Source organism: Streptomyces sp. Mut1 (assembly GCF_030719295.1).
GTDB classification, from domain to species: Bacteria; Actinomycetota; Actinomycetes; order Streptomycetales; family Streptomycetaceae; genus Streptomyces; species Streptomyces castrisilvae.
In genome coordinates this window covers 3,352,501-3,408,788 of sequence record NZ_CP120997.1, presented here as the reverse complement: position 1 = coordinate 3,408,788, position 56,288 = coordinate 3,352,501, and the positions used below count along the sequence as shown (strand labels likewise).

The 56,288-nt window shown below is 72.3% G+C and carries 55 protein-coding genes (2 of these 55 only partly in view); 34 read left to right on the top strand and 21 right to left on the bottom strand.

Annotated features, from left to right (window positions below):
- Together ftsH and folE are read left to right on the top strand one after the other, a co-directional pair.
- Positions 1-612: the 3' portion of an ATP-dependent zinc metalloprotease FtsH gene (ftsH, locus tag P8A18_RS14635; protein WP_306054889.1), read on the top strand. Its footprint begins 1,413 nt before the window's first position; only the last 612 of its 2,025 coding nucleotides appear in the window; its start codon lies beyond the left edge, outside the window; it ends in the stop codon at positions 610-612.
- A 149-nt stretch (positions 613-761) separates the two neighbouring features.
- Entirely contained in the window at positions 762-1,367 is a 606-nt protein-coding gene (folE, locus tag P8A18_RS14630; RefSeq protein WP_306054887.1) for a GTP cyclohydrolase I FolE, read from the top strand.
- Between the two features lie 18 nt (positions 1,368-1,385).
- Here folE and P8A18_RS14625 read toward each other — a convergent pair whose 3' ends face one another.
- The 6 genes from P8A18_RS14625 to P8A18_RS14600 form a co-directional block, all read right to left on the bottom strand.
- Complete coding sequence (locus P8A18_RS14625) at positions 1,386-1,868, bottom strand: DUF3180 domain-containing protein (protein ID WP_306054885.1); 483 nt, start codon at positions 1,866-1,868, stop codon at positions 1,386-1,388.
- Positions 1,869-1,926: 58 nt separating this feature from the next.
- Positions 1,927-2,538: a 2-amino-4-hydroxy-6-hydroxymethyldihydropteridine diphosphokinase gene (folK, locus tag P8A18_RS14620; protein ID WP_306054883.1), complete on the bottom strand. Its 612-nt coding sequence runs from the start codon at positions 2,536-2,538 to the stop codon at positions 1,927-1,929.
- A complete protein-coding gene (gene folB, locus P8A18_RS14615) occupies positions 2,535-2,894 on the bottom strand; it encodes a dihydroneopterin aldolase (protein ID WP_018551208.1) in 360 nt (119 codons plus the stop codon). Before folB ends, folK begins: the two co-directional genes overlap by 4 nt.
- A gap of 209 nt (positions 2,895-3,103) precedes the next feature.
- Positions 3,104-3,586 carry a nuclear transport factor 2 family protein gene (locus tag P8A18_RS14610; RefSeq protein WP_306054876.1) on the bottom strand — a complete coding sequence of 161 codons (483 nt, stop codon included), beginning with the start codon at positions 3,584-3,586 and terminating at the stop codon, positions 3,104-3,106.
- Positions 3,583-4,440 carry a dihydropteroate synthase gene (gene folP, locus P8A18_RS14605; RefSeq protein WP_306054874.1) on the bottom strand — a complete coding sequence of 286 codons (858 nt, stop codon included), beginning with the start codon at positions 4,438-4,440 and terminating at the stop codon, positions 3,583-3,585. The genes P8A18_RS14610 and folP overlap by 4 nt, the downstream gene beginning before the upstream one ends.
- A gap of 63 nt (positions 4,441-4,503) precedes the next feature.
- Positions 4,504-6,345, bottom strand: coding sequence for a phosphatidylglycerol lysyltransferase domain-containing protein (locus P8A18_RS14600; RefSeq protein WP_306054872.1), 1,842 nt, complete (start codon positions 6,343-6,345; stop codon positions 4,504-4,506).
- 139 nt (positions 6,346-6,484) lie between these two features.
- Between P8A18_RS14600 and P8A18_RS14595 the strand changes: the two genes are divergently transcribed.
- Entirely contained in the window at positions 6,485-7,606 is a 1,122-nt protein-coding gene (locus tag P8A18_RS14595) for an alpha/beta hydrolase (RefSeq protein ID WP_306054870.1), read from the top strand.
- A gap of 114 nt (positions 7,607-7,720) precedes the next feature.
- On the opposite strand, the gene P8A18_RS14590 is transcribed toward P8A18_RS14595, so the two are convergent.
- Positions 7,721-8,908 (bottom strand): betaine/proline/choline family ABC transporter ATP-binding protein, encoded by a 1,188-nt coding sequence (locus P8A18_RS14590; protein WP_306054868.1) that lies wholly within the window; start codon positions 8,906-8,908, stop codon positions 7,721-7,723.
- Positions 8,909-9,039: 131 nt separating this feature from the next.
- Between P8A18_RS14590 and P8A18_RS14585 the strand changes: the two genes are divergently transcribed.
- The 4 genes from P8A18_RS14585 (at position 9,040) to P8A18_RS14570 (ending at position 12,632) form a co-directional block, all read left to right on the top strand.
- Complete coding sequence (locus P8A18_RS14585) at positions 9,040-9,753, top strand: ABC transporter permease (RefSeq protein ID WP_306054866.1); 714 nt, start codon at positions 9,040-9,042, stop codon at positions 9,751-9,753.
- A 2-nt stretch (positions 9,754-9,755) separates the two neighbouring features.
- The gene (locus P8A18_RS14580; protein WP_306054864.1) at positions 9,756-10,430 is read left to right on the top strand and encodes an ABC transporter permease; all 675 of its coding nucleotides are present in this window, start codon (positions 9,756-9,758) and stop codon (positions 10,428-10,430) included.
- A 70-nt stretch (positions 10,431-10,500) separates the two neighbouring features.
- Positions 10,501-11,478: an ABC transporter substrate-binding protein gene (locus P8A18_RS14575; protein WP_306054862.1), complete on the top strand. Its 978-nt coding sequence runs from the start codon at positions 10,501-10,503 to the stop codon at positions 11,476-11,478.
- A 104-nt stretch (positions 11,479-11,582) separates the two neighbouring features.
- A complete protein-coding gene (locus P8A18_RS14570) occupies positions 11,583-12,632 on the top strand; it encodes a hypothetical protein (protein WP_306054860.1) in 1,050 nt (349 codons plus the stop codon).
- 21 nt (positions 12,633-12,653) lie between these two features.
- On the opposite strand, the gene P8A18_RS14565 is transcribed toward P8A18_RS14570, so the two are convergent.
- Positions 12,654-13,796, bottom strand: coding sequence for an NADH-quinone oxidoreductase subunit D (locus P8A18_RS14565; protein ID WP_306054858.1), 1,143 nt, complete (start codon positions 13,794-13,796; stop codon positions 12,654-12,656).
- A 56-nt stretch (positions 13,797-13,852) separates the two neighbouring features.
- On the bottom strand, positions 13,853-14,857 hold the full coding sequence (locus P8A18_RS14560) for an SAM-dependent methyltransferase (RefSeq protein ID WP_306054856.1): 1,005 nt from the start codon (positions 14,855-14,857) through the stop codon (positions 13,853-13,855).
- Between the two features lie 95 nt (positions 14,858-14,952).
- Here P8A18_RS14560 and P8A18_RS14555 point away from each other — a divergent pair, with 95 nt between their 5' ends.
- Both P8A18_RS14555 and P8A18_RS14550 read left to right on the top strand, forming a co-directional pair.
- Positions 14,953-16,167 carry a sensor histidine kinase gene (locus P8A18_RS14555; protein ID WP_306054854.1) on the top strand — a complete coding sequence of 405 codons (1,215 nt, stop codon included), beginning with the start codon at positions 14,953-14,955 and terminating at the stop codon, positions 16,165-16,167.
- A gap of 55 nt (positions 16,168-16,222) precedes the next feature.
- Entirely contained in the window at positions 16,223-16,897 is a 675-nt protein-coding gene (locus P8A18_RS14550) for a response regulator (RefSeq protein ID WP_018551221.1), read from the top strand.
- 13 nt (positions 16,898-16,910) lie between these two features.
- Here P8A18_RS14550 and P8A18_RS14545 read toward each other — a convergent pair whose 3' ends face one another.
- Complete coding sequence (locus P8A18_RS14545) at positions 16,911-18,023, bottom strand: DUF5937 family protein (protein WP_306060911.1); 1,113 nt, start codon at positions 18,021-18,023, stop codon at positions 16,911-16,913.
- Between the two features lie 87 nt (positions 18,024-18,110).
- On the bottom strand, positions 18,111-19,298 hold the full coding sequence (locus P8A18_RS14540) for a threonine aldolase family protein (protein ID WP_306054851.1): 1,188 nt from the start codon (positions 19,296-19,298) through the stop codon (positions 18,111-18,113).
- Positions 19,299-19,473: 175 nt separating this feature from the next.
- On the opposite strand from P8A18_RS14540, the gene P8A18_RS14535 reads away from it, so the two are divergent.
- The 10 genes from P8A18_RS14535 (at position 19,474) to P8A18_RS14490 (ending at position 27,617) form a co-directional block, all read left to right on the top strand.
- Positions 19,474-20,493 carry a Rossmann-like and DUF2520 domain-containing protein gene (locus P8A18_RS14535; RefSeq protein WP_306054849.1) on the top strand — a complete coding sequence of 340 codons (1,020 nt, stop codon included), beginning with the start codon at positions 19,474-19,476 and terminating at the stop codon, positions 20,491-20,493.
- Positions 20,490-21,503, top strand: a complete 1,014-nt coding sequence (gene panC, locus P8A18_RS14530) for a pantoate--beta-alanine ligase (RefSeq protein WP_306054847.1) — start codon at positions 20,490-20,492, stop codon at positions 21,501-21,503. The genes P8A18_RS14535 and panC overlap by 4 nt, the downstream gene beginning before the upstream one ends.
- A complete protein-coding gene (locus P8A18_RS14525) occupies positions 21,500-23,233 on the top strand; it encodes an L-aspartate oxidase (protein ID WP_306054845.1) in 1,734 nt (577 codons plus the stop codon). The genes panC and P8A18_RS14525 overlap by 4 nt, the downstream gene beginning before the upstream one ends.
- Positions 23,234-23,235: 2 nt before the next feature.
- Positions 23,236-24,267, top strand: coding sequence for a carboxylating nicotinate-nucleotide diphosphorylase (nadC, locus tag P8A18_RS14520; RefSeq protein WP_306054843.1), 1,032 nt, complete (start codon positions 23,236-23,238; stop codon positions 24,265-24,267).
- Positions 24,267-25,064, top strand: coding sequence for a type III pantothenate kinase (locus P8A18_RS14515; protein ID WP_306054840.1), 798 nt, complete (start codon positions 24,267-24,269; stop codon positions 25,062-25,064). Before nadC ends, P8A18_RS14515 begins: the two co-directional genes overlap by 1 nt.
- A 138-nt stretch (positions 25,065-25,202) precedes the next feature.
- Positions 25,203-25,781 (top strand): hypothetical protein, encoded by a 579-nt coding sequence (locus tag P8A18_RS14510; protein WP_306060909.1) that lies wholly within the window; start codon positions 25,203-25,205, stop codon positions 25,779-25,781.
- Positions 25,782-25,824: 43 nt separating this feature from the next.
- Complete coding sequence (locus P8A18_RS14505; protein ID WP_306054838.1) at positions 25,825-26,004, top strand: hypothetical protein; 180 nt, start codon at positions 25,825-25,827, stop codon at positions 26,002-26,004.
- Between the two features lie 123 nt (positions 26,005-26,127).
- A complete protein-coding gene (locus tag P8A18_RS14500; protein ID WP_306054836.1) occupies positions 26,128-26,571 on the top strand; it encodes a BlaI/MecI/CopY family transcriptional regulator in 444 nt (147 codons plus the stop codon).
- Between the two features lie 9 nt (positions 26,572-26,580).
- Positions 26,581-27,138 carry an amino-acid N-acetyltransferase gene (locus P8A18_RS14495; RefSeq protein ID WP_078622518.1) on the top strand — a complete coding sequence of 186 codons (558 nt, stop codon included), beginning with the start codon at positions 26,581-26,583 and terminating at the stop codon, positions 27,136-27,138.
- A gap of 143 nt (positions 27,139-27,281) precedes the next feature.
- Positions 27,282-27,617 carry a histone-like nucleoid-structuring protein Lsr2 gene (locus P8A18_RS14490; protein WP_136320273.1) on the top strand — a complete coding sequence of 112 codons (336 nt, stop codon included), beginning with the start codon at positions 27,282-27,284 and terminating at the stop codon, positions 27,615-27,617.
- On the opposite strand, the gene P8A18_RS14485 is transcribed toward P8A18_RS14490, so the two are convergent.
- The gene (locus tag P8A18_RS14485; RefSeq protein WP_306054834.1) at positions 27,596-28,216 is read right to left on the bottom strand and encodes an SCO3374 family protein; all 621 of its coding nucleotides are present in this window, start codon (positions 28,214-28,216) and stop codon (positions 27,596-27,598) included. The two genes, P8A18_RS14490 and P8A18_RS14485, sit on opposite strands and share 22 nt — an antisense overlap.
- A 440-nt stretch (positions 28,217-28,656) precedes the next feature.
- Here P8A18_RS14485 and P8A18_RS14480 point away from each other — a divergent pair, with 440 nt between their 5' ends.
- The 3 genes from P8A18_RS14480 to P8A18_RS14470 all read left to right on the top strand — a co-directional run bounded on the left by P8A18_RS14480 (position 28,657) and on the right by P8A18_RS14470 (position 33,845).
- Positions 28,657-31,185 (top strand): ATP-dependent Clp protease ATP-binding subunit, encoded by a 2,529-nt coding sequence (locus P8A18_RS14480; RefSeq protein WP_306054832.1) that lies wholly within the window; start codon positions 28,657-28,659, stop codon positions 31,183-31,185.
- 236 nt (positions 31,186-31,421) lie between these two features.
- Positions 31,422-32,654 carry a PQQ-binding-like beta-propeller repeat protein gene (locus P8A18_RS14475; protein WP_306054830.1) on the top strand — a complete coding sequence of 411 codons (1,233 nt, stop codon included), beginning with the start codon at positions 31,422-31,424 and terminating at the stop codon, positions 32,652-32,654.
- A 453-nt stretch (positions 32,655-33,107) separates the two neighbouring features.
- Positions 33,108-33,845: a M23 family metallopeptidase gene (locus P8A18_RS14470; RefSeq protein WP_306054828.1), complete on the top strand. Its 738-nt coding sequence runs from the start codon at positions 33,108-33,110 to the stop codon at positions 33,843-33,845.
- Between the two features lie 23 nt (positions 33,846-33,868).
- On the opposite strand, the gene P8A18_RS14465 is transcribed toward P8A18_RS14470, so the two are convergent.
- Positions 33,869-34,453: a TetR/AcrR family transcriptional regulator gene (locus tag P8A18_RS14465; protein WP_306054826.1), complete on the bottom strand. Its 585-nt coding sequence runs from the start codon at positions 34,451-34,453 to the stop codon at positions 33,869-33,871.
- A gap of 126 nt (positions 34,454-34,579) precedes the next feature.
- On the opposite strand from P8A18_RS14465, the gene P8A18_RS14460 reads away from it, so the two are divergent.
- Entirely contained in the window at positions 34,580-36,160 is a 1,581-nt protein-coding gene (locus P8A18_RS14460) for an MDR family MFS transporter (protein WP_306054824.1), read from the top strand.
- Positions 36,161-36,252: 92 nt separating this feature from the next.
- Here the strand turns inward: P8A18_RS14460 and cseC are convergent, their stop codons facing one another.
- From cseC to P8A18_RS14435, 5 genes are all read right to left on the bottom strand, one after another.
- A complete protein-coding gene (gene cseC, locus P8A18_RS14455; RefSeq protein ID WP_306054822.1) occupies positions 36,253-37,635 on the bottom strand; it encodes a two-component system sensor histidine kinase CseC in 1,383 nt (460 codons plus the stop codon).
- A complete protein-coding gene (gene cseB, locus P8A18_RS14450; protein ID WP_306054820.1) occupies positions 37,632-38,333 on the bottom strand; it encodes a two-component system response regulator CseB in 702 nt (233 codons plus the stop codon). The genes cseC and cseB overlap by 4 nt, the downstream gene beginning before the upstream one ends.
- Positions 38,334-38,343: 10 nt before the next feature.
- Positions 38,344-39,072 (bottom strand): hypothetical protein, encoded by a 729-nt coding sequence (locus P8A18_RS14445; protein ID WP_306054818.1) that lies wholly within the window; start codon positions 39,070-39,072, stop codon positions 38,344-38,346.
- Positions 39,060-39,608, bottom strand: coding sequence for a SigE family RNA polymerase sigma factor (locus P8A18_RS14440; protein ID WP_306054817.1), 549 nt, complete (start codon positions 39,606-39,608; stop codon positions 39,060-39,062). The genes P8A18_RS14445 and P8A18_RS14440 overlap by 13 nt, the downstream gene beginning before the upstream one ends.
- A 251-nt stretch (positions 39,609-39,859) precedes the next feature.
- Positions 39,860-40,762, bottom strand: a complete 903-nt coding sequence (locus P8A18_RS14435; protein WP_306054815.1) for an HhH-GPD family protein — start codon at positions 40,760-40,762, stop codon at positions 39,860-39,862.
- A 431-nt stretch (positions 40,763-41,193) separates the two neighbouring features.
- On the opposite strand from P8A18_RS14435, the gene P8A18_RS14430 reads away from it, so the two are divergent.
- Positions 41,194-41,967: a hypothetical protein gene (locus P8A18_RS14430; RefSeq protein WP_306060907.1), complete on the top strand. Its 774-nt coding sequence runs from the start codon at positions 41,194-41,196 to the stop codon at positions 41,965-41,967.
- A 107-nt stretch (positions 41,968-42,074) separates the two neighbouring features.
- Here the strand turns inward: P8A18_RS14430 and disA are convergent, their stop codons facing one another.
- Both disA and radA read right to left on the bottom strand, forming a co-directional pair.
- Positions 42,075-43,199: a DNA integrity scanning diadenylate cyclase DisA gene (gene disA / locus P8A18_RS14425; protein ID WP_026249536.1), complete on the bottom strand. Its 1,125-nt coding sequence runs from the start codon at positions 43,197-43,199 to the stop codon at positions 42,075-42,077.
- Between the two features lie 124 nt (positions 43,200-43,323).
- On the bottom strand, positions 43,324-44,736 hold the full coding sequence (gene radA / locus P8A18_RS14420; protein ID WP_306054813.1) for a DNA repair protein RadA: 1,413 nt from the start codon (positions 44,734-44,736) through the stop codon (positions 43,324-43,326).
- Positions 44,737-44,922: 186 nt separating this feature from the next.
- On the opposite strand from radA, the gene P8A18_RS14415 reads away from it, so the two are divergent.
- Positions 44,923-46,758, top strand: coding sequence for an RNA polymerase sigma factor (locus P8A18_RS14415; RefSeq protein WP_306054811.1), 1,836 nt, complete (start codon positions 44,923-44,925; stop codon positions 46,756-46,758).
- A gap of 54 nt (positions 46,759-46,812) precedes the next feature.
- Here P8A18_RS14415 and P8A18_RS14410 read toward each other — a convergent pair whose 3' ends face one another.
- Positions 46,813-47,676, bottom strand: coding sequence for a DUF3109 family protein (locus tag P8A18_RS14410; protein ID WP_018551249.1), 864 nt, complete (start codon positions 47,674-47,676; stop codon positions 46,813-46,815).
- A gap of 52 nt (positions 47,677-47,728) precedes the next feature.
- Between P8A18_RS14410 and P8A18_RS14405 the strand changes: the two genes are divergently transcribed.
- The 9 genes from P8A18_RS14405 to proC all read left to right on the top strand — a co-directional run.
- Positions 47,729-48,679 (top strand): Ppx/GppA family phosphatase, encoded by a 951-nt coding sequence (locus P8A18_RS14405; protein ID WP_306054809.1) that lies wholly within the window; start codon positions 47,729-47,731, stop codon positions 48,677-48,679.
- A 96-nt stretch (positions 48,680-48,775) separates the two neighbouring features.
- Entirely contained in the window at positions 48,776-49,594 is an 819-nt protein-coding gene (locus P8A18_RS14400) for a sugar phosphate isomerase/epimerase family protein (RefSeq protein WP_306060905.1), read from the top strand.
- A complete protein-coding gene (locus tag P8A18_RS14395; protein ID WP_306054807.1) occupies positions 49,591-50,214 on the top strand; it encodes a TetR/AcrR family transcriptional regulator in 624 nt (207 codons plus the stop codon). Before P8A18_RS14400 ends, P8A18_RS14395 begins: the two co-directional genes overlap by 4 nt.
- Positions 50,215-50,594: 380 nt before the next feature.
- Entirely contained in the window at positions 50,595-52,445 is a 1,851-nt protein-coding gene (gene ilvD / locus P8A18_RS14390; protein WP_306054805.1) for a dihydroxy-acid dehydratase, read from the top strand.
- Between the two features lie 83 nt (positions 52,446-52,528).
- Positions 52,529-53,092: a hypothetical protein gene (locus P8A18_RS14385; protein WP_306054803.1), complete on the top strand. Its 564-nt coding sequence runs from the start codon at positions 52,529-52,531 to the stop codon at positions 53,090-53,092.
- A gap of 28 nt (positions 53,093-53,120) precedes the next feature.
- Positions 53,121-53,921, top strand: a complete 801-nt coding sequence (locus P8A18_RS14380; protein WP_306054801.1) for a class I SAM-dependent methyltransferase — start codon at positions 53,121-53,123, stop codon at positions 53,919-53,921.
- 58 nt (positions 53,922-53,979) lie between these two features.
- Positions 53,980-54,747: an ABC transporter ATP-binding protein gene (locus P8A18_RS14375; protein WP_306054799.1), complete on the top strand. Its 768-nt coding sequence runs from the start codon at positions 53,980-53,982 to the stop codon at positions 54,745-54,747.
- Complete coding sequence (locus P8A18_RS14370) at positions 54,744-55,514, top strand: ABC transporter permease (protein WP_306054797.1); 771 nt, start codon at positions 54,744-54,746, stop codon at positions 55,512-55,514. Before P8A18_RS14375 ends, P8A18_RS14370 begins: the two co-directional genes overlap by 4 nt.
- A 74-nt stretch (positions 55,515-55,588) precedes the next feature.
- Positions 55,589-56,288, top strand: partial view of a pyrroline-5-carboxylate reductase gene (gene proC, locus P8A18_RS14365; RefSeq protein WP_306054795.1) — the 5' portion only. The gene runs 110 nt beyond the window's last position; the window shows 700 of its 810 coding nt (coding positions 1-700); it begins with the start codon at positions 55,589-55,591; the stop codon falls past the right edge of the window.

Genomic DNA, 56,288 nt, shown 5'->3' with positions numbered 1-56,288 from the left:
GAGGAGGACAAGTACTCCACGACGCGCAACGAGATGCTCGACCAGCTGGCGTACATGCTGGGCGGGCGCGCGGCCGAGGAGCTGGTCTTCCACGACCCGACCACCGGCGCCGCGAACGACATCGAGAAGGCCACGGCAACGGCCCGCGCGATGGTCACGCAGTACGGCATGACGGAGCGGCTCGGCGCGATCAAGTTCGGCGGCGACAACACCGAACCCTTCGTGGGCCGCGAGATGGGCCACCAGCGCGACTACTCGGAAGAGGTCGCCGCGCTGGTCGACGAAGAGGTCAAGAAGCTCATCGAGACCGCGCACAACGACGCGTGGGAGATCCTCGTCGAGAACCGCGACGTGCTGGACGCCCTGGTCCTCCAGCTCCTGGAGAAGGAGACCCTGGGCAAGGCCGAGATCGCCGAGATCTTCGCTCCGATCGTCAAGCGCCCGGCCCGCCCCGCGTGGACCGGTTCCTCCCGGCGTACGCCGTCCACCCGCCCGCCGGTGCTCTCCCCGAAGGAGCTCGCCCTGACCAACGGCGCGAGCACGGCGAACGGCTCGGTCACGGACACCGTTCCGGCCGTCGAGTCGATCCCCGAGGAGCGGCCCGAGAGCTAGTCACCGACCCGGTGTGTCCCCTGTCACGGGGCTCCCACCGGGCCCGGAATGGATGCCGCGCCCCCCAGGTTCTAGCCTGTTGGGGGCGCGGCTTTTCCGTACACCTGCGCGAATGCCCCCGCAGTGACAGTTCGAGGAACGAGGCACACATGACCGACCCGGTGACGCTGGACGGCCAGGGACCGATCGGCGAGTTCGACGAGAAGCGTGCCGAGGCCGCTGTCCGGGAGCTGCTCGTCGCCGTCGGCGAGGACCCGGACCGCGAGGGTCTGCGGGAGACCCCGGGGCGCGTGGCGCGGGCGTACAAGGAGATATTCGCGGGCCTGTACCAGGAGCCCGAGGACGTCCTGACGACCACGTTCGACCTGGGCCACGACGAGATGGTGCTGGTCAAGGACATCGAGGTGTTCAGCACCTGTGAGCACCACCTGGTCCCGTTTCGCGGGGTGGCGCACGTCGGGTACATCCCGGCCACCAGCGGCAAGATCACCGGGCTCTCGAAGCTGGCCCGGCTGGTGGACGTCTACGCCCGCCGGCCGCAGGTGCAGGAGCGGCTGACCACGCAGGTCGCCGAGTCCCTGATGGAGATCCTGGAGCCGCGCGGCGTGATCGTCGTCATCGAGTGCGAGCACATGTGCATGTCGATGCGGGGCATCCGCAAGCCCGGGGCGAAGACGCTGACCTCGGCCGTGCGCGGGCAGCTGCGGGACCCCGCGACGCGCGCCGAGGCCATGAGCCTGATCATGGCGCGCTGACGCCCGGCGTCCCCTTTCCTACGCCGCCGCCGCGCCGGTGTTGTCGTCCTTGTCGTCCGGGAGCTTGCAGACGTGCTCCAGGAACAGGGCGGCGGCGATGACGCCGATGCCGGCCAGGACCGAGAAACCGGCGTAGATCGCCTGGTCGCGGCGGGGCGGGATGTCGAGGGAGCCGAGCAGGAAGACGCCCGTGCCGCCGTACATCCCGGCGACCAGGGCGACGACGAGGGCGCTGGCCTGGGCGAAGACCAGGGCGCGGGCCGCCATCAGCGGCTCGACGCCCTTCGCTCCCGGCCGGCGCTCGCGCTGGGCGCGCAGCCGGGAGCGGATGGACAGGGCCGTAGCCAGCAGGACGACGGCGATCACCGCGAGCACGATGGGCGCGGCCAGCGGCACGCTGGGCAGGGTGCCGTAGGAGTCCCAGAGGCGGGCGGCGCCCCAGGACAGGACGCCGGCGGCGGCGAAGAGGCCGGCCAGGACTCCGAGCCGTAGTTGCTTCACCGGGTGAGCCGCCTTCCGCCGTCTGTGATCGTTCCGCTGTCTTCCGTGAGCCTAACGACTACTCGGGCAGACGGAGTTCCAGGTCGGCCCGGGGGAGGACGCCGCCCTGCCCGACACCGGTCAGCAGCTCGGCGACCGGGCCGGAGCCGGGCAGCTGGGCCTCGGGGTCCACGTCGTGCCACGGGGCGAGGACGAAGGCGCGCTCCCGGGCCCGGGGGTGGGGCAGCGTGAGGACGGGGTCGTCGGAGACCACGTCGGCGTACGCGACGATGTCGACGTCGAGGGTGCGCGGGCCCCAGCGCTCCTCGCGGACCCGTTCGAAGGCTTCCTCGATGGCCTGGCCGCGCTCCAGCAGGGAGGACGGGGGCAGCGTCGTCTTCACGACGATCACCGCGTTGAAGTACGAGGGCTGGGTGCCGGGGTCGACGCCCCAGGGCTCCGTCTCGTACACCGGGGAGACCGCCTTGACCCGGAGGCCGGGCGTGTCCTCCAGGGCGTCGATGGCGCCCTGGAGGGTCTCCAGGCGGTTGCCCAGGTTGGAACCGAGGGAGAGCACCGCGAGTTTGGGGTTGGAGAGCGTGATGTCCGCCGCGTCCACCTGCTCGACCACGGAGGCGGGTACCGGCTGTACGGTCGGGTCGCTCTGCCCTTCGGTAGAAAATGCAGTCATGCTCGGCTCCGGGTGATGGTGATGGTGACGTCGTCGAACGGGACGGTGATGGGCGCGTCCGGCTTGTGCACCACGACCTCCACCTCCTCGACGCCGTCGTGCTTGAGGCACTGCTGGGCGATGCGCTCGGCGAGCGTCTCGATCAGGTCGACCGGATCGCCCTGGACCACTTCGACGACCTCTTCCGCGACCACGCCGTAGTGCACGGTCTTCGTCAGGTCGTCGGCGGCTGCCGCGGGGCGGGTGTCGAGGCCCAGCACCAGGTCCACGATGAACGTCTGTCCTTCTTCCCGTTCCCGGGGGAAGACGCCATGGTGCCCTCGGGCCTTGAGGCCGCGCAGCGCGACACGATCCACGCGAATCACTCCTGCTGTCGTTGGTCGTAGGGCTCGGGGCCGCGTGCGGGCGGCCGGGTGCCCGATTTCGAATCTACCTGCGAGCACCGACAGCCTTTCCCCTCGGGGGCCGGGCATGCGGGCGCGGGACAGATAGCCGCTGATACCCCGATGCGGCCGGTTCCAATCCCGGTGGGCCGTCTTTCGTGCCCGATTCGGGCGGGGGTCGTTCAGGACGAGGTCTCTTCGTCCTCTTCCTCACCGGTTTCGGCCAGTACGGGCGAACCGTGGTGCGACCAGAGCTTCCAGCCGTCCAGAGTGCGGCGGAACACATTCGTGGCGACCACGAGCTGCCCGACGAGCGGGCCGAGCGAGCTGCCCTCTTCGGCGGGGCCGCCGCTGAGGATGTTCTCGGTGCACGTCACCAGGGCGGTGTCGCCGGTCATGGAGACGCCGACGTCGGTCAGGAAGAACTGGATGTACTCGGTGTTCGCCATGATCAGCGCGTAGCTGCGCAGCACCTCGCCGCGCCCGCTGAGCACCGGCCAGCCGGGGTGGACGCAGGAGACGGTGAGGTCCTCGCCGGGCAGCCAGAGCGCGGTCAGCGCTTCGAGGTCGCCCTGTTCCAGGGCCTCGTAGAAGGCGGTGTTGGCCCCTTCGACGGCGGCGATGTCGGCGGCGGCCGCCGCGTGGTCGTCCCTCGGCTCGCTCACGCGGCTCCCTCGATGGCGCGGGCGACCCGCACGGCGTCGGCGGTGGCGCGTACCTCGTGGACACGGACGGCCCAGGCGCCGGCGCGGGCGGAGAGCGCGGAGACGGCCGCAGTGGCCGCGTCGCGCTCGCGGGCGGGCGGCGGGGCGCCCTCGCCGGCCAGGACGTGGCCGAGGAACCGCTTGCGGGACGCGGCGACCAGGAGGGGGCGGCCGAGGCCGTGCAGCGCGTCCAGCCGGGCGAGGAGCGCGAGGTCGTGGGCGGCGTCCTTGGCGAAGCCGAGCCCGGGGTCGATGACGAGGCGCTCGGGGGCGACCCCGCCGGCGACCACCGCGTCCATCCGGGCCCGCAGCTCCGCGGTGACCTCGGCGACCACGTCCCCGTACACCGCCCGGCTGTTCATCGACTCGCTGAAGCCGCGCCAGTGCATGACGACGAAGGGGGCACCGGCCGCGGCGACGACCGGGACCATGTCCGGGTCGGCCTGGCCGCCGCTCACATCGTTGACCAGGACCGCGCCGGCGGCGATCGCCCGCTCGGCGACGCGGGCCCGCATGGTGTCGACGGAGACCGTGACCCCTTCGGACGCCAGGCCGCGGACCACCGGGATCACCCGGCGCAGCTCCTCGGACTCGTCCACCCGGCTGGCGCCCGGCCGGGTCGACTCGCCGCCGACGTCGACCAGGTCGGCGCCCTCGCCGACCAGGTCGAGGCCGTGCTTGACGGCCGTCGTGGTGTCGAACCAGCGGCCCCCGTCGGAGAAGGAGTCGGGGGTCACATTGACGACGCCCATGACCGCGCAGCGGTCCCACTCCGGCAGACCCTCGACCGTGCCTCGTCCACGCAACGTACTCATACGACCAGCGTAGGCCCGTACGGGCCGCTGATACGCCGCGCGGTACGGCCGTACGGGCCGCGGCTACGCGGCGCGGGCGCCCTGTCCGCCGGCCGGGGGCGGTACGTGGGCGCAGGGGCGGCGGGGGCCGACGGGGAGGCGGCGGGCCAGCGGGCGGGGCAGCGCGAAGTTCACGAAGCCCTCGGCCTGCATCGCGGCGAGCGAGATGCGGGGCAGGTCGCGGGCGGTGCGGTAGACCACGAAACGGGGCTCCCAGCGGGGGCGGAACTTGGCGTTGAACTTGTACAGCGACTCGATCTGGAACCAGCGCGAGAGGAAGATCAGCAGTCCGCGCCAGACCCGCAGGACCGGTCCCGCGCCCAGTTTCTCGCCGCGGGCCAGGGCGGAGCGGAACATCGCGAAGTTCAGCGAGACCCGGGTGATGCCCAGGCGGGGCGCGGCCTGGAGGGAGGCGACGATGAGCAGTTCGTTCATCCCGGGGTCGGCGGACCGGTCGCGGCGCATGAGGTCGAGGGACATGCCGTCGGTGCCCCAGGGCACGAAGTGGAGCACGGCCTTCAGGTCGCCGTAGGGGGACTCGGCGCCGTGCTCGTCGGCCTTGTGGGCGGTGGCGACGAAGCAGTCCTGGTCGGCGCTGTCGCCGATGCGGCCGAGCGCCATGGAGAAGCCGCGTTCGGTGTCGGTGCCGCGCCAGTCGGCGGCGGCGCGGCGGATGCGGGCCAGCTCGGCCTCAGAGATGTCGGCCACGCGCCGGACGCGGGTCTCGTAGCCGCCGCGTTCGATGCGCTTGACCATCTGGCGTACGTTGCGCATCGCGCGTCCGGCGAGGGAGAAATCCGCGACGTCCACCACCGCCTCGTCGCCGAGTTCGAGGGCGGCCAGGCCGGTCTCGCGGGTCCAGACCTCGCCGCCGGTCTCGCTGCACCCCATGACGGCCGGGGCCCAGGAGTGCGCCCGCGCCTCGTCCATGAAGCGTTCGATGGCGCCGGGCCAGGCCTCCACGTCACCGATCGGGTCGCCGCTGGCCAGCATCACGCCGGAGACCACGCGGTAGCAGACGGCGGCCTTCCCGCTGGGTGAGAAGACCACGGCCTTGTCGCGGCGGAGCGCGAAGTGGCCCAGCGAGTCGCGGCCGCCGTGCCGCTCCAGCAGGGCGCGCAGCCCGGCCTCGTCGTCCTCGGTGAGGCGGGCGGCCGGGTGTTCGGGGCGGAAGGCCAGGTAGATGGTGGTGACGGCGGTCAGCAGGCCGAGGGCGCCCAGCGAGTAGGCCACGGTCCAGGAGGTGTCGCCCGCGTAGTCGACGGGCCCCTCGAAGCCGAACAGGCCGTACAGCACGTGCTGGAGGCGGTCGGCGATGCTGGGGCTGCCGACGAGGCGGCGGGGGTGGGCGCTGACGATGACCAGGCCGAGTCCGAGCGAACCCGCGCCGAGCAGCACGAAGTTGGCCAGGGCCCGCCAGCGGCTGCGCGGGTCGGGGAGCGCGGCGAATTCACTCCGGTGGCGCACCAGCAGGTAACACAGCGTCAGTGACACGAGGGTGCCGAGGACCGAGTGCCGGTAGGAGAACTGGGCCAGCGCTCCGGCCGGGAGCAGTACGACGGCGGCCCGCCAGGCGCGCCGCTTGCGCCGCTTGAGGCCGTGCGCGAGGAGCAGCAGCAGGACGCCGGCGCTCAGTGAGAGGGCCGCGGCGAAGGGGCCGAGGGCTCCGGGGAGCACCTCGGCCAGGCTGTGCATGCGGCTGTGCCGGAACCGGGGGAACACCCCGGCGGTGACGTCGATCAGCCCGACGGCCGCGCAGGCGGTGCCGACGAGCGCCGGTACGGCTTCGGGCCTCGGTCCGCGCACGAACGTACGTGCGCGATCCGGAACCGATCCCGATTTATCCCCATCTAGCGTGACAGACATCGCTTCCCGTGGTTCCGCGAGAGATTCCTGGAGTCCGGCGGCCGGAGCCCTGCGGACGATGTGCGACCTCTAGGACGAGGCTTCCGGGCCGTGGGTTCACCCACAACCCGGAAATTTCCTTACAGAAAGTTCACCGGTCATGGGCCTTACGGGCAAGGCAGTGCTGATCCTCGCGATCGTGCTGGCCGTCGTGCTGTTCACCCTCACGATCTGGTGCTGGCCGAGGCTCGCCCGGCGCAGCGCCCCCGCGGTGCTCGGGCGGGTGGGGTTGCTGCTGGCCACCCAGGTGGCGGTGTTCGCCACCGTCGGCCTGCTGGCCAACAACTCCTTCCTCTTCTACGGCTCCTGGGCCGACCTGCTCGGCCGCCAGCAGGACCTGGGCGTGGTCACCGACCACGCGGCCGGGACGCTCGCCGCGAAGAACATCGTCCGGGTGGGGACGCAGCGGCCGGACGTGCCGGGCGGTGCGCGGCCGGCCGTGGGCGGCCGGATCGACAAGGTCGTGATCGCGGGCCGGCACTCGGGGATCGAGAGCTCGGCGTACGTGTATCTGCCGCCGGAGTACTTCCAGGAGGCCTACGCGCGGCGGAAGTTCCCGGCGGTCGTGGTGCTCACCGGGTACCCGGGCACCTCGGAGAACCTCATCAAGGGGCTGCGCTATCCGCGTACGGCACTCGACCGGGTGCGGGCCGGGCGGGCGCAGCCGATGATCCTGGTCATGCTGCGGCCCACGCTGGCGCCGCCCCGGGACACCGAGTGCGTGGACATAAAGGGCGGTCCGAAGACGGAGACCTTCTTCGCCCAGGACCTGCCGCAGGCGGTCTCGGCGGAGTACCGGGTCGGCAGGAGCGCCCGCAACTGGGGCATCATCGGCAACTCGACCGGCGGGTACTGCGCCCTGAAGATCGGGCTGCACCACCCGGACAGGTACACCGCGAGCGCGGGGCTCTCCGCGTACTACAAGGCGGCCGAGGACCCGACGACCGGTGACCTCTTCCACGGCGACGAGGCGGCGCGGCACCGGGCCGACCTGCTGTGGACGCTGGACAACCTGCCGCAGCCGGACGCGTCGTTCCTGGTGACCACCTCCCGCCACGGCGAGTCGAACTACCGCGACACACGGCGGTTCCTGGCCAAGGTGAAGCAGCCGGCCCGGGTGTCCTCGATCGTGCTGGACAGCGGCGGGCACAACTTCAACACCTGGCGCCGGGAGATCCCGGCCGCCCTGGAGTGGATGAGCAGCCGGCTCAGCGAGAGCTGACGAGGCGGGCGGGGCCGCGGCGGACGACCGCGGGGCTGACGACGCGGGGGCGGGTGCGGGGCGCGGGGGCCGGCGCGACGGGCGCGCGGGACGGGTGGCGGCCCCCGCGTCGCCTCAGACCGCCGACGTCTCCGTCACGCCCGTCACGCTCTCGACGGCCACCTCGGCGCGGGGGACCGAGCGGCCGTCCGCGCCGACCGAGCGGCGCAGCGCCTCGTGGAGACGGGCGGGGGTCAGCACGCCCAGGAACCGGCCCTCGCCCGCCTCGTCGATGACGGCGATCCAGCCGGCGTCGTGCTGGAGCATGGTGGCGAAGGCCTGTTTCAGCGGGGCGCCGAGGGGAAGCCACGCCTCCATCCGGCGGGCGTGGTCGCGGACGGTGCCCTTGCCCCCGCTGCGCGCGTCGTCGGCGGGAATCCAGCCGTGCAGGTGGTCGTCGCCGTCCAGGACCACCGCCCAGCGGGCACCTTCCGCGCGCAGCCGCTCGGTCGCGGCGGCCAGCGGGTCGTCCAGGTGGACGACCGGCGGATGGTCGAGGTCGCTCTCCTCGACGGGGGTGACCGAGAGCCGCTTGAGGCCGCGGTCCGCGCCGACGAAGTCGGCCACATAGCCGGTGGCGGGGGCGCCGAGCACGGTGGCGGGGGAGTCGAACTGCTCGATCGAGCCCTGTCCGTAGACGGCGATGCGGTCGCCGAGCCGGACGGCTTCCTCGATGTCGTGCGTGACGAACAGGATGGTTTTGCGCACCTGTTCCTGGAGTTTCAGGAATTCGTTCTGAAGGTGCTCGCGCACGACCGGGTCGACGGCGCCGAAAGGTTCGTCCATCAGCAGGACCGGCGGGTCGGCGGCGAGTGCCCGGGCCACACCGACCCGCTGGCGCTGGCCACCGGACAGCTGTTCCGGATATCGGTCGCCATAAACGGAAGGATCGAGTCCGACCAGATCGAGGAGTTCGGCGGCGCGGGCCCGGCCCTTTCCGCGTTTCCAGCCGAGGAGATGGGGAACGGTGGCGGTGTTCTCCAGGACCGTCTTGTGCGGGAAGAGGCCGACCTGCTGGATCACATAGCCGATACGGCGGCGCAGTTGGACGGGGTCGATGGCGGATATGTCGTCCCCGTCGAGGAATATCCGGCCCTCGGTCGGTTCGATCAGCCGGTTCACCATCTTCATGGTGGTCGTCTTGCCGCAGCCCGACGGTCCGACGAGCGTGACCAGTTCACCCTCGGCGACCTCGAAGGAAAGGTCGTCGACGGCGGTGGTGCCGTCCGCATACCGCTTGGTGACGTGCTCGAAACGGATCATGGTTCCCCATTGTCGCGCGTGTTCTGTGAAGGACATGTTGCTGGAATACAACGGCCTCGGCGATTGTCAGTGGTCGAGGATAAGCTCGCCCGGCATCAGTACGAGTGGGCAATCGGGAGGTGGGGGGACGGATGGCCGCACAGAACTGCCTGGTGACGAACGACTGGATCTGCGGGGAGTATCTCCGTTCCCGCAGTCAGGAGTTGACGGACGCGACGGTCCAGCACATCTGGATCACCGTCGTCTCGGTCGCGATCGGGGTGGCCGTGGCCTTCCCGCTGGCGCTCCTCGCGCGCCGCAGCCGGCGGTTCGCGGGACCGGTGCTCGGGCTGACCACGGTGCTCTACACCGTGCCGTCCCTCGCGATGTTCTCGCTCCTGCTGCCCGTGTTCGGCCTCTCGGCCGCGCTCGTGGTCACCGGGCTCGTGCTGTATTCGCTGACCATCCTCGTGCGCAACATCCTCGCCGGTCTCGAAGCGGTCCCGCAGGAGGCGAAGGAGGCCGCGCACGGCATGGGGTACGGACCGGCCCGCCTGCTGTGGGAGGTGGAGCTGCCGCTCGCGCTGCCCGCGCTGATGGCGGGGATACGCATCGCGACGGTGTCCACGGTCGCGCTGACGACGGTCGGTTCGATCGTCGGCCGGGGCGGCCTGGGCAACCTCATCGAGGACGCGCTGCCCAGCTTCTTCAAGGCCCAGGTGCTGGCCGCCTCGGTGCTCTGTGTACTGCTCGCGGTCGTCGCCGACCTGCTGCTGCTCGGTCTCCAGCGGCTGCTGACGCCCTGGACCCGCATACGCGCCACGCACGGCGGCGCGGGCGCGCCCGGCCCGGTGAAGGCGGTCTGACCATGGGAGTTCTCGGCGAGGCCTGGACCTGGCTCACCACCGGCGCCAACTGGTCGGGGGAGAGCGGGGTCGCCCACCGGCTCGGTGAGCACCTGTACGTCAGCGGGGTGGCGCTCGCGCTGTCCTGCGCCATCGCGCTGCCCGTCGCGCTCTACCTGGGCCACCGGGGCAAGGGCGGCGCGCTCGCGGTCAACCTGGCCAATGTGGGGCGGGCGATCCCCGTCTTCGCGGTCCTGGCCCTCTTCATGGTCTCGCCGCTGCGCAACGCGGGATACATACCGACGATCATCGCCCTGGTGCTGTTCGCCGTGCCGCCGCTGCTGACCAACGCCTATGTCGGAATGACCGAGGTGGACCGTTCGGTGGCGGAGGCCGCGCGCGGGATGGGGATGTCGGGCGGGCAGCTCTTCCTGCGCGTCGAGCTTCCGCTGGCCTACCCGCTCATCATGACCGGGCTGCGGTCGGCCGCGGTCCAGGTGGTGGCCACGGCGACGATCGCCGCCATGGTCGGTCAGGGCGGCCTCGGCCGCATCATCACCGCCGGTTTCAACACGTACGACACCCCGCAGGTGGTCGCGGGGGCGCTGCTGGTCGCCGTGCTCGCCCTGCTGGTGGAAGCGGTCCTGGTGGGCGTCGACCGCCTGCTGTCCCCGCTGCGCCGCCGCAGGCCGGCATGAGTGCCCGGCCGGCCCACCCAACCCATAACCCTTGTCGCATACGGCCTCGCCGCCGTGGACGGAGAAGAACATGAGCAGGACCTCACGTATGGCCGGCGCGGTCGTCGGCGTCATCGCGCTGGCGGGCTCGCTCGCCGCCTGCGGCGGAGACAGCCTGGAGAACGACAAGGGCGCCCCCGCCGGGGACAAGGACTCCGGCAAGAAGGGCTCGCTCGTCGTCGGCGCCGCGGCCTTCACCGAGTCCAAGGTGCTCGCGGAGCTGTACGCGCAGATACTCGGCGACGCCGGGTACAGCACCTCGGTCACCACGGTGAAGAACCGTGAACTCTACGAACCTTCGTTGGAGAAGGGCGAGATCGACGTCGTACCGGAATATGCCGCGACGATCGCCGAATTCCTCAACGCCAAGGTGAACGGGGCGAAGGCCGCCGAGTCGAAGCCGGTCGCCTCGGGCGACACCGCCGCCACCGTCGCCGCGCTGAAGAAGCTCGCCGAGCCGCGCGGGCTGAAGGTGCTGCCGGCCGGGAAGGCCGTCGACCAGAACGCCTTCGCGGTCACCAGGGAATTCGCCGAGAAGAACAAGCTGACGACCCTTTCGGATCTCGGCGCCGCCAAGATCGCGGTCAAGGTCGCGGCGGGCGACGAGTGCGAGGTGCGGCCCTTCTGCGCGCCCGGCCTGAAGAAGACGTACGGCATCGACGTCACCGGGATCGACCCCAAGGGCGTCGGTACCCCGCAGTCCAAGCAGGCGGTCAAGGACGGCAAGGACCAGCTCGTTCTCACCACCACGACCGACGCGGTGCTGGACACCTACGACCTGGTGTTCCTGGAGGACGACAAGAAGCTCCAGAACGCGGACAACGTCCTTCCGGTCCTCAACGCCAAGGACGCCGGAGCGCAGGACATCGCCGACGCACTCGGCAGGCTCACCGGCGCACTCACCACCGAGGACCTCGCACAACTGAACCGCAAGGTCGACGCCGAGCGCGCCAAGCCCGCCGATGTGGCCCGGGAATACCTGCAGTCGAAGGGTCTGATCAAGAAGTAGCGAAGGTCCCCGGGAAGGGGATTCGGGGGCCGCCAGGTAACTTGCGGGGCACAGATTGCCGGGCGGCTCCCCAAGTCCGCCGTACACACGGTAAATTTCGGGCCATGCCACGTGGACGCCATCGCCATTCGCCACCACTGCACAGAATCCTTCCGCCTTCGGCAGTCGCCGGAGCCTCGGTCGTATGTGCCGCGGGCGCCTGGCTGCTCGCCGAACCCCTGGCCCTGCGCGCACTGGTCGCCGCCGCCGCGGCCGCCGCCTGCACCGGGGCGGTCCTGATGCGCGGCTGGGACCGCGAGGCGGGCCGCCGGGTCGCGGAGCTGACGCGCGCCCGCGCCAGTGACGAGTGGCGTGCCGAGGAACGCGTGGCGGAGCTCGAAGCCGAGCTGGAGGAGTCGCGCGAGCTGCGCGCCCGCCTGGAGACGAAGCTGCGCCGCAAGCGCGTGGAGCTCGCCGGGCTGCGGGGCGAACACGCCGCGCTGCTGCGGCGGTACGCCAACGCCGAGACCGAGCGGGCCAGCGTTCTGGAGAGCCGTCGCCGGCTCGCCATCGAGGCGGCTGCCCCGGCCCGCGAACTGCCCGCGGCGCGCAGCACCCCGACCCCGGACGCGTACGCCCGCGCCGCCCGCGCGCTGGCCGACCTCACGCGCAACGCCGCGCTCCAGAAGGCCCGGCGCACCGCCGAGAGCACCCGGGAACGGATCCTCGCGGAGCGCGCCCGGCAGGGGCAGGAGCCGAAGGGCCGGGAGCCGCAGGGCCGGCAGCCGCGGGGGAAGCACGCCGCGGCCGGGGCGCCCGGCACCGGGGACGGTCAGGAGCACCGCACCCCCGCCGCCCTGCCCGCGCCCCGGCCCGCCGGTGAACTGCCGGCCCCGCGCCCGGTGCCGGCCGCCGGCGCGGTCGTGCCGTACTCCGCGGCCCGCCGTCATCTGGTGCCGCAGGGCAGCTTCGACTTCTTCGGTACGCAGAAGGCGAACGCCGCCATCGAGTCCGTGCAGAACGAGGACCTGGCCGACGTGGTGGGCGAGGAGGCCCTCGCCGCGCACCGCTCGGGCACGGCGGAGAACCGGGCCGTCGGCAAGGTCATCGACCTGACCGCGCACGACGAGACGGAGCAGCTGGACGTGGCCCAGCTGCGCAGCGCGATCTCGTAACGCCTCCGGCGGACGCGGCGGTTACTTGTCGATGTCGCCGACGACGAAGAACAGCGAGCCCAGGATCGCCACCATGTCGGCGACCAGCGTGCCCGGCAGCAGTTCGGTGAGCGCCTGGATGTTGTTGAACGACGCGGAGCGCAGCTTCAGCCGGTACGGGGTCTTCTCGCCCTTGGACACCAGGTAGTAGCCGTTGACGCCGAGCGGGTTCTCGGTCCAGGCGTAGGTGTGGCCCTCGGGGGCCTTGAGGACCTTGGGCAGCCGCTGGTTGACCGGTCCGGGCGCCAGCTCCGCCATCCGGTCCAGGCAGGCGTCCGCGAGGTCCAGGGCGTTGTGCGTCTGCTCCAGCAGGCACTCGAACCGGGCCAGGCAGTCGCCCTCGGTCCGGGTGACGACCTTCAGGGTGTCCTGAAGCTCCCCGTACGCGAGATACGGCTCGTCGCGCCGCAGGTCGAAGTCGACGCCCGAGGCGCGGGCGATCGGCCCCGACACCCCGTACGCGTGCACCGCCCCGGCCGACAGCACGCCCACCGAGCGGGTGCGGGCCCGGAAGATCTCGTTGCCGAGGACCAGCCCGTCGTAGATGTCCATCCGGGAACGGACCGAGGCGACGGCGTCCCGGGCGCGGCCGAGCCAGCCCGCCGGAAGGTCCTCCTTGAGGCCGCCCACCCGGTTGAACATGTAGTGCATCCGGCCGCCGGAGACCTCCTCCATCACGGCCTGGAGCTCCTCGCGCTCGCGGAACGCGTGGAACACCGGGGTGATCCCGCCGAGTTCCAGCGGGTAGGAGCCGAGGAACATCAGGTGGTTGAGGACCCGGTTCAGCTCGGCGAGCAGCGTGCGGGTCCAGACCGCGCGCTCGGGGACCTCCATGCCGAGCATGCGCTCGACGGCCATCACGACGCCCAGTTCGTTGGAGAACGCGGACAGCCAGTCGTGGCGGTTGGCGAGCATGATGATCTGGCGGTAGTCGCGGGCCTCGAAGAGCTTCTCCGCGCCGCGGTGCATGTAGCCGATGACCGGTTCGGCGTGCTGGACGCGCTCGCCGTCCAGGACGATGCGCAGGCGGAGCACGCCGTGCGTGGAGGGGTGCTGCGGGCCGATGTTGAGCACCATGTCGGTGCTTTCCGCCGCGCCGCCGATGCCGACTGTCGTCTCCGTCATGCGGCGATTATTGCGTGCCGCGCCGTTGCCCGGGGCGCTGCCCCGCAACCCGCTCCTCAATCGCCGAAGGGGGTGGAACGCGCGCCGGAGGGGCTGACCGTGTGGCTCAGCCAGCCGAAGTCGCCCAGGCCGCCCCGGGCCGTGAGCTCCGCCGCCTCGCCCGCCGAGGCCAGGGCACGGAGGTAGGCGGCCGGGTCCGTCGACGCCAGGGACAGCGGCGGGCGTCCCCCGCTGACGCCGAGGTCCGCCAGCGCCTCGCGCTGGGTGCGCAGCTCCGCGTCCGGGCCGGCCGCCGCCGCGCAGGCGTCCAGGGCCACATGGGCGGTGAGGTCGCAGCTGCCGTCCGGCACCGGCCGCACCTCGCGCCCGGCCCGGAAGCCGGTCAGCGTCCCGTACGGCGGGCGTTCCCCGCGTACGTGGGTGTAGTCCACCGCCACCGCGAGCCCGGCGGAGACGGCGGACACCGCGTCCGCCCACGCCTCGTCGCGGGGGCGGCCGATCTCCGCCCGGCTGCCGGGGCCCGCCGAGGGCCACCAGCGCCGCAGCCACGCCGCGTCCGCCCCGGCCACCGGGCCGCCCAGCCGCTCCGCGCCGTCCGGGGTCCGCACCTCGACGTACCGGTCGGTGCCGCCGGCGTCCGTCTCGGCGACCGGCAGCGGCACGTTGTCCAGCCACTCGTTGGCGAACAGCAGCCCCCGCACCCCGCGCGGCGGCTTCGCGCACCACTCCACGCGCGGGTCCAGGCCCTCGGGGCGGGCGGCGACCTCGACGGCGTACGCCCGTACGGTGAGGTCCGCGCCGCCCTCGGCCGGCAGCGCGGCGAGCACGCCCGTCACCAGCTCCCCGCGCCCCGCGCCCAGGTCGACCAGGTCCACGTCCGGGGTGCCGAGATCGGCCGCCGTCGCGACCAGCAGCCGGGCGACGGCGGCCGCGAACAGGGGGGAGGCGTGCACCGAGGTACGGAAGTGGCCCGCCGGGCCCTCGGGGCGCCGGTAGAAGCCCTCGTCGCCGTACAGGGCGGTCTCGGCCGCCTCCTGCCACCCACGCCACTCATCCGTCACGCGCCCCAGTCTCCACCTTGGGGAGTACGGTCCCAGGACCCGGATCGGCCCTTCGGCTGACCCGGCACCCCTCGGGCTTCCCTACGCTGGGTTACGTGCAGCGCCTCTACGATTTCATCCGCAGACACCCGACGGGCGTCGACAGCTTCTGGGCTGTCTTCCTCCTCGGGCTCTCCGGCATGACCATCGTGGTGGGCGACACCGGACGCGGCGGTCCGATGGAGCGCATCGCCATCGCGCCGGTCGTCATCGGCCTCTGCGTCGTCGTCGCCCTGCGGCGGCGCGCTCCCGAGAAGATGCTGCTGCTCGCCATCGCGATGGGGGTGGCCCAGCTGCTCTTCGGCGTCCGGCCGACCGTCGCGAACTTCGCCATGCTGGTGATCACCTACACGGTGGCCACCGTCGGGGAGCGCTGGGCCTCCCGGCTCGCCCTGGCGTGCAGCCTGGTCGCGGCCACGCTCTCCCAGCTCCGCTGGCCGAACCAGGACGAGGCGTCGAGCAGCTGGGCGCAGGCCGTGTTCGTGGCCGTCGTGATGACCGTGCCGTTCGTACTGGCCTGGGTGCTCGGTGACTCGATGCGGACCCGCCGGGCCTACTTCGACCAGCTGGAGGAGCGGGCGGCCCGCCTGGAGCGGGAGCGCGAGGCCCAGTCGAAGGTGGCGGTGGCCGCCGAGCGGGCCCGTATCGCCCGCGAGCTCCACGACGTCGTCGCGCACAACGTCTCGGTGATGGTGGTGCAGGCCGACGGCGCCGCCTATGTCATGGACGCGGCACCCGACCAGGCCCGGAAGGCGCTGGAGACCATCTCCGGCACCGGCAGGCAGGCCCTGGCGGAGATGCGGCGGCTGCTGGGCGTGCTGCGGACGGGCGACGCGCAGGAGAGCGGGGAGTACGTCCCGCAGCCCGACGTCGAACAGATCGAGGAGCTGATCGGCCAGGTCAGGAAGGCCGGTCTGGCGGTGGACTTCAAGGTCGAGGGGACCGCCCGCCCGCTGCCCAGCAGCGTCGAGCTGACCGCGTACCGCATCGTGCAGGAGGCCCTGACCAACACCCGCAAGCACGGTGGCCCGCACGCCGGGGCCAGCGTGCGGCTGGTCTACTTCGACGACGGGCTCGGCCTGCTCGTCGAGGACGACGGCCGGGGCGCCGCGCACGAGCTGTACGAGGACGGCGGGGCCGACGGAGCCGGGCACGGCATGATCGGCATGCGCGAACGGGTCGGCATGGTGGGCGGCACACTGGACGCCGGGCCGCGCCCCGGCGGCGGCTTCCGGATCAGCGCGCTGCTGCCGCTCAAGGCCGCCGACTAGATCGTTCCGGCCGCCCACCGGAGGCTGCCCACCGAAGAAGGAGACAAGGACCCCCATGGCGATCCGCGTGATGCTCGTCGACGACCAGGCGCTGCTGCGCACCGGCTTCCGGATGGTGCTCGCGGCGCAGCCCGACATGGAGGTGGTCGCCGAGGCCGGTGACGGCGCGGAGGCGATCGAGGTCCTGCGCTCCACCGCGGTGGACGTGGTGCTGATGGACGTACGCATGCCGAAGCTGGACGGTGTCGAGGCCACCAGCCGGATCTGCGCGCAGCCCGATCCGCCGAAGGTGCTGATCCTGACGACGTTCGACCTCGACGAGTACGCGTTCTCCGGGCTGAAGGCCGGGGCCAGCGGCTTCATGCTGAAGGACGTGCCGCCGGGCGAGCTGCTCGCCGCGATCCGCTCCGTGCACAGCGGGGACGCGGTCGTCGCCCCGTCCACCACCCGCCGGCTGCTCGACCGGTTCTCGCCGATGCTGCCCAGCGGTAACCCCGAACCGCAGCACAAGGACGTCGCCAGGCTCACCGAACGCGAACGCGAGGTGATGCTGCTGGTCGCCCAGGGCCTGTCGAACGGCGAGATCGCGGGGCGTCTGGTGCTCTCCGAGGCGACGGTGAAGACACACGTCGGCCGCATCCTGACCAAGCTGTCCCTGCGCGACCGGGTACAGGTCGTCGTCCTCGCCTACGAGACGGGGCTCGTGCGCGCCGGCGGCGGCGCGGGCTGAGGCGCGGGCCGGCTCAGCGCAGGATTCCCTCCAGGAAGTCGCTGCCGAGCCGGGCCACCACCGTCAGGTCGAGCTGGTGCAGGACGTACCGGCCCCGGCGCCGGGTCGTGACCAGACCGGCCTTCTTGAGCACCGCGAGATGGCGGGAGACCTCGGGCGAGGTGATGCCGTTGGTGTCGGCCAGTTCGCCCGTCGTGTACGGGGAACGGGCGATGCTCCGGCACAGCCGCATGCGCAACGGGTGCGCCAGGGCCTCCATCCGCAGCTGGAGCAGCTCGACGGAGGCGGGCGAGGGCAGCTCGGGGCGGTGCACCGGGTAGTGGAGCACCGGACGCCAGCCCGGGGCGTGGAGCACCATCAGATGGGGCCGGCCGAAGCTGGTGGGGATGAGGGTGAGCCCCGGCCCGACGGCGGGGTCGGTCGCGTCGGTCGCCCCCTCGGTCAGCTTGTCGACGCTGATCCGGCCGCCGTCCCCGGACACCGCGAGGGCGGGGGAGACCGCCCGTATCGCCTCGGCGAGCCCCTTGTGCCGCAGCAGGTCCGTCTTGTGCCGCGCGTCGGCCACGAGCCGGCCCCGGATCCGCTGCCAGGTGTCCGCGAAGAACGCCTGGTCGCAGTCCTCGAACAGGCGGCGCAGCCGGCGCCGTACGAGGTCGGGGTCGGCCAGCAGCCGCTGGGTGAACTCCACCTGCGGCCGGCCGCGCGCCGCCGCCATCTCCAGGGCCCGCGCGCGCGTCCCGGCGTCGCGGAGCGGGGAGGCCGCGCCGGTCCCGTGGAACGCCCCGCAGTTGAACTCCAGGGCCGCGGCGACGAACCGCTCGTCGTCCAGCCGGTCCAGCAGGTCCAGGTCGGCGGCGAGGTCGGCGCCCGTCCTGCCGTCACCGCCGCGCACCCCGGCGAACGGCATGAAGATGTCCGAGAAGGTGTTCCGCCACAGGAAATCCGCCTCGTGCAGCCGGTCGGCGAGGTCGGGCTCCAGGGCCGTGGCGGTGGCCGTCGCCCAGCCGTGCACGCCCGGGTGGTGCCCCGGTTCGCAGAGCGCGTGCAGGGCGACCCCCAGCTCGACGAGCGGGGAGGTCTCGAAGACGATGCGGGCGGGGTCGAGGCCCGCGATGTCGATGGTCACGCTCACCCGTCCATGGTGCCGGGTGGGTGTGACAGTCCGGACGCCGTTTGACGGGCGGTGTCGATCAGCGTCCGGAACCGGGCCGGCTCACCCCTTCCGGGGCACCCGCTCCAGGAAGCCGGCCAGCGCCTTCCGGACGTCGTCGGCCGTCCACTCCAGACCCGCCTGCCCCACGGTCACCTCGGTGAACGCCACCCCGGGCGCACCGGTGTCCGGCGTGAACCAGCGGCGGAACAGCACCACGCCGGTCTCCTCCGCCTGCCGCACCGACGCCGCGGTCAGCTCGTCCGCGCCGTACGGCAGCCACACCTGGAACTGGTGGGTGTGCGGGGGCTCCGGCTGTACCCGGAACCAGCCCGTGCCGGCCTGCGTGAACCCCTCGGCCAACGCCGCGGCGACCGTCTTCGCGTGCGCCACGTACGCGGGCAGGTTCGGCAGCTCCCGGTCCAGGCCGGCCAGGGCCGCGACCGCCGCCGGGAACTGCTGGAAGAGCCGGCCGCCGTAGCGGTGCCGCCAGACCCTGGCCTCCTCGACCAGCGAGGCGGAACCGGCCAGCGCGGCCCCGGAGATGCCGCCGACGGACTTGTAGAACGACACGTACACGCTGTCCGCGAGCGCGGCGATCTCCGGCAGCCCGCGCCCGAAACGGGTGGCGCACTCCCACAGCCGGGCCCCGTCGAAGTGGACCACCGCGTCCCGCTCACGGGCGGCGGCCACCACGGCCTCCAGCTCCTCCCAGGTGGGCAGCACGAAGCCGGCGTCGCGCAGCGGCAGCTCCAGCATCAGCGTGCCGAACGGCTCAGGGAAGTCACGGATCTCCTCGGCGGTGGGCAGCCTCGGATCGGACGTGGGGTGGACGGTACGCAGCCCGCTCACCGCGCCCAGGGCGCCGCCCTCGTGCATCTCCGGGTGGGCGAGCGGGTGCAGCGCGACGGTGGAATCGCCGGTGCGGGCGGCCCAGCAGCGCAGCGCGACCTGCTGCGCCATCGTCCCGGTCGGGAAGAACGCGGCGGCCTCCGTGCCCAGCAGCCCGGCGACCCGCTGCTCCAGCTCGGCGACGACAGCGTCCCCGTAGATGTCCGCGGGCAGGGCGATGTCGGTGACCGTCGCCGCGTCCGCCGTGAGGGAGGCCAGCTGTTCGCCGAGCGAGCGGTCCTGCGGGATGCGGGAGAGGACGCGCCCGGCCTGCCGCCACGCGGTGAGGCGGCGCAGCCGCCAGGCCTCGTCGTCCCCGGCCGCCCCCTCGTCCGTCACCTGCGCGTTCGTGTCTGCCATGGGACGATCATCACGCACAACGCCGTGCCTGCCCACAGGTTTCCGCAGCCCCGGAGCCGTGCGGGCGAGGTTTCCACAGGCTGTGGACAGCCGGGAGGGCGGACCGGGCGCTGGCGTAGCATGCAGAGGAATCGTCCGGTACCCCCCGCGGACTGGAACGGAAGGCCATCGCAGCGTGAACGCAACAGCTCCCAAGGACCCCCTCGACGCGAGGGACCGCCCCGCCCGGCTCACCGTCGGCGTGGTGGGGGCGGGCCGCGTCGGCCCCGCCCTGGCCGCGTCCCTGGCCCTCGCCGGACACCGCCCGGTCGCCGTGTCGGGGGTCTCCGACGCCTCGGTGCGCCGCGCCGCGGCCCTGCTGCCCGACGTCCCCCTCGTGACGCCCGCCGAGGTCCTCGCGCGCGCCGATCTCGTCCTGCTGACCGTCCCCGACGACGCCCTCCCCGGGCTCGTCGAGGGCCTCGCCGAGACGGGAGCGGTCCGGCCGGGCCAGCTCCTCGTCCACACCTCGGGGCGGTACGGGACGAAGGTGCTGGACCCCGCGCTGCGGGCCGGCGCCCTGCCGCTCGCGCTGCATCCGGCGATGACGTTCACCGGCACGTCCGTGGACGTCCAGCGGCTGGCCGGCTGCTCCTTCGGGGTCACCGCCCCCGAGCAGCTGAGGCTTGCCGCGGAGGCGCTGGTCATCGAGATGGGCGGCGAGCCGGAGTGGATCGCGGAGGAGTCCCGTCCGCTCTACCACGCGGCGCTCGCCCTCGGCGCGAACCACCTGGTCACGCTGGTCGCCCAATCGATGGAGCTGCTGCGCACCGCCGGGGTCACCGCCCCGGACCGGATGCTCGGCCCCCTGCTCGGCGCCGCTCTGGACAACGCCCTGCGCTCCGGTGACGCGGCGCTCACCGGCCCGGTCGCGCGCGGCGACGCCGGCACGGTCGCCGCGCACATCGGGGAGCTGCGCGCCCACGCCCCGCAGACGGTCGCCGGATACGTGGCGATGGCCCGCGCCACCGCCGACCGCGCCCTCGCCCACGGCCTGCTGAAGCCGGAGCTCGCCGAGGACCTGCTCGGCGTCCTGGCGGACGGCGGCGGAGCGGCGGGCGGTCGCGGCCCGGGTGGTACCGGCGGCCGTGGCGCCCCGGACGGCCCCGGCGGAGCGGACGGCAGTACCGGCACCGGACCGGAGGAGACCCGATGACCGCGTCCGTCTCCGCCCCGGCGCTGCTGGACACCGCCGCCGAACTGGACGCGTACGCCCCCGGCGGCAAGCGGGCCGTCGTCATGACGATGGGCGCCCTGCACGAGGGGCACGCCTCGCTGATCCGCGCCGCCCGCGCGCTCGCCGGCCCGGCCGGGCAGGTCGTCGTCACGGTCTTCGTCAACCCGCTCCAGTTCGGCGAGGCAGCCGACCTCGACCGCTACCCCCGCACGCTCGACGCCGACCTCGCCGTGGCCGGTGCGGCGGGCGCGGACGTGGTCTTCGCCCCGTCCGTCGACGAGGTCTACCCGGGCGGCGAACCGCAGGTCCGGATCTCGGCGGGGCCGATGGGGGAGCGCCTGGAGGGGGCCGCACGCCCCGGCCACTTCGACGGCATGCTCACCGTCGTCGCCAAGCTGCTCCACCTGACCCGGCCGGGCGTCGCGCTGTTCGGGCAGAAGGACGCCCAGCAGCTGGCGCTGATCCGGCGCATGGTGCGCGATCTGAACTTCCCCGTGGAGATCGCCGGAGTGGAGACGGCCCGGGAGCCCGACGGCCTCGCGCTCTCCAGCCGCAACCGCTTCCTCGACCCGCACGAGCGGCGCACCGCGCTCGCCCTGTCCCGGGCCCTGTTCGCCGCCCGCGACCGGCTCGCCGCGCAAGCGGCGCTGCACGCCCGCGCGCAGGCCGCCGGGGCGACCGAGGACCGGGCCGCCGGGCTCAACCGGCTCGGCGAACCCCGCCTCGCGGCCGACGCCCAGGCGGTGGCCCGCGCCCGGCCGGACACCGGACCCGCCGTCGTGCGCGCCGCCGCCCGCGCGGTCCTCCAGGAGGCGGGGGCCGCGAGCCCGCCGCTCGATCTGGACTACGTGGCGCTGGTGGACCCGGCCGACTTCACCGAGATCCCCGACGACCGCACGGCGGGCGACGCGATCCTCGCCGTCGCCGCCCGGGTCGGCGCGACCCGGCTCATCGACAACATCCCCCTCACCCTCGGAGCCACCCCGTGACCGGAATACGGCTGACCGCCCCCGCACCCGGCTGGGCCATCGACGCGGACGTCGTGGTCGTCGGCTCCGGTGTCGCCGGCCTCACCACCGCGCTGCGCTGCGCGGCGGCGGGCCTCGCCACCGTCGTCGTGACCAAGGCCCGACTGGACGACGGCTCGACGCGCTGGGCCCAGGGCGGGATCGCCGCCGCGCTCGGCGAGGGCGACACCCCCGAACAGCACCTGGACGACACCCTGGTCGCCGGCGCCGGCCTGTGCGACGAGGCGGCCGTGCGGACCCTGGTCACGGAGGGCCCGGACGCGGTGCGCCGGCTCATCGGGACCGGCGCCCACTTCGACACCGCCGACGACGGGTCCATCGCGCTGACCCGCGAGGGCGGCCACCACCGCCGCCGCATCGCCCACGCGGGCGGTGACGCGACCGGCGCGGAGATCTCCCGCGCCCTGGTCGAAGCGGTCCGCGAGGCCGCCCTGCACACCATCGAGAACGCCCTCGTGCTCGACCTGCTCACCGACGCCGAAGGCCGTACCGCGGGCGTCACCCTGCACGTCATGGGCGAGGGCCAGCACGACGGCGTCGGCGCGGTCAACGCCCCGGCCGTGGTCCTGGCCACCGGCGGCATGGGCCAGGTCTTCTCCGCCACCACCAACCCCGCGGTCTCCACGGCCGACGGCGTGGCGCTGGCGCTGCGGGCCGGCGCGGAGGTCTCGGACCTGGAATTCGTCCAGTTCCACCCCACCGTCCTCTTCCTGGGCGCCGGCTCCGAGGGCCAGCAGCCCCTGGTCTCCGAGGCGGTACGGGGCGAGGGCGCCCACCTCGTGGACGCGCACGGCACGCGCTTCATGCTCGGACAGCACGAGCTGGCGGAGCTGGCCCCGCGCGACATCGTCGCCAAGGGCATCACCCGCCAGATGCAGCTGCACGGCACCGACCACATGTATCTGGACGCCCGCCACTTCGGGGCCGAGATGTGGGAGCGGCGCTTCCCGACCGTCCTGGCCGCCTGCCGGGCCCACGGCATCGACCCGGTCACCGAGCCGATCCCGGTGGCACCGGCCGCGCACCACGCCTCCGGCGGCGTCCGCACCGACCTGCGGGGACGTACGACCGTGCCGGGGCTCTACGCCTGCGGCGAGGCCGCCTGCACCGGGGTGCACGGCGCGAACCGGCTGGCGTCCAACTCGCTGCTCGAAGGTCTCGTCTTCGCCGAGCGCATCGCGGCGGACATCGTCACCGAGCGCCCCCGCGCGGGTGAGGCCGTCGACCGGGCCCCCGTGGCCTCCCCGCTGCTGGCCCCCGAGACCCGGACCACGATCCAGCGCATCATGACGCGCGGCGCCGGAGTCCTGCGCTCCGCCCGGAGCCTCACCACGGCCGCCGACGAGCTGGAGGACCTACACCGCAGCGCCTACCTGAAGGCCGGAGGGGACGAGCCCAAGACCGCGGAGCCCGGGGTCGAGGCCTGGGAGGCGACCAACCTGCTCCTGGTCTCCCGGGTCCTGGTCGCCGCCGCCCGGCAGCGCGAGGAGACCCGCGGCTGCCACTGGCGCGAGGACCGGCCCGAGCGCGACGACGAGCACTGGCGCCGCCACCTCGTCGTCCGGCTGACCTCCGACCGCAGCCTCGTCCTCCGTGGGACGGATACCGAGGCGTTCGGGCCCGTGGACGCGCCCGGGGCAGCAGACTGCGCAGCGACGAGCACCACCCACCCCACTCCCGAGGAGCCGTAACCGTGAGCACGCCCGAAGAGAATCCGCGCCCCACGCCCGTGGACGTACCGCTGATCCAGATCGGCGCGCCCGCGTCTGCCGCGGACGGCTGCGGGGACGCCTGCGGCTGCGGCGGGGACGAGGACTACGAGGAGTGCGGCCTCGATCCCGCGCTCGCCCAGCTCCTGGCCGACGCGGGCCTGGACCCGATCCAGGTCGAGGACATCGCGCACCTGGCCATCGCGGAGGACCTGGACGGCGGGGTGGACGTCACGACCGTGGCCACGGTCGCCGAGGACGCCATGGCCACCGGTGACTTCACCGCCCGCGAGGCCGGTGTGGTGGCCGGTCTGCGGGTCGCCGAGGCGGTCCTGTCGATCGTCTGCACGTCCGAGTTCGAGGTCGAGCGGCATGTCGAGGACGGCGACCGCGTCGTGCCCGGCCAGAAGCTGCTGACCGTCACCACCCGCACCCGTGACCTCCTCACCGGCGAGCGCAGCGCCCTCAACCTGCTCTGCCGGCTCTCCGGCATCGCCACCGCGACCCGCGCCTGGGCCGACGTGCTGGAGGGCACGAAGGCCAAGGTCCGCGACACCCGCAAGACGACCCCGGGCCTGCGCGCCCTGGAGAAGTACGCGGTGCGCTGCGGCGGCGGCGTCAACCACCGGTTCTCGCTGTCCGACGCCGCGCTCGTCAAGGACAACCACGTCATCGCGGCGGGCGGGGTGGCCGAGGCGTTCAAGCGGGTGCGGGACGCGTTCCCGGACGTGCCGATCGAGGTCGAGGTCGACACGATGGAGCAGACCGCCGAGGTGCTGGACGCGGGCGCGGACCTGATCCTGCTGGACAACTTCACCCCCGCGCGGACGGCCGACGCGGTCGCGCTGGTCGCCGGGCGCGCGGTCCTGGAGTCCTCCGGACGGCTCACCCTCGACTCGGCCCGCGCCTACGCCGAGGCCGGGGTGGACTACCTGGCCGTCGGCGCGCTGACCCACTCGCCGACGATCCTGGACATCGGCCTGGACTTCCGCGACACCGACGGGGCCGGCGCCTGATGCTGCTCACCATCGACGTCGGGAACACCCACACCGTCCTCGGTCTGTTCGACGGCGAGGAGATCGTCGAGCACTGGCGGATCTCCACCGACGCCCGCCGCACCGCCGACGAACTCGCGGTGCTGCTCCAGGGCCTGATGGGCATGCACCCGCTGCTCGGCATGGAACTGGGCGACGGCATCGAGGGCATCGCGATCTGCTCCACGGTCCCGGCCGTCCTGCACGAACTGCGCGAGGTGACCCGCCGCTACTACGGCGACGTCCCGGCGGTGCTGGTCGAGCCGGGCATCAAGACCGGGGTGCCGATCCTCATGGACAACCCGAAGGAGGTCGGCGCGGACCGCATCATCAACGCGGTCGCCGCCGTCGACCTGTACGGGGGCCCGGCGATCGTCGTGGACTTCGGTACGGCCACCACCTTCGACGCGGTCTCCGCCCGGGGCGAGTACACCGGCGGTGTCATCGCGCCCGGCATCGAGATCTCGGTCGAGGCGCTCGGCGTCAAGGGCGCCCAGCTGCGCAAGATCGAGCTGGCCAGGCCGCGCAGCGTCATCGGCAAGAACACCGTCGAGGCCATGCAGGCGGGCATCATCTACGGCTTCGCCGGCCAGGTCGACGGGGTCGTGGCCCGGATGAAGAAGGAGCTGGCGGCCGACCCCGACGACGTCACCGTGATCGCGACGGGCGGCCTTGCTCCGATGGTGCTGAACGAGTCGTCCGCCATCGACGAGCACGAGCCCTGGCTCACCCTCATCGGGCTGCGCCTGGTGTACGAGCGCAACGCGTCGCGCCTGTAGCGGTACGCGGTCCGACCGGCGGGTTCCCGCGCGGCGGCTCCCCGGGGCCGCCGCGCCACCGACGACCAGTTAAACGGATTTTGTCCCTTTAGCACGTATTGTCGCGTTATGCCCACGCCCTACGGATCACGCGGCGGTATGGCGTTCAGCGCGGACGAGCTGCGAGTGCTCCGACGCGCCCTCGCCTTCGCCCTGCACCCCGCGCCCCTGCCCGACGAGGATGTCCAGGACTGCCTGCGGCTTGCGGGCAGCGTGGACGAGGTGGTCGGCGAGGCCGGACGGCTGCGCGCCTTCCTGCTCGCCGACCTCGCCCGCTACCGCGACGCCCTGCCCGGCTCCCTCAGTGGCTACCTGGAACTCCTCCAGGACGCCCTGGCCGCCGGCTACGACCCCCGTCCCGAGGACCTGGCCGCGCTGCGTGCCCTGCGCGGCGGCCGCCTGGCCGGCGCGCTCCTGGAGCGCTGCCAGGTGATCGCGGAGCGCTCGGTGCGCGCCCGGCTCGCCGGTCGGGCCGTGCCCGCGACGGCGCCCGCGCCCCGCAGCCGGCTGCTCGCGCTGCCCGGCGGCCGCGCCGCGGAGCCGGACAAGCCCAAGACCCCGCCGGCACCGGCGCCGGCCCGCCCGGTTCCGCCCTCCGAGCGTCCGGCGCCGAAGCCCTCGGAGGTCTTCCCGCCCCGCCGGCCCGTCCCCCGGCCCGCACAGCGCGCCGCGGGGTAGGGCCTCCGGTGGGGTCCCGCGCGGGCTCGCTACTCTGGACGCCATGGACTACGTATCCGCGCTCGTGCCCCCCGTGGTGATGGCCGTCTTCTTCATCGGCCTGGTCGTGACGATCGTCAAGAGCCAGGGCGGCCCCAACAAGGCCAAGGAGGACGCGGCCGTGGACGCGGCGCTCAGCCGCGCCGACGCGGCCCAGCAGAGCCCGCGGACCGAAGGGGCCTGACCGCCTCCGAAGCCGCGCACGGCGCGCATCCCGTACGAAGGGCGTACGGCTCCCGAGGAGCTGTACGCCCTTTTGCTGTGTATATAACTACGCATTCCAGACATATAGCACTAAGGTGACGCTGTGCCCCGTCAATTGGGAGAGCTGGAAGACGCCGTGATGACGCGGGTCTGGGAATGGAACCGTCCGGTCACTGTGCGGGAAGTCCTGGAGGACCTTCAGCAGGAGCGGTCCATCGCCTACACCACCGTCATGACGGTAATGGACAATCTCCATCAGAAGGGCTGGGTCCGCCGCGAAGTGGAGGGCCGCGCATATCGATATACGGCCGTCTCGACCCGCGCCGCATACGCGGCCGCCCTGATGAACGAAGCCTGGTCGCGCAGCGACAACCCGGCGGCCGCGCTCGTCGCCTTCTTCGGGATGATGTCGGCCGAGCAGCGCGAGGCTCTGCGGGACGCGATGCGGATCGTTCTGCCCACACTTCCCGAGGACGGGACGCCGCCGGCCGAAGCCGGGGAAGCCGGTGAAGCGGTCGATGACGCGGAGCCCGAGACCGGGCGATAGCGTCTGCGTATGTCCTCAGAGCTTCCGCAAACCGATTTCCGCACCGTACCGTCTGCTATAAACGTGGCCATCACCGTCCGGCGCGCACGCACGAGCGATGTGCCCGCCGTCCGGCGTCTCCTCGACGGGTACGTGCGGGAAGGCATCCTCCTCGACAAAGCCACGGTGACGCTTTACGAGGACATCCAGGAGTTCTGGATCGCCGAACGCGACGAGGACGCCCGGGTCATCGGCTGCGGAGCACTGCACGTGATGTGGGAAGACCTCGCCGAAGTACGCACTCTCGCCGTCGATCACAGTCTCAAGGGCGTCGGAGTGGGGCATCAAGTACTGGACAAGTTGTTGCAGACCGCCCGCTGGCTCGGCGTCCGACGGGTTTTCTGCCTCACCTTCGAAGTTGACTTCTTCACGAAGCACGGCTTCGTGGAGATCGGAGAGACACCGGTCGACGGAGATGTCTACAGCGAGCTGCTGCGTTCCTATGACGAGGGAGTCGCGGAGTTCCTGGGTCTCGAACGAGTGAAGCCGAACACCTTGGGCAACAGCCGGATGCTTCTGCACCTGTGACCGAGGGAAGAAGGCGAGCCCTATGTCCGAATCGCGCATGTTTCCCGTCCACTTGAGCTGCTGAACCTCTCCCGAGGGTTTGTGTTTTCCGGGGAAAAGCGGTTTCCTTTCCGCGTACTCCATTTTCGATGAAAGGAAATCCGGTGGCACAGAAGGTTCAGGTCCTTCTTGTTGACGACCTCGACGGTGGCGAGGCGGACGAGACGGTGACGTTCGCGCTGGATGGCAAGACGTACGAGATCGACCTCACCACCAGCAACGCGGACAAGCTGCGTTCCCTTCTTGAGCCCTACGCCAAGAACGGCCGTCGCACGGGTGGCCGTGCGGCGTCGGGTCGCGGCAAGGGCCGGGCGGTCTCCGGCGGCAACAAGGACACCGCCGAGATCCGTAAGTGGGCCCGCGAGAACGGCCACAGTGTGAATGACCGCGGCCGCGTTCCCGCGGAGATCCGCGAGGCCTACGAGAAGGCCAACGGCTGAGCGGCCGGGTCATCGGGGAACAGGCCCGCACGGGCCCGCGTCAGCCGAGCCCGGTGGCATTCCGTCGCCACGGCGTCCACGAGCCGGACGAGATCGGGAGCATCCCCACCCCTGCTCCCGAAGCCGGAGAAAGCCGGGAGAGCCGGCGCTTCGTCCTGTTCGAGCGATGACCTGGGGGGCCGCAGCCAGGAGGCGGCCCCCGGCGGCACCGGCCGGCCCGGCGGCGGCGGTGCGGTGATCCGCCCGCCCGCGCCCAGACCGCTCAGCGAGAGCGCGACCCCGCCCCACTCCAGCCAGTCGAGCAGCCCCGGCAGCTCCTCCGCGCTCCCCGGCGCCACCAGCAGGCTCATCCGCAGCCCCATGAGCGCCACCGGACCCGTCCGGCCCACCCGCCGCAGCGCCGCGTGACCGGCGACCGCGGGGACGACGAGCGCGTCGAACGCCAGCCCCGTCAGCAGCCGCACCGGTGAACCGCCCGCCGTGGCCCAGCCGAGCTCCTCCTCGTACCACCGGCCCCACCCGTCCCACGGCTCCTTCCGGGCGCCGCCGCCGGGTTCGGCGGAGGGCGGGACGCGGGGCGGCGGGACGGTGAGAGCCATGCCGGAAGAACTCCCGATCCACCCTTGGGGTTACGCAGAGTTCTTGTGCGAACGCATAGGGTGTCCGGGTTGAGGGCGTACGGGCGCATTCAGGAGTACGAAGATGTTCGCCCGTAGCGGAGGGAACCCGCGTACCCCGCATGGACTGTCTGTAATTGCGGGTAAGACATCCCTAGTGGGGAGGGGCGACACGCAAGCCATGGACGTCTCACGTTCGCCATCGGCGTACTGGCGACTGGGGTATCTGTCTGGCCTGCGGGAACATCGTCTCGCACCATCGGGTTGGAGCAGTTGTCGGCGTTCGGGGCGGGGATCCGCCAGGAAGCAAGGCCGGGTGTCGGCAGTTGAAATGAGCGGTCCCCGCTTGCGGGACTAAGCTGCGGAAGGACAGGGAGGGGACCGACCCCTTACTGCCTGACCGCTCTGAGGAGCGATTAACGATGTTCGAGAGGTTCACCGACCGCGCGCGGCGGGTTGTCGTCCTGGCTCAGGAAGAAGCCCGGATGCTCAACCACAACTACATCGGCACCGAGCACATCCTCCTGGGCCTGATCCATGAGGGTGAGGGTGTCGCCGCTAAGGCCCTGGAGAGCCTCGGGATTTCGCTCGAGGCGGTCCGCCAGCAGGTGGAGGAGATCATCGGTCAGGGCCAGCAGGCCCCGTCCGGCCACATCCCCTTCACGCCCCGAGCCAAGAAGGTCCTGGAGCTGTCGCTCCGCGAGGCCCTGCAGCTCGGCCACAACTACATCGGCACGGAGCACATCCTGCTCGGCCTCATCCGCGAGGGCGAGGGCGTCGCCGCCCAGGTCCTCGTGAAGCTGGGCGCCGACCTGAACCGGGTGCGCCAGCAGGTCATCCAGCTGCTGTCCGGCTACTCGGGCGGCAAGGAGGCGGCCACCGCGGGCGGCCCCGCGGAGGGCACGCCCTCCACGTCGCTGGTGCTCGACCAGTTCGGCCGCAACCTCACGCAGGCCGCTCGCGAATCCAAGCTCGACCCGGTCATCGGGCGCGAGAAGGAGATCGAGCGGGTCATGCAGGTGCTGTCCCGGCGCACGAAGAACAACCCGGTCCTCATCGGCGAGCCCGGCGTCGGCAAGACGGCGGTCGTCGAGGGCCTGGCGCAGGCCATCGTCAAGGGCGAGGTGCCCGAGACCCTCAAGGACAAGCACCTCTACACCCTGGACCTCGGCGCGCTGGTCGCCGGCTCCCGTTACCGCGGTGACTTCGAGGAGCGCCTGAAGAAGGTCCTCAAGGAGATCCGCACCCGCGGCGACATCATCCTGTTCATCGACGAGCTCCACACCCTGGTGGGTGCGGGTGCCGCCGAGGGCGCGATCGACGCCGCGAGCATCCTCAAGCCCATGCTGGCGCGCGGCGAGCTGCAGACCATCGGCGCCACCACGCTCGACGAGTACCGCAAGCACCTGGAGAAGGACGCCGCTCTCGAGCGCCGCTTCCAGCCCATCCAGGTCGCGGAGCCGTCGCTGCCGCACACCATCGAGATCCTCAAGGGTCTGCGCGACCGCTACGAGGCCCACCACCGCGTGTCCATCACGGACGAGGCGCTGGTCCAGGCCGCGACGCTGGCCGACCGCTACATCTCGGACCGCTTCCTGCCGGACAAGGCGATCGACCTGATCGACGAGGCCGGATCCCGGATGCGCATCCGCCGGATGACCGCGCCGCCGGACCTCCGCGAGTTCGACGAGAAGATCGCGGGCGTGCGCCGCGACAAGGAGTCGGCCATCGACTCCCAGGACTTCGAGAAGGCAGCTTCCCTCCGCGACAAGGAGAAGCAGCTGCTGGCGGCGAAGGCCAAGCGCGAGAAGGAGTGGAAGGCCGGCGACATGGACGTCGTGGCCGAGGTCGACGGCGAGCTGATCGCCGAGGTCCTCGCCACCGCCACCGGCATCCCGGTCTTCAAGCTGACGGAGGAGGAGTCCTCCCGCCTGCTGCGCATGGAGGACGAGCTCCACAAGCGCGTCATCGGGCAGAAGGACGCCATCAAGGCCCTCTCGCAGGCGATCCGCCGTACGCGGGCCGGTCTGAAGGACCCGAAGCGCCCCGGTGGCTCGTTCATCTTCGCGGGCCCGTCCGGTGTCGGTAAGACCGAGCTGTCCAAGACGCTCGCCGAGTTCCTCTTCGGTGACGAGGACGCGCTGATCTCCCTCGACATGTCGGAGTTCAGCGAGAAGCACACGGTCTCGCGTCTCTTCGGTTCGCCCCCCGGCTACGTGGGCTACGAGGAGGGCGGGCAGCTCACCGAGAAGGTGCGCCGCAAGCCGTTCTCCGTCGTCCTGTTCGACGAGGTCGAGAAGGCCCACCCCGACATCTTCAACTCCCTGCTCCAGATCCTGGAGGACGGTCGCCTGACCGACTCCCAGGGCCGGGTCGTGGACTTCAAGAACACGGTCATCATCATGACGACCAACCTCGGGACCCGGGACATCTCCAAGGGCTTCAACCTGGGCTTCGCCGCCCAGGGCGACGTGAAGACGAACTACGAGCGGATGAAGGTCAAGGTCAACGAAGAGCTCAAGCAGCACTTCCGGCCCGAGTTCCTCAACCGTGTCGACGACACAGTCGTCTTCCACCAGCTCAGCCAGGAAGACATCATCGAGATCGTCGACCTGATGGTCGCGAAGGTGGACGAGCGGCTCAGGGACCGTGACATGGGCATCGAGCTCAGCACGGAGGCCAAGAAGCTCCTCGCGAAGAAGGGCTACGACCCCGTGATGGGCGCCCGGCCGCTGCGCCGGACGATCCAGCGCGAGATCGAGGACATCCTCTCCGAGAAGATCCTCTTCGGTGAGCTGCGCCCCGGTCACATCGTGGTCGTCGGCAGCGAGGGCGAGGGTGACGAGCAGAAGTTCACCTTCCGTGGCGAGGAGAAGTCGGCTCTGCCCGACGTTCCCCCGATCGAGCAGGCGGCAGGCGGCGCCGGCCCGAACATGACGAAGGAGGCGTGACAGGCGCGTCCTGCCCCTCCAGGCAGTAGCGTCCGAACGTCCGTAAGGGGCGGCCCCGACCGGTTTCGACCGGCCGGGGCCGCCCCTTTCGCGCTGCGGACACGGTGACAGGCGCGTCACAGGAACGTCCCGGTCGCGTTCGCTACGCGCGTTGGCCAAAATTCGCTGGTTAGTCTGACCCCGCCTCGGGCGGCCTGCCCGGGTGGGTTTTTCGTTTGCAAACGAAGGCCCGAGGGATGAGCAGCGAGGGGGACGGGCACGCCATGGGCAGAGGCGATGTGTCACGCAGGCGGTTGATGAGGCTGGCCGGGGCCGGAGCGGGTCTGGCGCTGCTGGGGGCGGGCGCCGCGGCGTGCGGGCCGGAGGACGAGCTGATCGACGGCGGTGGCTCGGGCTCGAAGGAGCCCGGGGGCTCGACCCCCGCGCCGGGCGGGAAGCCGAAGCCCGCCTGGCAGCACGACACGGCGTTCGACGGACTGGCCTGGCAGTCCGCGCTGGCCGTGGTCGACAACGTGGTGCTCGTCTCCTGCGACCCGCTGGTGGCCCGTGATCTGACCACCGGCAAGGAGCTATGGTCCCGCGCCGAGGTCACCACCCCGGGCGCCAACATGCTGATCGGTGACGGGACGCTGTACCTGGCGAGTGCCCGGTACGACGGGAACATCATCGGGCTCGACCCCAAGACCGGCAAGGACACCTGGCGCAGCCGGCTGGGCGACAAGGAGTACTCGCAGCCCCGGCCCATCGCGGCGGACAAGAACCACGTCTACGTCGTCGCGGGAATCCTGGACAAGGAATTCAGGACCCCGGACAACGTGATCGCCGCCATCGACACCTCATCGGGCAAGGTGATCTGGCGCGAGCAGCGCGACCACGGCACCGAGCAGAACGGCATCACCGCGCGGGTGGCCGGCAACCGCCTCGCGTACACGGACTTCCGCGAGAACCTGACCGTGCGCGACACCGCGACCGGCCGACAGGTCTGGACGAAGAAGATCGGCCGGTCCAACAACCGCGGCTTCGAGGTCCACGGCGGCCTCGCCATCCTCGCGAACGGCGAGCGGATGCGCGCCTACGACCTGGAGACCGGCGCGGAGCGCTGGTCCTTCGCGACCGAGAAGTACAGCCGGTTCAACGACCCGGCGGTCGTGGACGGGGTTCTGTACGTCTCCGACACCGTGCACGGCCTGTGGGCGGCCGACCCGGCGACCGGCAAGCGGCACTGGCACAACAAGGGGAGCCTCGACGTGGCGGCCCCGTGGCAGTTCGCCAAGGTGGGCGGCCTCCTCTACGGGGCGACGGAGTTCGACAAGAACGGCGGCATCCACGCCTTCGACCCGGCCGACGGTGATCTGCGCTGGACCTACAACGACGGCACCGGCAACATCCAGCGCTGGTACCTGGCATCGGGCGGCAGGCAACTGGTGGCGCTGCACGGCAAGAAGGTGACCGGGCTGCCCGTCGGATAGCCCCCGGCGCCGGGGGCGGAGCCGCCCTTCGGGTGGCTCCGGGCACCGGGCCGAAGGTCCCGAAACGGACGGCCTTCGGTCCCACCGCCGGTGACAAGGCGCACAGGGCTTTCGGGGCCTACTAGCCGCCTTAGGAGCATGGGGCCCGTCGCGTCGGGGGTCTTTCGACCCCGCGGCGGGCGGGCCCTCGGCATGCGGAGGGCCATGCGCCCGGACCGTGGGGCTATGTCCGGTTGGGGCGGTTTGGAACTGGGGTTAAACCTGTTCCGGCGAGGACGTCCGGAGGCGCCCGGGAGGGTGTCCCGCCGGGGTCCGGTGAGCGAATTCCCGGGGCTCCTTCTACGGCTTTTCTTCGTAGATGGGGTGTTTGAGCACCGGTGGGGGTGCGGGTTACCAAGGTATGGCCAGCCCGGCACACCGCCGGGTCCAGTCATCACCGGAGGTTCTCTGCTTATGTCGAAGCGCGTTACGTTCCAGTCCCGCCGCCCGTCCGTGTCCCGTGTCCGTGGCGCCGTGGTGGCAGCCGGCCTGGGGACGTCGATGGTTCTCGGTGCGGGCGCTGCGTTCGCGGCCGGCACTGCGGACGCCCCCCAGGCCACGAACCTGGTGACCACCGCCACCGCCGACTCGGTCGCCCAGCAGGCGGCCGCGCAGGGCAAGGCGGCGGCCAAGCACACGGCCGACAAGAAGGCCGAGGCGGCGAAGAAGAAGGCCGCGGCGAAGAAGAAGGCGGCCGCCAAGAAGAAGGCCGCCGCCAAGCGGGCCGCGAAGCTCGCCTGGGAGACCCCGGTCAGCCACTACAAGCTCAGCGCGAGCTTCGGCAACGACGGCAGCCGCTGGTCGCACAAGCACTCCGGCCAGGACTTCGCCGTGCCGATCGGCACCAAGGTCGAGGCCGCGCACACCGGCACCATCGTGAAGGCCGGCCCGAACGGCGGCGGCGACGGTCCCGCGTACGGCAACGCCATCGTGATCAAGCACGGCAACGGCACGTACTCGCAGTACGCGCACCTGTCGCAGATCGACGTGCACATCGGCCAGCACGTGAAGAAGGGCCAGAAGATCGCCCTGTCCGGCAACACCGGCAACTCCAGCGGCCCGCACCTGCACTTCGAGATCCGGACCACCGCGAACTACGGTTCGGCGGTCAACCCGGTCAACTTCCTGCACAAGGAGGGCATCACGGTCTGATCCGGCCGTGATACCGCCCCCGGCTACCGGGGAGCGTCCGGGTCGTGGGCCCGGGTGACCAGTTCGACGGCGACTTCGAGAGCGGCCTTGCGCTTCTCCTCGGGGTCGCCGTCGACGTCTTTCAGCGCGAGCATGCCGGCGTGCATGGTGAAGAGCGCGCTGAAGCACCGCACCTGGTCGGTGAGCGGCGCGTCCGGGTCCTTGATGAGGTCCACCAGGCCCAGCACCCGGTGCTTGATCGTCTCGCCGATGCTCAGGTCGCGAACCGTCGCCTGGTTCTCCTGCATGAAGCGGAAGAGCGGGGCGGAGCGGGCCAGTGCCTCGCTGTAGCGGCGGAGGATCTCCGTCTTCGTCTCCAGGGTGCGCGGCTGTGTCTCGCCCCAGATGATCAGGTCCTCGACCGGCTTGTTGAGGTCCTCGAAGATGCTGACGAGGATGTCTTCCTTCGTCTTGAAGTGGTAGTAGAGCGCCGCCTTGGTGACGTCCAGCTGCTCGGCGATCTCCCGCAGCGAGGTCTTCTCGTAACCCTGCTGCGCGAAGAGCTCCAGGGCGACGTCCTGGATGCGCTGGCGGGTGTTGCCCCGACGTGGCTGAGACGTGCTGCCCATGGTGCTCTCCCGAGGAAACTTACTTGACGCCCGGCTAGTTGCGGGGTTACTTTCCCTCAGTGTAGTCAACTAGCCGGGCGGCAAGTAAGAGGCTCGGTGAACAGGGGAACTGGGGAGTTGGGGAAGATGGCGGACCTGATCAAGACGGCGGACGGGAAGGCGGGCGGCCCACCGGCCGCGAAGGCGGAGAAACCGGAGCCGCCGCAGCGCAGCGTCCGGGTGGTGATCCTCGCCCTGATGATCGCCATGCTGCTGGCGATGCTCGACAACCTGATCGTCGGCACCGCGATGCCGACCATCGTCGGCGACCTCGGCGGCCTCGAACACCTCTCCTGGGTCGTCACCGCGTACACCCTGGCCACCGCTGCCTCCACCCCCATCTGGGGCAAGCTCGGCGACATGTACGGGCGCAAGAGCATCTTCCTCACGTCCATCGTGATCTTCCTGATCGGCTCGGTGCTCAGCGGAATGGCCCAGGACATGGGCCAGCTCATCGGCTTCCGGGCCATCCAGGGCCTCGGCGCCGGTGGCCTGATGGTCGGCGTCATGGCGATCATCGGTGACCTCGTACCGCCCCGCGAGCGCGGCAAGTACCAGGGCATGATGGCCGGTGTGATGGCCGTCGCCATGATCGGCGGACCGCTGGTCGGCGGCACCATCACCGACCACCTCGGCTGGCGCTGGAGCTTCTACATCAACCTGCCGCTCGGCGCGGTCGCCCTGATCATGATCACCACCGTGCTGCACCTGCCCAAGCGGGAGCGCACGAAGCGGAACGTCGACTACCTCGGCGCCGGGCTGCTGACCGTCGGAATCACCGCGATCGTGCTGGTCACCACCTGGGGCGGTTCCGAGTACGACTGGAACTCCGCGGTCATCATGGAGCTCATCGCGATCGGCGTCGCCGCGCTGGCCGGCTTCCTCTTCGTCGAGACCAAGGCCGCCGAGCCGATCATCCCGCTCCACATATTCCGCAACCTCAACTTCACGCTGATGTCCGTGGTCGGCTTCATGGCCGGCTTCGTGATGTTCGGCGCGGTGCTCTTCCTGCCGCTGTTCCAGCAGTCCGTCCAGGGCGCGTCCGCGACCAACTCCGGGCTCCTGCTCCTGCCCATGCTGCTGGCGATGATGATCGTCTCGCTCGTCGCGGGCCGGATCACCACCAGCACCGGCCGCTACAAGGTCTTCCCGATCCTCGGCTCGATCCTGATGGTGACCGGTCTCTTCCTGCTCGCGCAGATGGACACCTCCACCACCCGGTTCACCTCCGGGGTCTACATGGCCGTGCTGGGCGCGGGCATGGGCTTCCTGATGCAGATCACGATGCTCGTCGCGCAGAACAGCGTGGAGCTGAAGGACATGGGCGTCGCCTCGTCCTCCACCACCCTCTTCCGCACGCTCGGCAGCTCCTTCGGCGTCGCCATCATGGGCGCCCTGTTCACCGGACGGGTGAACGACGAGATGGCTGCCCGCGGCGGCGCGGGTGCCACCGCACACGGCGCCCAGCTGGACGCGGCGAGCCTGGCCAAGCTGCCGGTACCGGTGCGCGAGGCGTACGAGTACGCGGTGGCCTCCGGCACCCACATCGCCTTCCTGGTGGGCGCGTCCGTCGGGCTGATCGCCCTGGTCGCGGCCCTCTTCGTCAAGGAGGTCCCGCTGCGGGGCGCCGGACCGGAGAAGTCCGCACCCGCCGTCGCGGAGATCTGACCGGTCACCGGCACGGACACGCGCGAGGGCCCCGGGGCAGGCACCACACCGGCCCCGGGGCAGGCACCACACCCCGGGGCCCTCGCCCGTCCTCACCGGCCCGTCTGCGCGCCGCCGCCCCTGATCCCGCGGCCGGTGCCGCCCGGCTCCGGGGCGCGCTGCTCGGCGAACTGGAGCATCGGGTAGCTCCCGGTGTCGGTCGGCGCGTGCTCGGGCAGCCACAGCACCGCGACCGCCCCGCCACTGCCCTGGGCCGCGCCCTCGGGGGCGGCGTTGCGGAAGGTCAGCCGGGCCCCGAGCACCCGGGCCTGCCCGGCCGCGATCGTCAGCCCGAGACCGTGCCCGTGCCCGGCCCGGTCGGTCGACCCGGTACGGAACCGGCTCGGCCCCTCCCGCAGCAGCGCCGCCGGGAACCCGGGCCCGTGATCGCGGACCCGGACCACCCGGCCCTCGACCGTGACCTCGACCGGGGTGGAGCCGTGCTTGGCCGCGTTGCCCAGCAGATTGCCCAGGATGCGTTCGAGGCGGCGCGGATCGGTGCTGACCCACGAATCGTGGACCACCTGCACCCGCACCTGCGGGTCCAGCAGCGCCACCCGGCGGCTGACGAACTCGCCGAGCGCGACCTCCTGGAGCTCGGCCCGCTCCGACGCGCTGTCCAGCCGGGCCACCTCCAGCACGTCCTCGACCAGCGTGCGCATCGCCTGCGCCCGGTCCCGTACCAGCTCGGTCGGGCGGCCCGGCGGCAGCAGCTCGGCCGCGGTCAGCAGCCCGGTCACGGGGGTGCGCAGTTCGTGCGCGATGTCCGCGGTCACCCGGCGCTCGGCCTCGATCCGCTCGTTCAGCGCGTCGGTCAGCGCGTCCACCGCGCCGGCCAGCTCATCGGTCTCGTCCCGCACGACGCCGCCGACCGCGTCCCTGACCCGTACGTCCGTGTTGCCCTGGGCGACCTTCCCGGCCGCCGTCGCCGCCTTGCGCAGCCGGCGCGAGAGCTGGCCGCCTATCAGCACGCCCAGCGCGGAGCCGCCGAGCACCACCGAGACCGAACCGATGATCAGGGCCCGGTCCAGATCGCCCATGATCGTGGTCGAGCGGTCGGCGAACCGGGTGTGCAGCGACAGCACGTTGCCGTTGCCCACCGGCACGGCCGCCCAGACGTCGGGCACCCCGCCGACGTTCTCGATGTGGGTGGCCCGCCGGTTGCGCCGGGTCTCCTGGCGCAGGCTCCTGGGCATCGTCGGATCGTTGAGCTTGGCCCCGAAACGGGGGTCGGCCTTCTTCGTCTTCTTCGCCTCGTACAGCAGCTGGGCGTAGGTCAGCCGCTCCAGCTGGACCTCGCGGGCGTTCTCCAGCATCGAGACCCGGGCGGCGTTGTGCACGACCAGACTCAGCGCGACCGCGATCAGCGCGCCGACCGCGGCGATCGCGATGCTGATCTTCCAGCGGACCCCGGTCCGCAGGGCTGGGCGCCTCATGCCCGGAGCTTGTAGCCGAAGCCGCGGACCGTCTCGATCCGGTCCTGCCCGATCTTCGTACGCAGCCGCTGCACATGGACGTCCACGACCCGGGTGTCGCCGCCCCAGCCGTAGTCCCAGACCCGCTCCAGCAGCTTGTCGCGGGAGAGCACCGTGCCGGGAGCCGAGGAGAACTCCAGGAGCAGCCGCATCTCGGTCGGGGTGAGCGCCACCTGCTCGCCGCCCCTGCGGACCTCCATGCCCTCGGTGTCGACCTCCAGGTCACCGAAGACCAGCACCCCGCCCTCGGCCGCCGGCTCCGGGCCGCCACCGGACCGGCCGCCCGAGGCGTGGCCGAAGCGGCGCAGCACCGCCCTGATCCGGGCGACCAGGACCGCGCCGTCGAACGGCTTGGTGACGTAGTCGTCGGCACCGGCCTCCAGGCCGAGCACCACGTCGATCGAGTCGGCCCGCGCCGACAGCATGATCACGGGCACCGTCGACTCGTCCCGGATGCGGCGGCAGAGGCTGACCCCGTCCAGACCGGGCACCATCACGTCGAGCAGGGCGATGTCGGGGCGGCTGGCCCGGAACGATTCGAGGCCGGTCAGCCCGTCGGGCACCGCGGTGACCGCGAAGCCGTCCCGCTCCAGCGCCAGCTGGGTGGCCTCGCGGATGACGTCGTCGTCCTCGACGAACAGGACATGGGTCTCGGCCATCGGAAAGCTCTCAGTTCTTCGTCGGTTCCGTGGGCGCGGGAAGGGCTTCGTCGCCGGTGCCCACGGCTCTGTTGAAGTCGTTGCGCACCCGGTCCTGCTCGCTGAACCGGCTGCTCGCCCAGTGGTACGTGACCACTTCCTCGCCCGAGGGATAGGCGACCGAGTCCTTCGTCCCGTACACCTGCGTCGTCACCACCAGGTCGCCCCGGTCGATGGTGCCGTAGACCGCGGGCTGCTCGACCCTGAAGACGTTCTCGTACGTGCCGTCGGCGCGCGGCCGGTAGACGTAGGTGCCGACCCCCACCGAATCGCCGCAGGTCATCACGTTCACCACGACATCGGACGACGGGCCGTCGGTGAGCGAGCCGTACGAGGTGTCCACCGGGTACTCGTCACCGGTGCAGGGCTTCAGATCCATCCGGACCCGGCCGCTCACCTCCGGGTCCGCCTTGAGCAGCGCCACCGCGTCCACCCGCGGCGCCGGCCGCACCGAGGAGTGCTCCGCCGGGCTCGGCGTGATCTGTGCGACCGGCTGGGTGCCCGCCGGGCCCTCGTCCCGGGTGCCGGTGCCTCCGGTGGAACAGGCGGCGACGAACAGCCCGAAGACGGCGAGCCCGGCCAGAGCCGTGGCGCCCGCCGCCCAGCCGGTCAGCAGCAGCCTCTTGGCGCCGCCTCCCGGGTCCTCGCCCGCTCCGCCGGTGACCGTGTCCTCGTCACCGCTGCCTGTCAGGCCGCGCACCGCTCCCGCCCCCGTTCTTCGGCGAGCCGGGTCTCCCGGCTCGCCGCTTCCCTGTTCTCCAGCTCCTGGCGCAGCCGCGCCAGCGCACGGTGCAGCGTGCTCTTCACCGTACCGGCCGACATGCCGAGCGCCGCCGCCGTCTCCTCCGTGCTCATCTGCTCCCAGTGTCGCAGCACGACGACGCTGCGCTGCTTGGGAGCGAGCACACCGAGGATGTCCATCAGCAGGGCGCGGTCGGCGCGCTGCTCGGTGCCGTCCTCGACGCTCGCGTCGGGCAGCTGCTCGGTGGGGACCTCGTCCAGCTTGCGGGCCCGCCACCACTCGGTCCTGGTGTTGATCATGACGCGGCGCAGATAGGCGTCGGCGAGGGACTTGTCCTCGATGCGGTCCCAGCGGCCGTAGGTGCGGGCGAGGGCGGTCTGCAACAGGTCCTGCGCGTCCACCGGGTCGGGGACGAGCCGGCGCGCGCTGCGCAGCAGCGCCTCCTGCCGGGTCCGCACGTACTCCTCGAAGCCGAGCACCTCGCCCTGCGCCATCACAACCGCCTCCATCCCCGTGAAACCCCGTAGAACCGCTTCGTACCGCTGCCGGCCGCTGGTCATCGGCTGACGTCGCAGACGCTACGGAGCGGTTGTCACGGGGCTGTGCGGAGCAGCCGTAGGAGGGCGCACGGCTGGCCATCGGTTGTGTAACAGCGCGGGTGACAGCCCGGACAAAGGCCACGGGACGAACGCGAACGGGCCCGCCCGCCCCCGCGTTCGTCACGGGGGAGGGCGGGCCCGGTCCGTCAGGTCAGCGGCAGCCGGTACTGGCCGCCGGCCAGCGGTTCGACGAGGCCGTCGGCGACCAGCCCGTCCAGCGCGCGGGCCCGCTGCACCGGCTCGTCCCACACCGCGTCCAGCGCCGCCTGCCCCACCGGGCCGATCGCGTCGCGCAGCACCGCCAGGAGCCTGCCGCGCACCTGCCGGTCCGTTCCGGCGTAGGTCTGGCCACGACGCGGGGGCCCCTGGTGCGCGGGCTTCCCGGCGAGCCGCCAGGCGCACTGCTGCGCGATCGGGCAGCGCATGCAGTCCTCGTTCTTCGCGGTGCAGACGAGGGCGCCGAGCTCCATCGTGGCCGCGGCCCAGCGGGCCGCCCGCTCGTCCTCGTCGGGCAGCAGCTCCCGGGCGAGCCTGCGCTCGGCGGCGGTGGTCGCGTTCGGCGGGTACTGGATGCCGGTCGCGGCCCGTGCGAAGACCCGGCGGACGTTGGTGTCGAGGACGGCGTGCCGCTGCCGGTAGGCGAACGAGGCCACGGCCGCGGCCGTGTACTCGCCGATGCCGGGCAGGGCGAGGAGCTGGGCGTGCTCGCTCGGTACGTCGCCGCCGTGGCGTTCCGTTATCGCCTGGGCGGCCCCGTGCAGGCGCAGGGCGCGGCGGGGGTAGCCGAGCCGGCCCCAGGCGCGGACCGCCTCGCCGGGCGGCTCGGCCGCGAGGTCGGCGGGGCGCGGCCAGCGGGCCAGCCACTGCTCGTACACCGGGAGGACCCGGCTGACGGGGGTCTGCTGCAGCATGAACTCGCTCACCATCACGCCCCAGGCGCCCGCTTCGGGGCGGCGCCAGGGCAGATCGCGGGCGTGCTGGTCGAACCACCCGATGACAGGGGTGTGGAGGGAGGCGGGGGGCGTCTGTGTCGCAGTCGTGGCAGTCATCGCACCGTCGATCCTGACACGGAAGGGCGGAGAGGGGGCACGGGCACGGGGGTGTCATGGAGCGAACGAGCCCATGGAGTGATAACGCCACCCGTCTGTTCCCAGCTCCACGGCGTCCGCGTTCCGGCAAGTGGCCCCACGCCCCGCGAGCCGTTGCGGCAACTGGCCCATGGGGCCGGTTCCGGCCGGCCCGGCGGCGCCGACCGCTCGTGACCGTCGCGTCACGAGCGGTGGTTTCGCGTCGCCCGGGAGGGCGAACAGGCCCTTGCGGGATGATGATCCGCAAAACTTGGGGATCAAGGCGGCGGGTGGGGCGGGAGTTGGGCCCGATCTCTCGTAGAGTTTGCGCCGTGGGATCTCTGCGTAATCCGATCGGGCCGCTACCCTCCACCATCTACTGGCGACGGAGGGCGGTCGCGGCGGCGCTGGTCGTGCTGCTCGCGTTGCTGATCGCATGGGCCGTCACCTCCGGTGGCGGCAAGGGGAACCACGACGACTCCAAGGCGCCCGGTTCCGGTCCGGTCGACTCGATCACCCCCGGACCCTCCGGTTCCGGCCCGGCGATCAGCGAACAGCCCGGCGGACGCGACGAGTCGGAGGACTCCGGCGGCGGCGACGGCGCAGGCGACGGTGCCAAGGACGGCAGTTCGGCCGGCGGCTCCGCCGGAAAGGGCAGCGGCTCCGGCGGCGGCGACGACAACGGCGGTGGCCAGGACACCGGTTCGGGTTCGGCCTCCGGTTCGGGCGGTGGATCGGGCAGCGGCGCGGTCGCCGGACAGCAGGTCCCGGCCGACTCCCCGCTCCCCGACTGCAAGCCGGCCGCGCTCCAGCTGACCCTGAAGACCGAACTCAGCTACGGGCCCGACGAGAAGCCGAAGTTCCGGCTGCTGGCCACCAACACCTCGTCCACCGCCTGCAAGTCCGACTTCGGGCCGAAGAACGCGGTGTTCACCATCACCGAGGCGGGCGGGGACGACGACGAGGTCTGGTCCTCGAAGGACTGCCCGCGCAAGCCGGGGGCCGTGCTGCTGAAGGTGCCGGCCGGCGCGACCGTCGTGCACACCGTGGAGTGGGACCGCGCGAAGAGCGCCCCCAAGTGCGCGACGCCGCCCGCGGGGAAGGCCGGGCCGGGTACGTATCTGGTGGAGGCCAAGGCGCCGGGCGAGCCCGTGCAGCGCGCCTCGTTCGTCCTCGCGAAGGACTGAGCCCGGAGGCTGCAACCCGGAACCGGAGCCTGCAACCTGGAACCGGAGCCCGGAACCGGAGCCCGGAGACCTGAGGGGCCTGCCGACGCCGACGCGTCCGGCAGGCCCTACACGTACCGTTCGAGGATCGACGACTCGGCCAGCCGGGACAGGCCCTCGCGCACGCTGCGCGCCCTCGCCTCGCCGACCCCGTCCACCGTCTGGAGGTCGTCCACGCTCGCCGCGAGCAGCTTCTGGAGGCCGCCGAAGTGCTCCACGAGCCGGTCGATGATCGCGCCGGGCAGCCGCGGGACCTTCGCCAGCAGCCGGAAGCCGCGCGGCGACACCGCCGAGTCCAGCGTCTCCGGTGAACCGCTGTAGCCCAGCGCCCTTGCCACGACCGCGAGTTCGAGCAGCTCGGTGTGGGTCAGCGAGTCCAGCTCGGTGAGCGCCTCCGCCACCGTCCGCGAACGCTTCGCCGTCGGCTCCGGCACGTAGTCGCGCACGACCAGCTCGCGCTCCGGCTCCACGCCCGCGATCAACTCGTCCAGCTGGAGCGAGAGGAGCCGGCCGTCGGTGCCCAGCTCCACCACGTACTCGGCGATCTCCGTCGCGATCCGCCGGACCATCTCCAGGCGCTGGGCGACCGCCGTCACGTCCCGGACGGTCACCAGGTCCTCGATCTCCAGCGCGGAGAGCGTCCCGGCGACCTCGTCCAGCCGCAGCTTGTACCGCTCCAGGGTCGCGAGGGCCTGGTTGGCGCGGGACAGGATCGCCGCCGACTCCTCCAGGACCCGGCGCTCCCCGTCCACGTACAGCGCGATCAGGCGCATCGACTGGGAGACCGAGACGACCGGGAAGTTGCACTGCTTGGAGACCCGGTCCGCCGTGCGGTGGCGGGTGCCCGTCTCCTCGGTGGGGATGGAGGCGTCCGGGACCAGCTGCACGCCGGCGCGCAGGATCTTGGTCATGTCCTTGTCGAGGATCAGCGCCCCGTCGAGCTTGGCCAGCTCGCGCAGCCGGGTCGCGGTGAACTCCACGTCCAGCACGAAACCGCCGGTGCACATCGACTCGACGGTCTTGTCCATGCCGAGCACGATCAGACCGCCGGTGTTGCCGCGGAGAATGCGCTCCAGGCCGTCCCGCAGCGCCATTCCGGGCGCGACGGCGCTCAACGAGGCGCGCATGAGCGCCTCGTTACCGGTGGTTTGGCCGGACTTTCCGGGCGATGCTGCCCGGTCGCTGGCTGCCACTGCACTCCTCCGGTCACAGGTTTGCGGTGCCCTCGGGGCCTGTCGCTCGGAGCAGGCCGGATCCAATCGAAGGACCCTACGTCCCTCGTACCGTTCGTACGGGCGGGCGAGACCAGGGCAAAGTCTACCGGCGTGCGCCCTCCTCCCGGGGGGCCTGTGCACCGGACCGGCGCGGGAGGGCCCTGAGCGCGTCGCCCATGTTGGCCACTTCCGTGACCTTCATACCGGCCGGGACCTTGCCCGGATCGGTCGGGACCAGGGCGTGCGTGAAGCCCAGGCGGTGTGCCTCGGCCAGCCGCCGCTGGACCCCCGTGACCCGTCTGACCTCGCCCGCGAGGCCCACCTCGCCGATCGCCACCAGATTCTTGGGCAGCGGTGTGTCGCTCGCCGCGCTGGCCAGTGCCAGCGCGATGGCCAGGTCCGCGGCCGGCTCCGACAGCTTCACGCCGCCGACCGTCGCGCTGTAGATGTCCCGCTTGCCCAGCGAGCTGATCCGGCCGCGCTGCTCCAGGACGGCGAGCATCATCGACACCCGGGACGTTTCGAGGCCGGAGGTGGTGCGCCGGGGCGAGGGGATCTGGGAGTCGACCGTGAGCGCCTGCACCTCGGCGACCAGGGGGCGCTTGCCCTCCAGGGTCACGGTCAGGCAGGTGCCGGGGACCGGCTCGTCGCGGCGGGTGAGGAAGAGGCCGGAGGGGTCGGCGAGGCCCGTGATGCCCTCGTCGTGCAGCTCGAAGCAGCCGACCTCGTCCGTCGCCCCGTACCGGTTCTTGACGCCGCGCACCAGGCGCAGCCGGGCGTGGCGGTCGCCCTCGAAGGAGAGCACCACGTCGACCAGGTGCTCCAGCAGCCGGGGCCCGGCGATGGCGCCGTCCTTGGTGACATGGCCGACCAGCAGCGTCGACATCCCGCGCTCCTTGGAGGCCCGGATCAGCGCCCCGGCGACCTCGCGGACCTGCGCCATTCCGCCCGGCGCGCCATCGATCTCGGGGGAGGCGACCGTCTGCACCGAGTCCAGGACGAGCAGCGAGGGCTTGACCGCGTCGAGGTGGCCCAGGACCGCCGACAGATCGGTCTCCGCCGCCAGGTAGAGGTGGTCGTTGATCGCCCGGATGCGGTCGGCCCGCATCCGGACCTGGCTCGCGGACTCCTCCGCCGTGACGTACAGCGTGCGGTGGTCCTCGCTCGCCGCCTTGGCCGCGACGTCGAGCAGCAGCGTGGACTTGCCGACGCCCGGCTCGCCCGCGAGCAGCACGACGGCACCCGGCACCAGACCGCCGCCCAGCACCCGGTCCAGCTCGCCGACGCCGGTGGAGCGGGCGGTGGCCTGCCGGCTGTCGACCTGGCCGATGGGCAGCGCGGCGGTGGAGACGCGGCCCGCCGCTGTGGTCCGCACGGCGGGGGCGCCGCCGAACTCCTCGACCGTCCCCCACGCCTGGCACTCGGGGCAGCGCCCGAGCCACTTCGCGGTGGTCCAGCCGCATTCGGTGCAGCGGTAGGACGGCCGGTCCTTCGCGGATTTCGTACGGGCAGCCATGGCGCCACCGTATAGGTGGGGTCGGACAGTGCTGCCGGGCGCGTGCGGCGGGCCGGCGCCGACGGGGGCGGAGGCCGAGATTCCGGCCCCTCGCCGCGTCCCTTATCACGTCATACGTTCACCCGTAAGGGTTAAATCCACGCAAGGAGTACGAGGGGCCCGCCCCGCTCTGCCTACGGTCGCAAGGTGACGAGCAGCAGGCTGGAGACCCCGACGAGCACCCCCGCGCACCACCCCGGCGCACACCGGGGACAGCATCGCGCGCCCCACTCCTCGCCGAAGCAGCCGCCCGCCCGGTACGAGCCGCATCTCGACGGCCTGTTCACCTACTGCCTCTCCGTCCTCTGCGACCACGACGCCGCCACCGAGGCGCTGGGCGGCGTCCTGGCCCTCGCCGAGCGCCAGGGCGGCCGCTGCCCGGCCGACGAGGAGGAACGTAGAACCTGGCTGTACGCCCTGGCCAGGTGGACGTGTCTGCGCCGGCTCACCGAGCAGCGGCAGGGCCGCCGTGCCCACCGCCGCCCCGAGAACCGGCCGCACCGCCGGCCCGCCGACGAGGACCGCCACCCGGTCGCACCGCAGGCCCGCACGCTCCGGCGCACGCCCCACAGCGCCCAGCCCCCCGCCGCCGCGAAGCCCTCAGCCCCCGCCCCCGCCCCCGGCGAGCCCGAGACACCCGCCGCCGCCGAGGCGCACCGCCGGGAGCTGGCGCGGCTGGCCTGGCCCGAGGCGGCGGGCACCACCCCGGAGCAGCGCGAGGCGCTGGAGCTGGCCGTACGGCACGGGCTGCCGCCGCGCGCGGTCGCCGCCGTCCTCGGGCTCGACCCCGCGAGCGCCCGGGAGCTGCTGGCCGGGGCCGCCTGCGAGGTGGAGCGCACCCGGGCCGCCCTGGCCGTCGTGGAGTCGGGCAACTGCCCCACGGCCGGCCGGCTCACCGGCGACCACCGCGCGCTGCTCTCCGCCGCCCTGCGCCGCGAGCTGGTACGGCATGTGGACGACTGCCCGCGCTGCCGCCGGGCGGCCGAGCGGGCCGGCGCCGAGGGGCCCTGGCCCGGGAAAACCGTTACGCCCGCCGCCGTTCTCGCGGTCGTCGAGGCCCCGCGCCCCTCCGCGTACGTCGCCATGCTGCACGCGCTGAAGCATCAGAAGAATCGGTCCGCCACTCCGCGTTTCGACCGGACGGGCTTCCCGATGGACCCGAAGGACCACGCCGCGCGCCGGGACCGGCTGCGCTCCCGGGTCATGACGACGACGGTCGTCGTCACGGTCGTCGCCGCCCCGGTCATCGCCCTGTGGTCGGCCTACCGGGGCGCGCCGCTCATCGGCGAGGGGCGTGACGGCTCGGCGGTCAGCGCCGCCGACGGGGACACGGGCGCCCCGCAGGGCCCGTACGCCCCCGAGAACGCGGGCAACGCCAGCCCCGACTCCGGCTCCCGCTTCATGGAGCGCGAGAACCCCCCGGACGTCTCGGCGGAGATCATCGGCACCGGCACGGACCCGGGCCGGGACACCGCCGGGCACGGCGGCCGGCTCACCGTCGGGGCCCGCACCTCCGGCTCCACGACCCTGATCACCCTGACCGCGTCGAAGGCGGGCCCGGTCTCCTGGTCGGCGGCCACCGGGCAGTCCTGGGTGCGGCTGAGCCGTACGTCCGGGAAGCTCGCCGCCGGTGACAGCATCACGATCCGCGCCCTCGTGGACCACGCCCGCGAGCCCGCGGGCCCCTGGACCGCCCGCATCACCCTCGCCCCCTCGGGCGCGGTCGTCGCCATGCGCGGTTACGGGGCCAAGGCGCCGTCCCCCGGAGCCTCGCCGCGCCCCGGCCACCCGGGCAGCCTCCACCCGCGCCCGCCGGTCCCGTCCGAGCCGCCGTCCTCGCCGGACCCCTCCGAGCCGACGCCCGACCCGACGGACCCCACCCCGACCCCGACGGACCCGGCCGAACCGAGCCCCCTCCCGACCGGTTCCTCCGGCCCGCCCGCACCGCCGAAGGGCCCGAGCACCCCGCCCCGCGCCGACTGAGCCGGCCGGGAGGCCGCGCCGGGCACCGGCCCTCCCACGCCGGGCCGGCAGGCCCTACGCGGGGTCCGCCGGATGCGGGGCCATCGGCAGCAGCGCGGAGAGCCGCTGCTCGCACAGCTCGGTCAGCCGCTCGTACCCCTCCTTGCCCATCAGCTCGATCAGCTCGGGCCGGTACGACACGTACACCGGCTCGCCGGCCCCGTGCGCGGAGGTCGCGGAGGTGCACCACCAGTGCAGGTCGTGGCCGCCGGGACCCCAGCCCCGCCGGTCGTACTCGCCGATCGACACCTGGAGCACGCGCGTGTCGTCGGGCCGGTCGATCCACTCGTACGTACGCCGCACCGGCAGCTGCCAGCACACGTCCGGCTTGGTCTCCAGCGGCTCCTTGCCCTCCCGCAGCGCCAGGATGTGCAGCGAGCAGCCGGCGCCCGCCGGGAAGCCGGGGCGGTTCTGGAAGATGCAGGAGCCCTGCCAGCGCCTCGTCTGACGGTCCCCGTCCTCGTCGGTCTGCGTCCAGCCCGACTCCGTACCCACGTCGTGGAACTGCCACAGGTCGGGCGTGAGCCGCGCGACATGGCCGGCGACGCGCTTCTCGTCGTCCTCGTCCGAGAAATGGGCGCCCAGCGTGCAGCAGCCGTCGTCCGCGCGGCCCGCCTGGATGCCCTGGCAGCCGCTGCCGAAGATGCAGCTCCACCGGGACGTCAGCCAGGTCAGGTCGCAGCGGAAGACCTGCTCGTCGTCGGCGGGGTCGGGGAACTCCACCCAGGCGCGGGCGAAGTCGGGACCCGTCTCGTCGGACGGATCGGGCTCAGCCGTCGCCGGGGCCCGCATCTCCAGCTTCTCCGCGTGCTTGATGTCCGGCTCGGTGTCCTGCTTCTTCGTGGCTTTGCCCGGCTTCGCCTTTTTCGTCTTTGGCACGCGCCCAGAGTACGGGGGCGCCGAGCGCGCCTCCCGCAGTAGCGTTCCGCACATGAGACTCGGAGTCCTCGACGTGGGGTCGAACACGGTTCATCTGCTGGTGGTGGACGCACACCCCGGAGCCCGCCCGCTGCCCGCGCACTCGCACAAGGCGGAGCTGAGGCTCGCCGAACTCCTCGACCGGGACGGGGCGATCGGCCCGCTGGGCGTCGACCGCCTGGTCGGTACGATCGCCGGCGCGCTCGACGCCGCCGAGGACAAGGGCTGCGAGGACGTCCTCGCCTTCGCCACCTCGGCCGTACGGGAGGCGAGCAACGCTGACCAGGTGCTGGCGCGGGTACGGGACGAGACGGGCGTCGACCTCGCGGTCCTCAGCGGTACGGAGGAGGCCCGGCTGACCTTCCTCGCCGCGCGCCGCTGGTACGGCTGGTCGGCGGGCAAGCTGCTGGTCCTGGACATCGGCGGCGGCTCGCTGGAGATCGCGTACGGCATGGACGAGGAACCGGCCGCCGCCGTGTCGCTGCCGCTCGGTGCCGGGCGCCTGACCGCGGGCCGGCTGCGGGGAGACCCGCCGGACCCGGCCGAGGTGAAGGCGCTGCGCCGGCATGTGCGGGCGCGGATAGCCCGCAGCGTCGGCGACTTCACCCGCATCGGCCGCCCGGACCATGTGGTGGCCACCTCCAAGACGTTCAAGCAGCTCGCCAGGATCGCGGGCGCGACCCGCTCCGGCGACGGCCAGGACGCGCAGCGCACCCTCAGCCGCAAGGCCCTGGAGGAGTGGGTGCCGAAGCTGGCCGCGATGACGGTCGAGGACCGCACGCACCTCCCCGGCGTCTCCGAGGGCCGCTCCGCGCAGCTGCTGGCCGGGGCGCTGGTCGCGGAGGGCGCGATGGACCTGCTCGACGTCGACGAGCTGGAGATCTGCCCCTGGGCGCTGCGCGAGGGCGTGATCCTGCGCCGCCTGGACCACCTGCCGTCGGAGAAGGACGCGGCCCTGGCCTGACGGCCGGGGGCCGGCCCCCATGGCCCTTCTCACTTTCCGCCGCAGTCCCTCGGCGGGGCCCACCGCTGCCCGTACGCTGTCTGCGTGGCAGAACCAGTGGTGCGCGTCCCGGATGCGAAGGTCGCCCTGTCGACGGCCTCGGTCTATCCGGAGTCGACGGCGACGGCCTTCGAGATCGCCGCGCGCCTGGGGTACGACGGTGTCGAGGTCATGGTCTGGACCGACCCGGTCAGCCAGGACATCGAGGCCCTGCGCCGGCTCTCCGACTACCACCAGGTGCCGATACTCGCCGTGCACGCGCCCTGTCTGCTGATCACCCAGCGGGTCTGGTCCACCGATCCGTGGGTCAAGCTCCAGCGGGCGCGCGCCGCCGCCGAGAAGCTCGGCGCGTCGACGGTCGTCGTCCACCCCCCGTTCCGCTGGCAGCGCGGCTACGCCCGCGACTTCGTCTCGGGGATCTGGCGGATGGCCGAGGAGACGGACGTACGGTTCGCGGTCGAGAACATGTACCCGTGGCGCTACCGGGACCGCGAGATGCTCGCGTACGCCCCCGACTGGGACGTCACCAACGACGACTACCGTCACTTCACCGTCGACCTGTCGCACACCGCGACCGCGCGCACGGACGGCCTGGCCATGGTCGACCGGATGGGCGACCGGCTCGCCCACGTCCACCTCGCCGACGGCAAGGGCTCCGGCAAGGACGAGCACCTGGTGCCCGGCCGGGGCGACCAGCCCTGTGCCGAACTGCTGGAGCGGCTGGCCCGTACCGGTTTCGACGGCCACGTCGTCATCGAGGTCAACACGCGCCGCGCGATGTCCACCGCCGAACGCGAGTCCGACCTCGCCGAGGCGCTCGCCTTCACCCGTCTGCACCTGGCCTCCGCGTCCACCGAGCGCGCCCCCCGCTCATGACCCCGGACGCGCCGGGCCCCAAGCGCCGGGGCCGCCCCGCCCGCGCCGCGTCGGACACCGGCCCGGACGCGCGCAGCCGCATCCTGGAGGCCGCCCGCACGGAGTTCGCCGAGCGCGGGTACGACAAGACCTCGGTCCGGGGCATCGCCCGCGCGGCGGGCGTCGACTCCGCGCTGGTCCACCACTACTTCGGTACGAAGGACGAGGTCTTCGCCGCCGCGATCGAGCTGTCCTTCGAGCCCGCCCTGCTCGTCCCGGCCGTCCTCGAAGGCGACACCGATGACGTGGGCGAACGCCTCGCCCGCGCCTTCATCGGCATCTGGGAGAACCCGACGACCCGGGCCCCCCTCCTCGCGGTCCTCCGCTCCGCCCTCACCCACGAGGCCGCCGCGAAGGTCCTCCGGGGCTTCGTACTGCGCCGCCTGCTGGAGCGCGTGGCGGCGGGCCTGGACATCCCGGACGCGACGTTCCGGGCGGAGCTGGCGGCGTCGCACATGGTGGGGATCGCGATACTGCGGTACGTGCTGAGGGCGGAGCCGTTGGCGTCCGCGCCGCCGGAGAAGATCGTCGCGATGGTGGCCCCGACGCTCCAGCGCTATCTGGCGGAGCCGTCCGCGTAAGCCCGCGACACCTTCGCCGGGGGCGGAGCCCCAAACCCCAGCCCCTCCGGCGCTTGCGGAGCGGGGCCGGGGGCGGAGCCCCAAAAACCCAGCCCCTCCAGCGCTTGCGGAACGGGGCCCGGGGCGGAGCCCCAAACTCCAGCCCCTCCGGCGTTTGAGGAGCGGGGCCCGGGGCGGAGCCCCGGTTACGGGAAGGGGCGGGTAGGGGAACAGGCCCGCCGCAGGCGCAACGCACCCGCACCGCCCCACCCACCCCAGCCCCACCCCAGCCCCACCCCGCCCCCGAACAAACGTCCCGCATATCGGACACCACGTCCACATCCTGGCACCAAGGGCGTACGCTCAAGGACAGTCTTCGATGCAGAAGGAGCGAAGAGACGATGCCCACGCTGAGGTCCCGCACAGTCACCCACGGCCGCAACATGGCCGGCGCCCGAGCCCTCATGCGGGCCTCCGGCGTAGCGAGCGAGGACATCGGCAAGCCGATCATCGCCGTCGCCAACTCCTTCACCGAGTTCGTCCCCGGCCACACCCACCTCGCCCCCGTCGGCCGCATCGTCTCCGAGGCGATCAAGGCCGCGGGCGCGGTGCCCCGCGAGTTCAACACCATCGCGGTGGACGACGGCATCGCCATGGGCCACGGCGGCATGCTCTACAGCCTGCCCTCCCGCGACCTCATCGCCGACAGCGTCGAGTACATGGTCGAGGCGCACTGCGCCGACGCCCTGATCTGCATCTCGAACTGCGACAAGATCACCCCGGGCATGCTGAACGCCGCGATGCGGCTGAACATCCCGACGGTCTTCGTCTCCGGCGGCCCGATGGAGGCCGGCAAGGCAACGCTCGTCGACGGCACGGTCCGCAAGCTCGACCTGATCAACGCGATCAGCGACGCGGTCGACGAGAACATCTCCGACGAGGACATGCTCCGTATCGAGGAGAACGCCTGTCCCACCTGCGGCAGCTGTTCCGGCATGTTCACCGCCAACTCGATGAACTGCCTGACCGAGGCCCTCGGCCTCTCCCTCCCCGGCAACGGCTCGACCCTCGCCACGCACACCGCCCGCAGGGCGCTGTACGAGGACGCCGGCCGCACGATCGTGGACATCACCAAGCGGTACTACGAGCAGGACGACGAGACGGTCCTGCCCCGCTCCATCGGCACCCGCGCCGCGTTCGGCAACGCGATGGCGCTGGACATCGCGATGGGCGGCTCCACCAACACGATCCTGCACCTGCTGGCCGCCGCCCAGGAGGCGGAGCTGGACTTCGGCCTGGACGACATCAACGAGGTCTCCCGCCGCGTCCCCTGCCTCTCCAAGGTCGCCCCCAACGTGGCCCCCGGCGGGACGTACTACATGGAGGACGTCCACCGCGCCGGCGGCATCCCCGCCCTCCTGGGCGAGCTGAACCGCGGCGGACTGCTCAACGAGGACGTCCACGCCGTGCACGCCGACACCCTCGGCGACTGGCTGAAGAACTGGGACGTGCGCGGCGGCTCCGCGTCGCCCGAAGCCGTCGAGCTGTGGCACGCGGCCCCCGGCTGCGTCCGCTCCGCGACCGCCTTCTCGCAGTCGGAGCGCTGGGACACCCTCGACGTGGACGCGGCCGGCGGCTGCATCCGGGACGTGGCCCACGCGTACTCCAAGGACGGCGGTCTCGCGGTCCTCAAGGGGAACATCGCCGTCGACGGCTGCGTCGTGAAGACGGCCGGTGTGGACGAGTCGATCTGGACCTTCGAGGGCCCGGCGGTCGTCTGCGAGTCGCAGGAGGAGGCCGTCGACAAGATCCTCCGCAAGGAGATCACGCACGGCGACGTCGTCGTCATCCGCTACGAGGGCCCGCGCGGCGGCCCCGGCATGCAGGAGATGCTCTACCCGACCTCGTTCCTGAAGGGCCGGGGCCTGGGCAAGACCTGCGCGCTCATCACGGACGGCCGATTCTCCGGCGGCACGTCGGGCCTGTCCATCGGCCACGCCTCGCCCGAGGCGGCCTCCGGCGGCACGATCGCGCTGGTCGAGGACGGCGACCGCATCCGGATCGACATCCCGAACCGCTCGATCGAGCTCCTCGTCCCGGAAACCGAGCTGGCCACCCGACGCGAGGCGCTGAACGGCGTGTACGCGCCGAAGAACCGCGAGCGCAAGGTCTCGGCCGCGCTGCGCGCGTACGCGGCGATGGCGACGAGCGCGGACCGCGGCGCCGTCCGCGACGTGTCGAAGCTGGGCTGAACCACGGTGTGCGGCCCCCGCCGGCGCGGGGGCCGCACTCACCGCGCGCCGGTACCGCCCCCGGCTTTGGGATACTCGACCTCGTGAGCGAGAACAGCGAGACCCCCGACGGCAAGGCTCCCGACACGGCCCCCGGGCCCGCGGCGGCGTCCGCCGGCGCCCCCGCGACCCCGCAGGGCCCGCAGCCCGAGCCCCTCCGCTTCTTCGGCACCACCTGGGTCGCCCACGACGGCCACTACGGCCTGCGCCGCGTCGGCGCCGCCGTCGGCTCGCTCGCCGCCGCCGTCGCCTCCTGCTTCGTCCTCCGCTTCGCCTACCAGGGCCTGGAGATCGCCGACATCGGCGGTTTCGTCGGCATGCTGGTGGTCCTGATGTTCGCCATCTGCAGCGCGGTCGCCTTCCGCAAGACCTGGGAGGGCTTCGGCAGCCGCCCCGCCGACCCGGCCCGCGAGGACACGCTGCGCGGCCTGAAGGCCATCGGCTTCGTCGGCTCACTGCTCGCGTACTTCTTCCGTACGTTCACCGAGGCGCCCGGCGAGAAGCTGAGGCGTACGGAGTACGAGGAGGCCCAGGCCCGGTACGCGAAGCGCCGCTCGTCCCGCACCGGCAACCCGGCGGCCCGCAAGAAGAAGGGCCGTCGCGGCTGACCGTGCCTCGTGGGGGCACGATGGCCCGATGACCGCGACACAGTCTCCGGACACGCCTGCGAACCCCTCGTCCGCGCCTTCGCGCGCCCTGTCCTTCGACCGGGCCGCCGCCCAGTACGCCGCCGCCCGCCCCGGCTACCCGGACGCGCTCCTCGACGCCGTCGAGGACATCGCCGGCCGCCCCCTGCGAGGAGCCCGCACCCTCGATGTGGGCGCGGGCACCGGCATCTCGACCCGCCGCCTCCACGAACGCGGCGCCCGGGTCGTCGCCGTCGAACCGGGGCCCGGCATGGCCACCGAACTGCGCCGGGGCCTCCCGGACGTCCCGCTCGTGCGCGGCGACGGCAACCGGCTCCCCTTCGCGTCCGCCTCGGCCGACCTGATCACGTACGCCCAGTCCTGGCACTGGACCGACCCGGCCCGCTCGGCCGCCGAGGTCCGGCGCGTCCTGCGGCCGGGCGGCACGCTCGCCCTCTGGTGGAACGTCGCGGACCACACCGTCCCGTGGGTCGGCGACCAGGACGCGCGGCTCCGCCGGTTCTTCCGCGTCGAGGCGCGTGCCGACGACCGCAGCGCCCACGGCTCAGCCGTACGGGACCGCGACCTGCCGCCGGACCTCGCCTTCACGCACCGGGGCATCCCGTGGACCCGGCGCGTCCCTCTCGCCACCCACCTCGACAACCTCGGCAGCCACTCCGCGTTCCTGACCATCGACGACGACGCGGCGCGGCGGTTCCTCGACGAGGAGCGGGCCCGGCTCCTGGCGGAGTTCCCGGACGGCACGGTGGAGGAGGCGTACGTCGTCGAACTCCAGGCGGCCGTGCGCTGAGCCGGCGGCCCAGCCCCGTCCCTTGACGGCGGTGCCCTGCGGAGAGAATATTCATCACATGATGAATTCTTCGGGCGTCGCCGTCGAGGCCCGTGGCCTCACCGTCCACCGAGGCAGCCGTACGGTCCTCAGGGGCCTCGACTTCACCGTCGAACCCGGCAGGATCACCGGTCTCCTCGGCCCCTCCGGCTGCGGAAAATCCACGTTGATGCGCGCCGTCGTCGGCACCCAGGCCAAGGTCACCGGCACCCTCCGGGTCCTGGGCAGCCCCGCCGGCCACCCCACCCTCCGCCCCCGCGTCGGGTACGTCACCCAGGCTCCCTCCGTCTATACCGACCTCACCGTCCGGCAGAACCTGGACTACTTCGCGGCGATCCTCCAGCCGGGCCGCGCACACCGCGACGACCGACGCGCCGCCGTCACCCGCGCGCTCACCGAGGTGGACCTGACCAGCCACGAGGACGCCCTGGCCGGCACCCTCTCCGGCGGCCAGCGCACCCGGGTCTCGCTCGCCGTGGCCCTGCTCTCCACCCCCGAGCTGCTCGTCCTGGACGAACCGACCGTCGGCCTGGACCCCGTCCTGCGCCGCGATCTGTGGCAGCTGTTCCACACCCTCGCCGCCGAACGCGGCACAACGCTCCTCATCTCCTCGCACGTCATGGACGAGGCCGAGCGCTGCCACCGCCTCCTCCTCATGCGCGAGGGCGAGATCCTCGCCGACGACACCCCGGACGCCCTGCGCACCACCGCCGGAACCGACACCGTCGAGGCGGCCTTCCTCCACCTGGTCGACGCGGCCGCCACCCGCAAGGAGAACGCCCGATGAGCTCCCCGGCCCCCGCCCGCACCGCACCCCTGAGCCCGGCCCGCACCCTCGCCACGGCCGCCCGCGTCCTGCGCCAGCTCACCCACGACCCCCGCACGGTCGCGCTGCTCCTGCTGATCCCGGTCCTGATGATCACGCTGCTGCGCTACGTCTTCGACGGCAGCCCGCAGACGTTCGACTCGATCGGGGCCTCGCTGCTCGGCATCTTCCCGCTGATCACGATGTTCCTGGTGACCTCGATCGCCACCCTGCGCGAGCGCACCTCCGGCACTCTGGAGCGCCTGCTCGCCATGCCGCTCGGCAAGGGGGACCTGATCGCGGGCTACGCCCTCGCCTTCGGGGCCGTCGCCGTCCTCCAGTCCCTCCTGGCCACCGGCCTGTCGGTGTGGGCCCTCGGCCTGGACGTCACCGGCTCGCCGTGGCTGCTGCTCCTGGTGGCGCTGCTCGACGCACTGCTCGGCACGGCACTGGGCCTGTTCGTCTCGGCGTTCGCGGCCTCGGAGTTCCAGGCGGTGCAGTTCATGCCGGCCGTGATCTTCCCGCAGCTGCTGCTCTGCGGCCTGTTCATCCCGCGCGACCGGATGGCCCCGTTCCTGGAGGCCATCTCGGACGTCCTGCCCATGTCGTACGCCGTGGACGGGATGAACGAGGTCCTCCACCACACCGACGTCACCGGGAACTTCGTCCGGGACGTGCTGATCGTGGCGGGCTGCGCCCTGCTCGTCCTGGCCCTCGGCGCGGCCACCCTCCGGCGCCGCACCACCTGAGGGGGCGGTGCGAGGATGGCGCCGACGAGCACTGAGCACCGCGCACAGCGAGCACCGCCCGGAGGGTGAACGGCATGACCCAGACAGTTGCAGTCCTCGGCACCGGCAAGATCGGCGAGGCCCTGCTCAGCGGGATGATCCGGGCCGGCTGGCGTCCGGCGAACCTGCTGGTCACCACCCGCCGCTCGGAGCGGGCCGCCGAACTGCGCGACCGTTACGGCGTCGACGCGGTCACCAACGCCGAGGCCGCCGAGCGCGCCGACATCCTCATCCTGGCTGTCAAGCCGCAGGACATGGGCCGCCTCCTGGACGAACTGTCCCCGCACCTCGGCGCCGACCGTCTGGTCATCAGCGCGGCGGCCGGGATCACGACCGCGTTCATCGAGGACCGCCTCAGCGCCGGAACCCCGGTCGTCCGCGTCATGCCGAACACCCCGGTCCTGGTCGACGAGGGCATGTCCGTCATCTCGGCGGGCAGCCACGCCACCACGGGCCACCTCGCCACGGCGGAGGCGATCTTCGGCGGGGTCGGCAAGACCCTGCGCGTCCCGGAGTCCCAGCAGGACGCGGCCACCGCCCTGTCCGGTTCGGGCCCCGCGTACTTCTACTTCCTGGTCGAGGCGATGACGGACGCCGGCATCCTGCTCGGCCTGCCCCGCGCCCAGGCCCACGACCTCATCGTGCAGGCGGCGATCGGCGCGGCCGTGATGCTCCGCGACAGCGGCGAACACCCGGTCAAGCTCCGCGAGGCCGTCACCAGCCCGGCCGGCACCA

Coding starts and splice junctions, on each gene's coding strand:
- folE (WP_306054887.1), top strand. CDS start 762: ATGACCGACCCGGTGACGCTGGACGGCCAGGGACCGATCGGCGAGTTC.
- folK (WP_306054883.1), bottom strand. CDS start 2,538: ATGACTGCATTTTCTACCGAAGGGCAGAGCGACCCGACCGTACAGCCG.
- folP (WP_306054874.1), bottom strand. CDS start 4,440: ATGAGTACGTTGCGTGGACGAGGCACGGTCGAGGGTCTGCCGGAGTGG.
- P8A18_RS14600 (WP_306054872.1), bottom strand. CDS start 6,345: ATGTCTGTCACGCTAGATGGGGATAAATCGGGATCGGTTCCGGATCGC.
- P8A18_RS14595 (WP_306054870.1), top strand. CDS start 6,485: ATGGGCCTTACGGGCAAGGCAGTGCTGATCCTCGCGATCGTGCTGGCC.
- P8A18_RS14590 (WP_306054868.1), bottom strand. CDS start 8,908: ATGATCCGTTTCGAGCACGTCACCAAGCGGTATGCGGACGGCACCACC.
- P8A18_RS14585 (WP_306054866.1), top strand. CDS start 9,040: ATGGCCGCACAGAACTGCCTGGTGACGAACGACTGGATCTGCGGGGAG.
- P8A18_RS14580 (WP_306054864.1), top strand. CDS start 9,756: ATGGGAGTTCTCGGCGAGGCCTGGACCTGGCTCACCACCGGCGCCAAC.
- P8A18_RS14575 (WP_306054862.1), top strand. CDS start 10,501: ATGAGCAGGACCTCACGTATGGCCGGCGCGGTCGTCGGCGTCATCGCG.
- P8A18_RS14570 (WP_306054860.1), top strand. CDS start 11,583: ATGCCACGTGGACGCCATCGCCATTCGCCACCACTGCACAGAATCCTT.
- P8A18_RS14565 (WP_306054858.1), bottom strand. CDS start 13,796: ATGACGGAGACGACAGTCGGCATCGGCGGCGCGGCGGAAAGCACCGAC.
- P8A18_RS14550 (WP_018551221.1), top strand. CDS start 16,223: ATGGCGATCCGCGTGATGCTCGTCGACGACCAGGCGCTGCTGCGCACC.
- P8A18_RS14540 (WP_306054851.1), bottom strand. CDS start 19,298: ATGGCAGACACGAACGCGCAGGTGACGGACGAGGGGGCGGCCGGGGAC.
- panC (WP_306054847.1), top strand. CDS start 20,490: ATGACCGCGTCCGTCTCCGCCCCGGCGCTGCTGGACACCGCCGCCGAA.
- P8A18_RS14515 (WP_306054840.1), top strand. CDS start 24,267: ATGCTGCTCACCATCGACGTCGGGAACACCCACACCGTCCTCGGTCTG.
- P8A18_RS14510 (WP_306060909.1), top strand. CDS start 25,203: ATGGCGTTCAGCGCGGACGAGCTGCGAGTGCTCCGACGCGCCCTCGCC.
- P8A18_RS14505 (WP_306054838.1), top strand. CDS start 25,825: ATGGACTACGTATCCGCGCTCGTGCCCCCCGTGGTGATGGCCGTCTTC.
- P8A18_RS14495 (WP_078622518.1), top strand. CDS start 26,581: ATGTCCTCAGAGCTTCCGCAAACCGATTTCCGCACCGTACCGTCTGCT.
- P8A18_RS14485 (WP_306054834.1), bottom strand. CDS start 28,216: ATGGCTCTCACCGTCCCGCCGCCCCGCGTCCCGCCCTCCGCCGAACCC.
- P8A18_RS14480 (WP_306054832.1), top strand. CDS start 28,657: ATGTTCGAGAGGTTCACCGACCGCGCGCGGCGGGTTGTCGTCCTGGCT.
- P8A18_RS14475 (WP_306054830.1), top strand. CDS start 31,422: ATGAGCAGCGAGGGGGACGGGCACGCCATGGGCAGAGGCGATGTGTCA.
- P8A18_RS14470 (WP_306054828.1), top strand. CDS start 33,108: ATGTCGAAGCGCGTTACGTTCCAGTCCCGCCGCCCGTCCGTGTCCCGT.
- P8A18_RS14465 (WP_306054826.1), bottom strand. CDS start 34,453: ATGGGCAGCACGTCTCAGCCACGTCGGGGCAACACCCGCCAGCGCATC.
- P8A18_RS14460 (WP_306054824.1), top strand. CDS start 34,580: ATGGCGGACCTGATCAAGACGGCGGACGGGAAGGCGGGCGGCCCACCG.
- cseC (WP_306054822.1), bottom strand. CDS start 37,635: ATGAGGCGCCCAGCCCTGCGGACCGGGGTCCGCTGGAAGATCAGCATC.
- cseB (WP_306054820.1), bottom strand. CDS start 38,333: ATGGCCGAGACCCATGTCCTGTTCGTCGAGGACGACGACGTCATCCGC.
- P8A18_RS14440 (WP_306054817.1), bottom strand. CDS start 39,608: ATGGCGCAGGGCGAGGTGCTCGGCTTCGAGGAGTACGTGCGGACCCGG.
- P8A18_RS14435 (WP_306054815.1), bottom strand. CDS start 40,762: ATGACTGCCACGACTGCGACACAGACGCCCCCCGCCTCCCTCCACACC.
- radA (WP_306054813.1), bottom strand. CDS start 44,736: ATGGCTGCCCGTACGAAATCCGCGAAGGACCGGCCGTCCTACCGCTGC.
- P8A18_RS14405 (WP_306054809.1), top strand. CDS start 47,729: ATGAGACTCGGAGTCCTCGACGTGGGGTCGAACACGGTTCATCTGCTG.
- P8A18_RS14395 (WP_306054807.1), top strand. CDS start 49,591: ATGACCCCGGACGCGCCGGGCCCCAAGCGCCGGGGCCGCCCCGCCCGC.
- ilvD (WP_306054805.1), top strand. CDS start 50,595: ATGCCCACGCTGAGGTCCCGCACAGTCACCCACGGCCGCAACATGGCC.
- P8A18_RS14380 (WP_306054801.1), top strand. CDS start 53,121: ATGACCGCGACACAGTCTCCGGACACGCCTGCGAACCCCTCGTCCGCG.
- P8A18_RS14375 (WP_306054799.1), top strand. CDS start 53,980: ATGATGAATTCTTCGGGCGTCGCCGTCGAGGCCCGTGGCCTCACCGTC.
- P8A18_RS14370 (WP_306054797.1), top strand. CDS start 54,744: ATGAGCTCCCCGGCCCCCGCCCGCACCGCACCCCTGAGCCCGGCCCGC.